Source organism: Roseburia sp. AF20-18LB, assembly GCF_003461185.1.
Lineage (GTDB): Bacteria > Bacillota > Clostridia > Lachnospirales > Lachnospiraceae > Roseburia_C > Roseburia_C amylophila.
Genome location: NZ_QTWP01000002.1, coordinates 452929 through 510599 on the forward strand (window position 1 = coordinate 452929; position 57671 = coordinate 510599).

Annotated in this window: 55 protein-coding genes and 1 other annotated feature (1 of these 56 running past the window's edge); of the genes, 5 read left to right on the forward strand and 50 right to left on the reverse strand. The window is 40.4% G+C overall.

Annotation, left to right across the window (positions count from 1 at the left end; all coding sequences use genetic code 11):
- Positions 1-535: 535 nt before the first annotated feature.
- The 5 genes from DWX65_RS06750 to DWX65_RS06770 all read right to left on the reverse strand — a co-directional run bounded on the left by DWX65_RS06750 (position 536) and on the right by DWX65_RS06770 (position 4573).
- Positions 536-1090 (reverse strand): acyltransferase, encoded by a 555-nt coding sequence (locus DWX65_RS06750; RefSeq protein WP_118173110.1) that lies wholly within the window; start codon positions 1088-1090, stop codon positions 536-538.
- 36 nt (positions 1091-1126) lie between these two features.
- Positions 1127-1828: a DNA/RNA nuclease SfsA gene (sfsA, locus tag DWX65_RS06755; protein WP_118173111.1), complete on the reverse strand. Its 702-nt coding sequence runs from the start codon at positions 1826-1828 to the stop codon at positions 1127-1129.
- Positions 1829-1856: 28 nt separating this feature from the next.
- Complete coding sequence (locus DWX65_RS06760; protein WP_117841445.1) at positions 1857-2345, reverse strand: GNAT family N-acetyltransferase; 489 nt, start codon at positions 2343-2345, stop codon at positions 1857-1859.
- 238 nt (positions 2346-2583) lie between these two features.
- Positions 2584-3348 carry a hypothetical protein gene (locus DWX65_RS06765; RefSeq protein WP_118056663.1) on the reverse strand — a complete coding sequence of 255 codons (765 nt, stop codon included), beginning with the start codon at positions 3346-3348 and terminating at the stop codon, positions 2584-2586.
- Between the two features lie 139 nt (positions 3349-3487).
- Positions 3488-4573, reverse strand: a complete 1086-nt coding sequence (locus tag DWX65_RS06770; RefSeq protein ID WP_118173112.1) for a serine/threonine-protein kinase — start codon at positions 4571-4573, stop codon at positions 3488-3490.
- 91 nt (positions 4574-4664) lie between these two features.
- Between DWX65_RS06770 and DWX65_RS06775 the strand changes: the two genes are divergently transcribed.
- Positions 4665-5087, forward strand: a complete 423-nt coding sequence (locus tag DWX65_RS06775) for a hypothetical protein (protein WP_117697253.1) — start codon at positions 4665-4667, stop codon at positions 5085-5087.
- 2 nt (positions 5088-5089) lie between these two features.
- Here DWX65_RS06775 and DWX65_RS06780 read toward each other — a convergent pair whose 3' ends face one another.
- From DWX65_RS06780 to rpmG, 18 genes are all read right to left on the reverse strand, one after another.
- Positions 5090-5566: a PTS sugar transporter subunit IIA gene (locus tag DWX65_RS06780; RefSeq protein WP_117841448.1), complete on the reverse strand. Its 477-nt coding sequence runs from the start codon at positions 5564-5566 to the stop codon at positions 5090-5092.
- Positions 5566-6435, reverse strand: a complete 870-nt coding sequence (locus DWX65_RS06785; RefSeq protein WP_118173113.1) for a PRD domain-containing protein — start codon at positions 6433-6435, stop codon at positions 5566-5568. Before DWX65_RS06785 ends, DWX65_RS06780 begins: the two co-directional genes overlap by 1 nt.
- 39 nt (positions 6436-6474) lie before the next feature.
- Complete coding sequence (locus DWX65_RS06790) at positions 6475-7425, reverse strand: nuclear transport factor 2 family protein (protein WP_118173114.1); 951 nt, start codon at positions 7423-7425, stop codon at positions 6475-6477.
- Positions 7409-8875: a glycoside hydrolase family 1 protein gene (locus tag DWX65_RS06795; RefSeq protein ID WP_118173115.1), complete on the reverse strand. Its 1467-nt coding sequence runs from the start codon at positions 8873-8875 to the stop codon at positions 7409-7411. The genes DWX65_RS06790 and DWX65_RS06795 overlap by 17 nt, the downstream gene beginning before the upstream one ends.
- A complete protein-coding gene (locus DWX65_RS06800) occupies positions 8862-10241 on the reverse strand; it encodes a PTS transporter subunit EIIC (RefSeq protein ID WP_118173116.1) in 1380 nt (459 codons plus the stop codon). The genes DWX65_RS06795 and DWX65_RS06800 overlap by 14 nt, the downstream gene beginning before the upstream one ends.
- A 306-nt stretch (positions 10242-10547) precedes the next feature.
- On the reverse strand, positions 10548-11696 hold the full coding sequence (locus DWX65_RS06805; protein ID WP_118173117.1) for a glycerate kinase family protein: 1149 nt from the start codon (positions 11694-11696) through the stop codon (positions 10548-10550).
- A gap of 132 nt (positions 11697-11828) precedes the next feature.
- Complete coding sequence (gene rpoC / locus DWX65_RS06810) at positions 11829-15500, reverse strand: DNA-directed RNA polymerase subunit beta' (RefSeq protein WP_118173118.1); 3672 nt, start codon at positions 15498-15500, stop codon at positions 11829-11831.
- A 20-nt stretch (positions 15501-15520) separates the two neighbouring features.
- Positions 15521-19378 carry a DNA-directed RNA polymerase subunit beta gene (gene rpoB, locus DWX65_RS06815; protein ID WP_022242932.1) on the reverse strand — a complete coding sequence of 1286 codons (3858 nt, stop codon included), beginning with the start codon at positions 19376-19378 and terminating at the stop codon, positions 15521-15523.
- Between the two features lie 378 nt (positions 19379-19756).
- Positions 19757-20911 (reverse strand): DUF4179 domain-containing protein, encoded by a 1155-nt coding sequence (locus DWX65_RS06820; protein ID WP_118173119.1) that lies wholly within the window; start codon positions 20909-20911, stop codon positions 19757-19759.
- Between the two features lie 4 nt (positions 20912-20915).
- Complete coding sequence (locus tag DWX65_RS06825) at positions 20916-21467, reverse strand: sigma-70 family RNA polymerase sigma factor (protein WP_118173120.1); 552 nt, start codon at positions 21465-21467, stop codon at positions 20916-20918.
- 207 nt (positions 21468-21674) lie between these two features.
- Positions 21675-21995 (reverse strand): hypothetical protein, encoded by a 321-nt coding sequence (locus tag DWX65_RS06830; RefSeq protein ID WP_118056678.1) that lies wholly within the window; start codon positions 21993-21995, stop codon positions 21675-21677.
- A gap of 162 nt (positions 21996-22157) precedes the next feature.
- Positions 22158-22532 (reverse strand): 50S ribosomal protein L7/L12, encoded by a 375-nt coding sequence (gene rplL, locus DWX65_RS06835; RefSeq protein WP_117697286.1) that lies wholly within the window; start codon positions 22530-22532, stop codon positions 22158-22160.
- A gap of 51 nt (positions 22533-22583) precedes the next feature.
- A complete protein-coding gene (rplJ, locus tag DWX65_RS06840; RefSeq protein WP_022242927.1) occupies positions 22584-23159 on the reverse strand; it encodes a 50S ribosomal protein L10 in 576 nt (191 codons plus the stop codon).
- A gap of 47 nt (positions 23160-23206) precedes the next feature.
- Positions 23207-23352, reverse strand: a sequence feature (ribosomal protein L10 leader region).
- Positions 23353-23386: 34 nt separating this feature from the next.
- Complete coding sequence (rplA, locus tag DWX65_RS06845) at positions 23387-24079, reverse strand: 50S ribosomal protein L1 (protein WP_022242926.1); 693 nt, start codon at positions 24077-24079, stop codon at positions 23387-23389.
- Between the two features lie 53 nt (positions 24080-24132).
- Complete coding sequence (gene rplK / locus DWX65_RS06850; RefSeq protein WP_022242925.1) at positions 24133-24558, reverse strand: 50S ribosomal protein L11; 426 nt, start codon at positions 24556-24558, stop codon at positions 24133-24135.
- Between the two features lie 15 nt (positions 24559-24573).
- Complete coding sequence (gene nusG, locus DWX65_RS06855; RefSeq protein ID WP_022242924.1) at positions 24574-25092, reverse strand: transcription termination/antitermination protein NusG; 519 nt, start codon at positions 25090-25092, stop codon at positions 24574-24576.
- A 17-nt stretch (positions 25093-25109) separates the two neighbouring features.
- Positions 25110-25319, reverse strand: coding sequence for a preprotein translocase subunit SecE (gene secE / locus DWX65_RS06860; RefSeq protein WP_022242923.1), 210 nt, complete (start codon positions 25317-25319; stop codon positions 25110-25112).
- Positions 25320-25364: 45 nt separating this feature from the next.
- A complete protein-coding gene (rpmG, locus tag DWX65_RS06865) occupies positions 25365-25514 on the reverse strand; it encodes a 50S ribosomal protein L33 (RefSeq protein WP_117697288.1) in 150 nt (49 codons plus the stop codon).
- A gap of 308 nt (positions 25515-25822) precedes the next feature.
- Between rpmG and fliD (DWX65_RS06870) the strand changes: the two genes are divergently transcribed.
- Entirely contained in the window at positions 25823-27124 is a 1302-nt protein-coding gene (gene fliD, locus DWX65_RS06870) for a flagellar filament capping protein FliD (protein WP_117697289.1), read from the forward strand.
- Between the two features lie 67 nt (positions 27125-27191).
- Here fliD (DWX65_RS06870) and DWX65_RS06875 read toward each other — a convergent pair whose 3' ends face one another.
- The 3 genes from DWX65_RS06875 to DWX65_RS06885 form a co-directional block, all read right to left on the reverse strand.
- Complete coding sequence (locus DWX65_RS06875) at positions 27192-27464, reverse strand: DUF2442 domain-containing protein (protein WP_242997830.1); 273 nt, start codon at positions 27462-27464, stop codon at positions 27192-27194.
- The gene (locus DWX65_RS06880; RefSeq protein ID WP_022242920.1) at positions 27464-27730 is read right to left on the reverse strand and encodes a DUF4160 domain-containing protein; all 267 of its coding nucleotides are present in this window, start codon (positions 27728-27730) and stop codon (positions 27464-27466) included. Before DWX65_RS06880 ends, DWX65_RS06875 begins: the two co-directional genes overlap by 1 nt.
- 271 nt (positions 27731-28001) lie before the next feature.
- Positions 28002-29216 carry a CgeB family protein gene (locus DWX65_RS06885; protein ID WP_118173121.1) on the reverse strand — a complete coding sequence of 405 codons (1215 nt, stop codon included), beginning with the start codon at positions 29214-29216 and terminating at the stop codon, positions 28002-28004.
- Between the two features lie 92 nt (positions 29217-29308).
- On the opposite strand from DWX65_RS06885, the gene DWX65_RS14960 reads away from it, so the two are divergent.
- Positions 29309-29686 (forward strand): hypothetical protein, encoded by a 378-nt coding sequence (locus DWX65_RS14960; protein WP_158564713.1) that lies wholly within the window; start codon positions 29309-29311, stop codon positions 29684-29686.
- A gap of 59 nt (positions 29687-29745) precedes the next feature.
- Here the strand turns inward: DWX65_RS14960 and DWX65_RS06895 are convergent, their stop codons facing one another.
- The 13 genes from DWX65_RS06895 to DWX65_RS06950 all read right to left on the reverse strand — a co-directional run bounded on the left by DWX65_RS06895 (position 29746) and on the right by DWX65_RS06950 (position 44543).
- Positions 29746-31494, reverse strand: coding sequence for a 1-deoxy-D-xylulose-5-phosphate synthase (locus DWX65_RS06895; protein ID WP_022242917.1), 1749 nt, complete (start codon positions 31492-31494; stop codon positions 29746-29748).
- A gap of 15 nt (positions 31495-31509) precedes the next feature.
- Entirely contained in the window at positions 31510-32556 is a 1047-nt protein-coding gene (locus DWX65_RS06900) for an NAD-dependent epimerase/dehydratase family protein (RefSeq protein WP_118173122.1), read from the reverse strand.
- Positions 32557-33273, reverse strand: a complete 717-nt coding sequence (locus DWX65_RS06905) for an IspD/TarI family cytidylyltransferase (RefSeq protein WP_117697299.1) — start codon at positions 33271-33273, stop codon at positions 32557-32559.
- Between the two features lie 47 nt (positions 33274-33320).
- The gene (locus DWX65_RS06910) at positions 33321-35294 is read right to left on the reverse strand and encodes a CDP-glycerol glycerophosphotransferase family protein (protein WP_117946035.1); all 1974 of its coding nucleotides are present in this window, start codon (positions 35292-35294) and stop codon (positions 33321-33323) included.
- Between the two features lie 2 nt (positions 35295-35296).
- On the reverse strand, positions 35297-36430 hold the full coding sequence (locus DWX65_RS06915; RefSeq protein WP_118173123.1) for an FkbM family methyltransferase: 1134 nt from the start codon (positions 36428-36430) through the stop codon (positions 35297-35299).
- A 19-nt stretch (positions 36431-36449) separates the two neighbouring features.
- Complete coding sequence (locus DWX65_RS06920) at positions 36450-37484, reverse strand: FkbM family methyltransferase (RefSeq protein ID WP_117697305.1); 1035 nt, start codon at positions 37482-37484, stop codon at positions 36450-36452.
- Between the two features lie 3 nt (positions 37485-37487).
- Entirely contained in the window at positions 37488-39011 is a 1524-nt protein-coding gene (locus DWX65_RS06925; protein WP_117697307.1) for a hypothetical protein, read from the reverse strand.
- The gene (locus tag DWX65_RS06930) at positions 39001-40056 is read right to left on the reverse strand and encodes a glycosyltransferase (protein ID WP_117697309.1); all 1056 of its coding nucleotides are present in this window, start codon (positions 40054-40056) and stop codon (positions 39001-39003) included. The genes DWX65_RS06925 and DWX65_RS06930 overlap by 11 nt, the downstream gene beginning before the upstream one ends.
- A 1-nt stretch (position 40057) precedes the next feature.
- On the reverse strand, positions 40058-40813 hold the full coding sequence (locus tag DWX65_RS15575) for a glycosyltransferase family protein (RefSeq protein WP_442969757.1): 756 nt from the start codon (positions 40811-40813) through the stop codon (positions 40058-40060).
- A 48-nt stretch (positions 40814-40861) separates the two neighbouring features.
- Complete coding sequence (locus tag DWX65_RS15585; RefSeq protein WP_330414773.1) at positions 40862-41200, reverse strand: hypothetical protein; 339 nt, start codon at positions 41198-41200, stop codon at positions 40862-40864.
- A gap of 56 nt (positions 41201-41256) precedes the next feature.
- Entirely contained in the window at positions 41257-41622 is a 366-nt protein-coding gene (locus DWX65_RS06940) for a molecular chaperone (RefSeq protein WP_117697425.1), read from the reverse strand.
- 82 nt (positions 41623-41704) lie between these two features.
- The gene (locus DWX65_RS06945; RefSeq protein WP_118173124.1) at positions 41705-42964 is read right to left on the reverse strand and encodes a glycosyltransferase family protein; all 1260 of its coding nucleotides are present in this window, start codon (positions 42962-42964) and stop codon (positions 41705-41707) included.
- 1 nt (position 42965) lies between these two features.
- Positions 42966-44543, reverse strand: a complete 1578-nt coding sequence (locus DWX65_RS06950; RefSeq protein ID WP_118173125.1) for a glycosyltransferase — start codon at positions 44541-44543, stop codon at positions 42966-42968.
- Between the two features lie 118 nt (positions 44544-44661).
- On the opposite strand from DWX65_RS06950, the gene DWX65_RS06955 reads away from it, so the two are divergent.
- Together DWX65_RS06955 and DWX65_RS15745 are read left to right on the forward strand one after the other, a co-directional pair.
- Positions 44662-45828 carry a CgeB family protein gene (locus DWX65_RS06955; RefSeq protein WP_118173126.1) on the forward strand — a complete coding sequence of 389 codons (1167 nt, stop codon included), beginning with the start codon at positions 44662-44664 and terminating at the stop codon, positions 45826-45828.
- A gap of 366 nt (positions 45829-46194) precedes the next feature.
- Positions 46195-47010: a glycosyltransferase family protein gene (locus DWX65_RS15745; protein ID WP_442969758.1), complete on the forward strand. Its 816-nt coding sequence runs from the start codon at positions 46195-46197 to the stop codon at positions 47008-47010.
- On the opposite strand, the gene DWX65_RS06965 is transcribed toward DWX65_RS15745, so the two are convergent.
- The 11 genes from DWX65_RS06965 to flgK all read right to left on the reverse strand — a co-directional run.
- Complete coding sequence (locus DWX65_RS06965) at positions 46994-48826, reverse strand: motility associated factor glycosyltransferase family protein (RefSeq protein ID WP_158564715.1); 1833 nt, start codon at positions 48824-48826, stop codon at positions 46994-46996. The two genes, DWX65_RS15745 and DWX65_RS06965, sit on opposite strands and share 17 nt — an antisense overlap.
- 1 nt (position 48827) lies before the next feature.
- On the reverse strand, positions 48828-49127 hold the full coding sequence (locus tag DWX65_RS06970; RefSeq protein WP_118173128.1) for a hypothetical protein: 300 nt from the start codon (positions 49125-49127) through the stop codon (positions 48828-48830).
- A gap of 260 nt (positions 49128-49387) precedes the next feature.
- Positions 49388-50215 carry a flagellin N-terminal helical domain-containing protein gene (locus DWX65_RS06975; protein ID WP_117697322.1) on the reverse strand — a complete coding sequence of 276 codons (828 nt, stop codon included), beginning with the start codon at positions 50213-50215 and terminating at the stop codon, positions 49388-49390.
- Between the two features lie 188 nt (positions 50216-50403).
- Positions 50404-50889 (reverse strand): flagellar export chaperone FlgN, encoded by a 486-nt coding sequence (flgN, locus tag DWX65_RS06980; RefSeq protein WP_118173129.1) that lies wholly within the window; start codon positions 50887-50889, stop codon positions 50404-50406.
- The gene (gene fliS, locus DWX65_RS06985) at positions 50873-51250 is read right to left on the reverse strand and encodes a flagellar export chaperone FliS (protein ID WP_117697324.1); all 378 of its coding nucleotides are present in this window, start codon (positions 51248-51250) and stop codon (positions 50873-50875) included. Before fliS ends, flgN begins: the two co-directional genes overlap by 17 nt.
- 65 nt (positions 51251-51315) lie before the next feature.
- On the reverse strand, positions 51316-53628 hold the full coding sequence (fliD, locus tag DWX65_RS06990; RefSeq protein ID WP_118173130.1) for a flagellar filament capping protein FliD: 2313 nt from the start codon (positions 53626-53628) through the stop codon (positions 51316-51318).
- Between the two features lie 12 nt (positions 53629-53640).
- Positions 53641-54063 carry a flagellar protein FlaG gene (locus tag DWX65_RS06995; protein ID WP_118173131.1) on the reverse strand — a complete coding sequence of 141 codons (423 nt, stop codon included), beginning with the start codon at positions 54061-54063 and terminating at the stop codon, positions 53641-53643.
- Between the two features lie 87 nt (positions 54064-54150).
- The gene (csrA, locus tag DWX65_RS07000; RefSeq protein WP_117841490.1) at positions 54151-54366 is read right to left on the reverse strand and encodes a carbon storage regulator CsrA; all 216 of its coding nucleotides are present in this window, start codon (positions 54364-54366) and stop codon (positions 54151-54153) included.
- Between the two features lies 1 nt (position 54367).
- Positions 54368-54829, reverse strand: a complete 462-nt coding sequence (fliW, locus tag DWX65_RS07005) for a flagellar assembly protein FliW (protein ID WP_117841491.1) — start codon at positions 54827-54829, stop codon at positions 54368-54370.
- A 16-nt stretch (positions 54830-54845) separates the two neighbouring features.
- A complete protein-coding gene (locus DWX65_RS07010; protein WP_117841492.1) occupies positions 54846-56357 on the reverse strand; it encodes a flagellin N-terminal helical domain-containing protein in 1512 nt (503 codons plus the stop codon).
- 14 nt (positions 56358-56371) lie between these two features.
- Positions 56372-57671 carry the 3' portion of a flagellar hook-associated protein FlgK gene (gene flgK, locus DWX65_RS07015; RefSeq protein WP_117946007.1) on the reverse strand. Its footprint extends 551 nt past the window's final position, so only the last 1300 of its 1851 coding nucleotides appear in the window; its start codon lies off the right edge, out of view — the gene reads right to left on this strand; it ends in the stop codon at positions 56372-56374.

A 57671-nucleotide genomic window follows, 5' to 3' on the forward strand; every position in this document is an offset into this window, starting at 1 on the left:
TGAATCTTTCCGTTCATGTGGCGACAGCCACGACTGAGATGGAGCGTCAGCGGAATCGAAGTGGCGGTTCTCGTTCTTATGCCTGAATCTTTCCGTTCATGTGGCGACAGCCACGACTGAGATGCAGCGCAGCGGAATCGAAGTGGCGTCTTTTCACACTAAATGCAGCAACATATTCCTTTTAGTATGATTTTTCCGCAACTTTTCTTACTTTTCTCATACTAAATCTGTCTTTATCTTCTTTTAAGTATGATTTTTCTGCTTTATAACTTACTTTTCAAGAGATTTTCTCTCATTCTTCATACCATTTCTTCTATATTATTAGCGTTAGTATGATATTTCTGTTAACCAACTATTTTTCAGCTATCATTCTTCCTCCTAATTATGCTGCTTCTCAGTAAAAAATGTCATCGAAGCGTAGTACCCTTTTCCCGACTATGTAGCCCGGTTGCGATGGGAACCCACCATTACAATATTGAAGCGCAGCACTCTTTCCCTGGCTATATATTGCCTGCCATCCCATAAAATCTATTCCTTATATCTCTTCGAAACGGCTGGCATCCAGATACTTTATTACCCTTGCCGGATTTCCGACTGCGACTGCATAGTCCGGCACATCTTTTGTCACTACTGATGCTGCCCCGACGATGGCATGTTTTCCAATGCTTACCCCCGGCAGGATGCTTGCGCCCGCGCCAATCCATGCGGCTTTTTTAATTAGCACCGGCTTGCAGGTCAGTATCGACAAATCATAAGGATCATGCTTATTCGAAATCAGCTGGACATTAGCTGCAATCCGCACGCCATCCTCTATGGCGATTCCACCACGTGCCATTGCCAGCAGCCCAGAATTAATATAAACATTTTTTCCAATTTTCATGGTACTGACACAGGCACCACTGATTGGTGCTGCAACGTAGCTTCCCTCTCCAAGGTTCTCTCCAAACAATTCTTTTAAAAGCGTCTGATATTCTTCCGTAAAAGGCATCGTATGGTTCATTTGAAACATAATCTGCGCCGCCCTTACATTTTCTTCCCGGTCTTTTGGATTTGGTATCCTCATATCAACTCTTACTTCTTTGCAATCCATTCGCCGTATTCTCCTTAATTATTCTTCCTTTGGCAATTAACCATTTGAATGCAATCGTGTTTCCGCTGTTTCTGCACGCTGAACCCAGTCTTTCACACTGAGGCCGTCCTTTTCTACCTTACACATAAGAAACCATATCTTTACGCCTGCTGCATCTGCTTCTTCCAATGCTTTTCCAAACTCAGGATGAGTCATTACATTTGCCCGCACTTCTTCCACACCTTCCATCTGAATTACAAATGCCAATATACATTCATAGCCAGCCTTTCTTGCTTCTGCCAGCTCCCGCAAATGTTTCACGCCACGTTCCGTCGGTGCATCCGGGAAATAACCAATGCCATCACGTTCCAAAGTACAGCCCTTTACTTCCATTAAATATTCCTGCTGTCCCTTTTTCATATAAAAATCTATCCTGGAATTTCCATATTTATATTCCGGTCTAATCAAATCAAACGATTGTGTCTCAAGCCATTCTTTTGCCACCTTGTTAGGCGCCTGACTATCTATATTAATAAGCCCGAAATTTTCTTTATATACAGCAATCAGATCATATGCTGTCTTTCGTTTTGGATTGTCTGCCACTTCCAGATAGACTGCTGCATCCGGAAGCAGCAGTTCCCTGCAGCGCCCGGTATTTTTTACATGCACCGTCTGAAGTTCTCCATCAATTTTAACATGCGCAATAAAACGGTTGGGACGGTCTACAAATTTTCCCTCTATCACTTTTTGATATTTCAATTTCTATATCCTCTGATTCCTGTTTATCTTATTTCTGAAAAGTCAGACGCATCTGGTTCCACACCGCGTCTCCATGGGCAGACTCTGATACGCCTTCATTTTCAAATCCAAATTTTGCATAGTAATGTATCAGCTTATCCTTGCAGGTCAGCACCAGCCCTTTTCTTCCCTGGGCTTTCGCATCCGCAATAGCTCTTTTTAATAACTGTTCTGCACGACCGTGTCTTCGATATGCAGGAATGGTATTCACACCGAAAATCATCTGCCAGTCCCCCTGCTCCTCATGCAGGTCTGCCTTTTCATACATTTCATCTGTAAGGTCTTTCTGATTAGTCACCATGCCATCAACAAATGCCACCAGATGTCCCCCATCGAACATCAGCCAGAAATGGTCTTTATAATATTTTAAACGTTCTGCGAATTCTTCCTTTGTTGCTGCTTCTGCCGGTGGAAAACATTCTGTCTCCACTGCTGTAATTGCATCAATATCTTCCATCTGCGCGGTACGGATTGTCATTTTGTGTACTCCTTTTATAACTCTTTATAACTTTTTAATTCTTTTGTAACCTTTTATAACTTTCTCTTATTGTATAACCCCTTATGATTTTTCTCAAGAGACGAATTCCAGTTCTCGTAGTATTTCCTGTGAAACGGGAAAAGCACAACAGCCTTGTTCTTTATCAAAGACAATTTCTGTCGTGCTTTTCTATTCTGTTTTTTATTATATTTTTCTGTTCTGCTTTCTGAAATCCAAACTATTCTTTCACTGGCACCAGGCGAATGTTTACTCCGCTTACCTTCAATTCCACGCCATCACTCAGTTCCACATTTTTCACTTCTGGTGTATAAAGACCATTTCCATCGTCTACTCCAAACATCTCATTCATTCCACCATCATATAAATTTGATGTGCTGACGTTTCCGGTTCCATCCACAGCTGTTACGGTATAAGTTCCTGCCGGGAAATCTGTGCCTGCCGTATAATTGCCACTGCCTAATTCCACTGCTGCTGATTCATCATATTCTCTTCCACTCATGCCTCCGGTTACTTCTGTATAACTGACCTGTACTACTACATCTCCTGAAATCTTAAGTTCCACGTTTTCCTTCATTTTCAATCCATTAAAAGAGGATTCATAAAGTCCGTTCCCATCATCCACGCCAAACATTGCATTGATGCCGCCATTAAACATATTACTGCTGCTGACATTTCCATTTCCGCTTACTGCTGTCAGATTGCACTTACCAACTGGAAGGTCAACACCTGCTGTGTAATGTCCTGCTCCAAGCGTATAATCCGTCTCGATTTGTGATAAATCTTCTTCCGGAGCATCTTCCTTCCCAGCATCTTTATCAGTATCTTTGCTCTTGCCGCTCTCTGCCTGTTCTGTGTCTGTAACAGAATTCTTATCCGAATCCTTCTTGCTGCTTCCACCGCCTGCTGCAATTGCAAATACGACTACAACGATAATTACCCAGAACCACCATTTCTTATAAATTGGTTTCTTTACTTTTTCCATCTTATGCCTCCCGTTTTCATAAATCTTATGTATGAGACAATCATATATGAGTCGGAAGGTTTTGTGGTATGCTGACGGCATACATTTTTAAATCGTTTTTATGTCAATCATTTTCCTGTCTCTTCCTGCCAGGCAATTTCTATTGTGGTGTCAGCCCAAGCAGCGTAAATTTTACATAATTTTCCAGTAGCATTCCAAAATAGAAAAGGATAAGTGCCAGGATAATCCGGATGATTATCCGTACCGGTTTCTGAAGCGAACGGATTCCCGGGACTTTGGTATCCCACAGCAGAAAATTGAATCCCACCGCGCAGGACAGCCATGCATAGATAAGTACCGCAATTGCTTCCATTCCAAAAACGGCCGGCGTTTTACCATACATCATCATAAACTGTATACTGCCTATAATCAGAAACAGATAAATAAAAACTGCCAGTATCTCTTTCCAGACAACTCCGGTCCGGAAGCCCGGAAGAATCGTCTGCTTTCCCTGGGGCATTTGTCTCTCCGGTTTAAATGCCAGCCTGAGTTCACTGACACTCTGGTAGCGGTTCTGTGGGTCAATCTCTATGCACTTTTTTATGATACCCTGGAATGGTTTTTTCCCTGTCAGCCGTACATTCGGCAGCACGCCCTCTAACATCACATTCATCAGGACACCCACTGCATAAATATCTGCCGTTGCATCTGTCTGAAGGAAACCATACTGTTCCGGAGATGCAAAGCCAACCGTTCCAAGAATCGTTGTGTCTGCATTCCGGTTCATTTTCCATTGCCGAGAAATGTCAAAATCCAGTAATTTTACAACTCCATCTGTGGAAATCAATATATTTTTCGGTGAAATATCCCGATGTACAATTCCCTGTGCATGAATCTGCTCCAGCACCTCCAACAGCTGCTGTGCATAATTTCCGACAAGTTCCGGCGGCATCGTCCCATATCGCCGCAATTTTTCATCCAGTGTTTCTCCGCTGATATATTCTTCTAATATCACGCCCACATCCTGCTGCTCTTTGCAGCTTATGATTCTTACAAGATGTGGACTTTGCAGGTTCTGTAATTTACAATAAATGGGAATATTTTCTTTCTTTATAATTTTTTGAACCAGAATCCTTCCCGTGGAAGTGTCCTGCACCAGCTGCGTCTGATAAGGCATCTTACCTCCCAATATCGTCAATGGCACCTGCTGTTTTCTTTGAAACTCCTGGTATAATTTTTCGCTCATTGCTGTCAGACTCCCTTTTTCTCTTGCATTTTTATCTTCTACATTCTATGATAATCAATATCACTATAGCAGAAATGGGTGGATTCGCCAAATGAAAAAATCAACGCAGGAACTTTTAGATATTTTAAAAAATACGCCTTCCTTCTCCGATTATACCGAGCAGGAAGAACCAGAACTGGTACAGGTCTCTGTTTCCGATTATCTCAATCAGCTGATTCATACAAAAAATCAAGACCTGCCTTCTCTCATTCGGAAAAGCGGTCTTGACCGTAACTACTGTTATCAGATTTTTGATGGACGCAAGCGTCCTTCCAGAGACAAAGTGCTTGCTCTCTGCTTTGCCATGCATTTATCCTTTACGGAAGTACAGAATCTTTTAAAAGCCACCGGATATCCCATTCTCTATGCCCGTATAGAACGGGACAGCGCGATTATCTTTTCCCTGCAGCGGAACTGTGCACTCTCAGATGTAAATGAATTACTGTATGAATTAGGATATAAGGAACTCGCCTGAAATTATTTTCTTACTTCGCCCAGCAAAGCTGTGGCAGGAAATGTTTTTCCTGTTTCAAAATGAATTTCATTAAATTCAGCAGCATTGGTGACAACCAATGCGGTAACTGTAGAAAATCCTTTTAATTTCACAAATTCCAGATCACAGCTTATAAGTTTCTGTCCCTTTGTTACCTTGTCCCCTTCTTTTGCAAATACTTCAAAGCCCTGTCCATTCAGTTCCACTGTATCCATACCTATATGAATCAGCAGTTCTGCACCCTTTGGTGTCTCTATTCCAATGGCATGTCCAGTTTCTGCCACAGAAACGATTTTACCATCTGCCGGTGCATAAACGGTGCCATCTTCCGGGCAGATACCACATCCTGTTCCCAGCATTCCTTCTGCAAATATTGCATCCGGAATCTGTGCCTGTTCGATATATTTTCCATTCATCGGAGCAAATATTTCTTCTCCACTTTCTTTTTTCTTAAAAAACATTATCTATTTCCTTTCCCATCCTCTGTTTCTTCTGCACATTTTTCCTTACTGCAAATCCGATTTACATGCAGAATCAGATACATTTTTTCCTCTTCTGTTACTTCACAATCTAATTTCTGATTCAGATATTCTATAATACAGTCCACACATCTGGAAATATCCGCAAACTCTTCCCTGAGATTCTGATACAGTGTGATATTATCCGTATCAATATATTGTTTGCTGCAAATCCGGTCCAAAAGATATTTCATATGAGTTGCAAATCTGGCATAATCAAAGGATTCTTTATTTACCACGATATGAAGCTCCTTTTCTATAATCCGGCCGATATCCTTCAATACGCCTTCAAAGTCAATCTTATCCGTTCCCTTTGTCTTCTGCTCGGATGTAATCTTCGCACTTATGATAGACATGGCAACTCCTGATAATTCATTTCTTTTTAATTTCACATGAAATACTTTGTCCAGTTGCGCCACAATATACCGGCTCAATTTCATTTCCATGGGATACTGCTGCTCCATGTCATAAATAAGCGGCATCTCAATATAAATTTTCTTCCTCTCCCGCTCCATTGCAAATGCCAGATGGTCTGCCAGTGTCAGCACAAGATTTGGATTTAAATCATAATCCAGCTTGCTCTGTACCACCGGCAGTATTTTCATTGTAAATTCTATGATATCCATCGGCAGTTCATTCATCAGTCCCATGTACTGTGCGCTGATATTGTAAAATGTCCTGTCTATATTTTCTAGTTTTATCTCATATGGCATCTGTGGAAATCCAATTCCCTTTCCAAAAGCAATTAATTCACAACCATTCCCATCTTTACATACTGCTACATTATTATTGATTTTCTTAATTGCAAACATCGCTTTTTCCTCCACATGAGTTTTCTCTATTATACTACGTTACTGATAGTATCTTCCATCATCTTTTTCACCAAATACACCAATATTATAATCGATTCCTGTTACCAACCACCTGCCATCCTCTTTTTTCAGGTGCCACAGGTAGTCTACCGAATAAAACATAGTATCAATATTACCAGCATGGGTAAATTTTGTGCCGATTCTGTGCGGTTCATACCGCCATACCACCATTTCTGCTTCATCGCCGGTTTGCTTTATCGACACAATCTTTCCCACATGCGACATACTGTTTTCCTTTTTCCGCTTTCCCTGCAGCATAGTGAGCAATTCCTTTTTTCCTTCAAAGGAGTTTCCCGGTATATTCGACTGAATCGTCTCTGTCATAACCGATGCTGTAATCTCAAAGTCATCCTCATCAATCCCCCATGCATACCGGCAGAACAGATCTGCAATCTTTTCTTCCTCTGTCCAGTCTTCCTCATTGTCCATTACCCGCCATGGTGCTTCTTCTTTTGAAATAACAGGATGGTTTTTATAGCCGGTCCAGATATCATAATCAATTAACTTCCACCATCCCCGGACAAAGGATGTATTTCCGCATTCCATATCATGGCAGTATTTCAGACTACTCATTTTCCATATCGCATCTTCCTTTATCCAGTTTATCAGATAGTGTCCGCCAAATGTAAACCAATGTAAATAATAATCTTCCTTCACTCCCACTGTTGCAATCACATATGCCGACTGCACCGCCTGATTCTTTTCCTGAAAAATACATGTATTGTAAATCCGGTACCGGTTGAAATCCAGCTTTGGTCCTCTCCAGACCAATTTCTCTTTGACTGCATCAAATCCCTCCGCATCTCCAACCGTTTCCGACTGCATTCTGCAATCTTTGGCAATGACCATCTCCCAGAACTTCGCATCATTCTTTTCCAGGCCCTGGACAAAATATTCAAACTGCTGCTTTATTTTATCTCTTTCTCTCATATGATAAACCCTCTTTTCCCCCGCTTTCTATAACCTGACGGTACCAGTAATAAGATTCTTTTGGAATTCTCTTTCCACTTCCATTTCCTTTGTTATCAAAGTCTACATAAATAATTCCATAGCGTTTATCCATTTCACCTGTACTCACACTTACTAAATCTATACAGCCCCACGCCGTATAGGCCTTCACATCCACACCATCTTCCAGTGCTTCTTTTACGGCATTTATATGTTCCTTTAAATAGGCAATGCGGTAGGTATCCTGAATTTTCCCCTCTTCAACCTTATCTCGTGCTCCCAGGCCATTTTCCAATACCATAAGCGGGACTTCATACCTTCCATACAATTCATTCAAAGCAATCCGAAGTCCCTCTGCATCAATTTGCCAGCCCCACTCACTTTGTTTTAAATATGGATTCTTTACTCCTGCCATCAGATTTCCCATGGAGGACTCCAATCCCTGCTGTCCACTGATACAGTTCGAAAAATAATAGCTGAATCCACAAAAATCGGCTGTTCCTTTCTGCAAAAGTTCTTTCTCTTCTTTACTGCATGTTATCGAAATCTTATTTTCCCGGAAAAATTTTTTCATATACCATGGATACTTTCCTTTTAACCGCACATCCAGGCAAAAGAGATTGTGAATCTTATGATGCTCCTGTGCCATTCTTACATCCTCCGGTCTGCAGGAATAAGGATAGGTACAGTAATAGGCAATCATTGTACCAACCCTGATATGTGGATATTTTTCATGGGCATATGCACTTACCCATGCTGCCGCAAGAAACTGGTGATGCAAACACCGATATCTTCTTTCCATGTCATCCTGTTCCGGCAAAATATTGCATCCTTCTTTTTCAATTATTCCACCGCCAAATACTGTTCCAAGCGGCAGTGTCAGGCCGTTTATCTCATTAAAAGGAATCCAGTAAACCACCAGATCTGCATATTCATCGATTATGGTTTTTGCATATTTTTCATATAGCGGAATCAGCTTTGGATTACTCCAGCCTTCATATTTCATTGCAAGTGCCAATGGCAGATCATAATGCAGAATTGTAACTATCGGCTCCATCTTATATTTTCTGCAGGTTTCAAACACGCTTCTATAGTAGTCTAAGCCTGCCTGATTCGGAGTTTCTTCCTCTCCCGTTGGGAATATTCTTGTCCACGCAACAGACATCCGGAAACATCGAAATCCTGCTTCTGCAAATAATTTGATATCTTCTTCATAATGCTCATAAAAATGATTTCCATAATGAGATGGATAAATATATTTTTTATCTAAGGAGGGGAAGCATTTTCTCCCCTCCTCCTTATCTCCCAATGCCATACAGTCTGCTATGCTGGCTCCTTTTCCATTTACATTCCAGCTGCCTTCTGTCTGACACGCTGAAACAGCACCACCCCACAGAAAATCATCTGGAAAGCTTCCTTTATCTTGCTGCATCCTTTCTCTCTCCTTTACCAAATCCAAACACTGCCATCAAAATAAATCCTGCGACCATACTTACTGCTGCTGCCAGTAAATAGAATCCAAATGTATCTGAAAAATATCCGGATAATCCTAAAATCCCTGCATTGACAAATCCCATTGCCTTACATCCGAAAATCCCCATTATCATACCGCCCAGGGCTCCGGCAATACCAATCACTGCATAAGAACGTTTATATTTCATACATACGCCAAAGAGAATCGGCTCTGTCACTCCGGCAAGTAATGCGGTAATTCCGCTTGCTCCTGCAAGAGATTTTACTTCCTTGTCTTTGCTTCTGAACCAGATAGCAAATGCCACTCCAATCTGTGCATAACAGGTTGCACTCATAAATGCCAATACCGGGTCAGCTCCCATATTTGTAAAATTCAACATGATAATAGGTACCAGTGCCATATGTACACCAAGAATAGTCAGATATCCAACAGTTCCACCTACCAGAATTCCAAACAAAACTGCATTGGTATCATTCAGCCAGTTACTTGCCTTTCCAATCAGATTGGACAATTCACTGGATGCCGGGCCAATTACCAATACACTCAATACCACCATAACAAAAATGGTAATCAGTGGCACAAATAATAACTGGATTGATTTTGGAATAAACCTCTTCAGTAATTTTTCCAGCTGAGCCTGTATAGGTACTATAATTAATGCTGGTATAATCATGGAAGAATATGTTATTACCGTTAGCGGCAGTCCAAATAATGTTAATGGGTCTTCTGCTCCTGCCAGTGCCGTAAAATTCGGTTCCATCAACGCTCCCATGATAACCATTGCAACAACAATATTTGCTTTTAAATATTTTGCTGTATTATACGCAATTAAAAGTGGTATAAAATAAAATACTGCATTTCCTGCTGCTGACAATACAGCATACGTTGCGCTGGTTGCATCCAGCCAGCCTAAATAAGTAAACAAGGACAGGAATCCCTTTAACATACCGGAACCAACCAGTGCCGGAACCAATGGTATGAATGCATTGCTGATATAATCTAATATCTGCTGTCCGATTTTTTTCTTTTCTCCAGCCTCTTCTCCATCTGTAATATCTAATTCTGTAGTTTTGATATTTGCAATTTTGCAGACACAGTCATAGACATCATTTACATCTTTTCCGATGATTACCTGAAACTGTCCTCCTGCATTTTTTATGCCCAGTACTCCCTGTAATGCCTCTATTTCCTCTACTTTCACCAGGCTGGTATCTTTTAATGTAAACCGCAGTCTGGTCATACAATGTGTGCAATTACTTATATTTGCTGCTCCCCCTATTCTTTCCAGTATTTCTTCCGCTATTTTTTCAAATTTACTCTGCATATGAAACACTCTCCTTTCTGCTGCCTCGTTTTATAACAATCATTTTGAACAAAAAATACCCAAAACACATAGCACGCGCTTTACTATGTCCTTTGGGTAATGCTCCTGTTTCCAGGATAACAATCCTCTCGGAAATTTCCATTTGCTGCAACAAAAAAGCTCCTCTTTGGCACCATACAACGAAAAGCTGTACAAGTAATGCCTCCAAGGAGTTACAATCTTGTTCTCAATTGATACATTTATGTTACCATGCAAATTCAGTAATTACAAGCCGTAATATTTGCCAAATTACACCGGCAAATTTCGTCACTTCTGACAGTTTCCAATCACCCGGAATACCTGTTCTGCCGTATAGCTCATATTCTCATATGCCACTGTCTTCTGCATGGCTTCTTCCAATGTCATCACACCCGGCAAAATTGGAAATGCTCCATCTACAAGCTGCATTTCATCCTGCACTTTCCGGACGCCCTGCGGTTCAATGCTGCCGGCAAATACCAGTACCATGCAGCCCTTTTCTTTTGCCCGCTTTGCAATTCCAACCGGCGCTTTTCCCATAGCCGTCTGTCCGTCAAATCTTCCTTCTCCGGTCACTACGATATCAGCTTCACTTAATTCTTTCTCCGGCAATACTGCATCTAATACAATATCTACACCCGGACGTAAATCCCCGTCCAGATAGGATGCAAATGCGAAGCCCAGTCCGCCTGCTGCTCCGGCTCCCGACATGTTCCGGTTGTCTACGCCTAAAGCCTTTTCTGATACATCAGCAAAATGAGCTAATGCCGCATCCAGTCTTACTACCATGGTCTCGTCTGCGCCCTTCTGTGGTGCAAACACAGCACTGGCTCCTGTTGTGCCACATAATGGATTGGTCACATCACAGGCTATTTCAAAAGTACATTCTTTCAGTCTCTTATCCAACGCCTCCGTATCTATCGTTTCCAGGTCTTTCAGTTCTGTTGCTCCAAATCCTATTTCAATTCCATCTTTTTTATAAAAATGACACCCTAAAGCCTGCAGCATTCCGACACCGCCATCATTGGTGGCACTGCCGCCAATTCCAACGATAAACTTACGGCAGCCTCTATCCATGGCATGGCTTATCAGTTCCCCCACACCATAAGTAGTGGTTTCCATTGGATTTCGTTTATCCACCGGCACCAGTGGCAGACCAGCTGCTTCTGCCATTTCTATTACAGCAGTTTTGTCCGGAAGAATCCCATAGACCGCCTTTACTTTCTGACCAAGTGGTCCTGTCACTTCTGCTTTTTCCAATCTGCCATTCAGACCGCTTGTCAGCGCAGATACTGTTCCTTCGCCACCGTCTGCTACCGGCTTTATAATTATATCTGCTTCAGGCATCGCCCTCTTTATTCCTTCTTCTGCGGCTTTTCCCGCCTCTAAGGAACTTAAGCTGCCTTTTAAAGAATCTATTGCTACGATTACTTTCATTGGATTTTCCTCGTTTGTTTATTCTACCACCTGTATAAAAGCTTAAAAGAATCTCTAACTCGAAAGGGAAACTCCGGCCTATCAAGCCAGAGCTTCCCTTCCTGTATCTGCATCAGTTCTTCGAACCTTACATTATTCTTCTGTAGAAGCAGTTACTTCTTCTTTTGCTTCTGTCTCTTCGTTTTCATCTGTCACAGGTGCCTCATCGAATCCGTCAAAATCATCAAAGGAGAGTTCTTCCTCTTCGTTTACATCTGTGTTCAGTTTGATGTTACGATAACGCTTCATACCAGTACCAGCCGGAATCAGCTTACCGATAATTACGTTCTCTTTCAGACCAATCAATGGGTCAATCTTGCCCTTGATAGCTGCTTCTGTCAGAACCTTAGTTGTCTCCTGGAAGGATGCTGCTGATAAGAAGGAGTTGGTTGCCAAAGATGCTTTGGTAATACCAAGTAATACCTGTTTACCTTCTGCCGGCTCTTTGCCTTCTTCCTCTAACTGCTCATTCATCTCTTCGTAATCCAGATTATCTACTAATGTTCCTGGCAGGAACTCAGAATCTCCGTTATTTTCAATACGAATCTTCTTTAACATCTGACGAACGATAACCTCGATATGTTTATCATTAATCTCAACACCCTGCAGACGGTATACACGCTGTACTTCCTGAATCAGGTAATCCTGTACGGCACGTACGCCCTTAATCTTAAGGATATCGTGTGGATTTACAGAACCTTCGGTCAGTTCATCACCAGCCTCTAATACTGCGCCATCCATAATCTTAATTCTGGAACCGTAAGGAATCAGATAAGTCTTAGTCTCACCTGTTTCATTGTTTGTTACAATGATCTCACGTTTCTTCTTGGTATCTTTAATGGTTGCAACACCACCAAATTCTGTGATAATTGCAAGTCCCTTAGGCTTTCTTGCCTCAAACAGCTCCTCGACACGAGGAAGACCCTGTGTAATATCGTCACCGGCAACACCACCGTTGTGGAATGTTCTCATGGTAAGCTGTGTACCAGGTTCTCCGATAGACTGAGCTGCGATAATACCAACTGCTTCACCAACCTGTACCGCCTGACCGGTAGCCATATTGCTTCCATAACATTTTGCACAAACTCCGATGTGGGAACGGCAGGTAAGAATGGTACGGATTTTAACCTTGGTTAATGGCTCTCCATTCTCATCTACACCCTTGCTCATAATTGCTGCAGCACGTTTTGGTGTAATCATATGGTTTGCTTTTACAAGCACATTACCATCTTTATCGCAAATTGTCTCACAGGAGAATCTTCCTGTAATACGCTCTTCAAGACTTTCGATTTCTTCTTTTCCATCCATGAATGCTTTGACATACATACCAGGAATCTCTCTTCCTGTGCCTGCGCAGCAATCAGATTCACGGACAATCAGATCCTGTGATACGTCTACCAGACGTCTGGTTAAGTAACCGGAATCGGCGGTACGTAACGCAGTATCGGACATACCTTTTCGGGCTCCATGTGCGGACATGAAGTACTCCAATACTTCAAGACCTTCACGGAAGTTTGATTTGATAGGCAGCTCGATTGTTCTACCGGTTGTATCAGCCATCAAACCACGCATACCTGCTAACTGTTTAATCTGTTTATCAGAACCACGGGCTCCGGAATCTGCCATCATGAAGATGTTGTTGTATTTATCCAGACCGGAAAGCAGTGCTTCTGTCAGCTCATCATCAGTCTCTTTCCATGTTTCAACAACTTCTTTGTAACGCTCTTCCTCTGTAATAAGACCACGTTTGTACTGTCTTGAAATGCGGTCTACCGTATCCTGAGCCTTTGCAATCATTTCCGGTTTCTGAGGCGGTACTGTCATATCTGAAATAGATACGGTCATAGCTGCTCTTGTAGAGTACTTGTAACCCATGGACTTAATATCGTCTAATACTTCAGCGGTCTTGGTTGCTCCGTGTGTATTAATAACTTTTTCCAGAATCTGTTTTAACTGTTTCTTTGCTACATGGAAATCGATTTCCAGTACCAGTTCATTTTCAGGCTTGCTTCTGTCTACGAAACCTAAATCCTGAGGAATGATTTCATTGAAGATAAATCTTCCCAGTGTGGACTCAACGACACCAGTCTTAACAGTTCCATCCGGCATGGTCTTATGAACACGCACATGGATTCTGGAATGTAAGGTCAGTGCCTGGTTCTCATATGCCAGAATTGCTTCGTTTACACTCTTATAGTATCCGCCTTCTCCTAAGGAACCTGGTCTTTCCTGTGTCAGATAGTAGATACCAAGAACCATATCCTGTGAAGGAACGGCTACAGGACCTCCATCAGAAGGTTTTAACAGGTTGTTCGGTGAAAGCAGCATGAAACGACATTCTGCCTGTGCTTCCTGTGACAGTGGTAAATGGGCAGCCATCTGGTCTCCGTCGAAGTCGGCGTTGTATGCGGTACATACCAATGGGTGAAGCTTAATTGCTTTACCTTCTACCAGGATTGGCTCAAATGCCTGAATACCAAGTCTATGCAGTGTAGGAGCACGGTTCAGCATAACCGGATGCTCCTTGATGACATCTTCTAAGACATCCCAGACTTCCGACTGTAATCTTTCAACCATCTTCTTTGCACTCTTAATATTGTGTGCAGTTCCGTTTGCAACCAGCTCTTTCATAACAAACGGTTTAAACAGCTCGATTGCCATTTCTTTTGGCAGACCACACTGATAAATCTTAAGTTCCGGTCCTACGACGATAACGGAACGTCCAGAGTAGTCTACACGTTTTCCAAGAAGGTTCTGACGGAAACGTCCAGATTTACCTTTCAGCATATCGGACAGAGATTTCAGAGCACGGTTACCAGGTCCGGTTACCGGTCTTCCTCTTCTACCGTTATCAATCAGGGCATCTACTGCTTCCTGCAGCATTCTCTTCTCGTTACGAACGATGATATCAGGTGCACCTAACTCTAACAATCTTCTCAGGCGGTTATTTCTATTGATAATTCTACGATATAAATCATTTAAATCGGATGTTGCAAAACGTCCACCATCCAGCTGTACCATAGGTCGTAAGTCTGGTGGAATAACCGGGATAACGGTCATAATCATCCACTCCGGTTTATTTCCGGATTCACGGAAGGATTCTACCACTTCCAGTCTCTTGATGATTCTTGCACGTTTCTGACCGGTAGCATCTTTTAATTCTGCTTTCAGCTCTGCTGCATCTTTCTCCAGGTCAATTGCCTGTAATAACTCAAGAATGGCTTCTGCACCCATTCCAACACGGAAAGAGCTGCCATATTTTTCCCTTGCATCCTGATATTCCTGCTCGGATAATACCTGCTTTACAGATAAATCTGTAGAACCTGCATCCAGTACGATATAGGAAGCAAAGTACAGAACCTTCTCCAATGTTCTTGGAGAAAGATCTAAGATTAATCCCATACGGGATGGAATTCCTTTGAAGTACCAGATATGGGATACCGGAGCTGCAAGCTCGATATGTCCCATACGCTCTCTACGAACGCTGGCTTTGGTGATTTCAACACCACAGCGGTCGCAGACAACACCTTTATAACGAATCTTTTTGTACTTACCACAATGACATTCCCAGTCTTTGCTCGGTCCAAAAATCTTCTCACAGAATAATCCGTCTTTTTCCGGTTTCAAAGTTCTATAGTTAATGGTCTCAGGTTTCTTAACTTCTCCTCTGGACCACTCTCTGATTTTCTCAGGTGATGCCAGACCAATCTGAATTGCATCAAACTGTATCGGCTGGTAAGTTTCCTGTTTTACTGTTCCTGGCATTAATGACACTCCCTTCCTATTTATTCTTCGTCAAGAACTTCATCGGCAGCATCGTCAAAATCGAAGCCTGCGTCATCATCCTCTTCCTCTTCTTCTACGTTGTTGAGTTCTCCACTCTCAGAATCAAATTCCTGTTTGGTAAAGCCCATCTTTCCGAAGGACTCGCTGTCTTCAAACGCGAAATCTTTATCGCCTGAGATAATGGAATTCAAATCTGTGTTACCATATTCGCTGGTCTCCATCAGTTCAACTTCGTTACGGTCTTCATCTAATACTCTGACATCAAGACCAAGGGACTGAAGTTCTTTGAGAAGTACCTTGAAGGATTCTGGGATTCCCGGTTCAGGGATATTGTCACCCTTAATGATTGCTTCGTATGTCTTCACACGGCCAACCACGTCGTCGGACTTCACAGTCAGAATCTCCTGTAATGTGTAAGATGCACCATAAGCTTCCAGTGCCCAAACCTCCATCTCTCCGAAACGCTGTCCACCAAACTGGGCTTTACCACCCAGAGGCTGCTGTGTTACTAAGGAGTAAGGACCGGTAGAACGTGCATGAATCTTATCATCTACCAGATGATGCAGTTTCAGGTAATGCATGTGCCCAATGGTAACCGGTGAGTCAAATTCTTCTCCGGTACGTCCGTCACGAAGCTGAACCTTTCCGTCACGGGAAATCGGAACGCCCTTCCATAATTCTCTGTGGTCTCTGTTATCGGAAAGATACTGCATTACATCTTCACGCAATGTATCTTTATATTTTGCTTCAAATTCTTCCCAGGTGGAGTTGACATAATCATTTGCCAGTTCCAGGGTATCCTGAATATCAATCTCTCGTGCACCGTCAAATACAGGAGTCTCAATGTTAAATCCAAGTGCTTTCGCTGCAAGACTTAAGTGAATCTCCAGGACCTGACCGATATTCATACGGGAAGGTACACCCAATGGGTTCAATACAATATCCAGTGGACGGCCGTTCGGCAGGAATGGCATATCTTCTACCGGAAGTACACGGGAAACAACACCCTTGTTACCATGACGTCCAGCCATCTTATCTCCAACGGAGATTTTTCTCTTCTGTGCAATGTAAATACGAACTGCCTGATTTACACCAGGGGATAATTCGTCACCATTTTCTCTTGTAAATACTTTCGCCTCTACAATGATACCATATTCACCATGTGGTACTTTCAAGGAAGTATCTCTTACTTCTCTTGCTTTCTCACCGAAGATGGCACGTAACAGTCTCTCTTCTGCGGTAAGCTCTGTCTCTCCCTTTGGAGTAACCTTACCTACCAGAATATCACCGGCACGAACTTCTGCACCGATACGGATGATTCCTCTTTCATCGAGGTCTTTCAATGCATCATCGCCGACACCTGGAACGTCTCTTGTAATTTCTTCCGGTCCTAATTTAGTATCACGGGCTTCTGCTTCGTACTCTTCAATATGGACAGATGTATAAACATCATCCTGTACTAATCTTTCACTCAGAAGAACAGCGTCCTCGTAGTTGTAACCTTCCCATGTCATGAATCCGATTAACGGGTTCTTTCCAAGAGCAAGCTCACCATTAGAGGTAGATGGTCCGTCAGCAATTACTTCGCCAGCTTCTACATGATCACCTTTGAACACGATTGGTCTCTGGTTGTAGCAGTTGGACTGGTTGCTTCGTGAGAACTTGGTCAGTTTGTATACGTCTCTTGTTCCATCATCATTCTTCACGGTAATCTGGTTTGACTCAGATTTCTCAATAGTACCGGATTTCTTTGCAACTACACATACACCGGAGTCTACTGCAGTCTTGGTTTCCATACCGGTTCCTACTACAGGAGCTTCTGTGGTAAGAAGAGGTACTGCCTGACGCTGCATGTTAGATCCCATCAGCGCACGGTTCGCATCATCGTTCTGCAAGAACGGAATCAATGCGGTAGCAACAGAGAATACCATCTTAGGAGATACGTCCATATAATCAAACATCTGCTTGTCATATTCCTGTGTCTCGTCTAAGTAACGGCCGGAAACGGAATTTCTTACGAAATGTCCTTCTTCATCCAGTTTTTCATTCGCCTGTGCTACATGGTAATTATCCTCTTCATCTGCGGTCATGTATACAACATCTTCTGTAACACGCGGATTCTTAGGATCTGTTTTATCAATCTTACGATATGGTGCCTCAATGAAACCATATTCGTTAATTCTTGCATAACATGCCAGTGAGTTGATAAGTCCGATGTTCGGTCCTTCAGGAGTCTCAATAGGGCACATTCTTCCGTAATGGGAGTAGTGTACGTCTCGAACCTCGAATCCGGCACGGTCTCTGGACAAACCACCTGGTCCTAATGCGGATAAACGTCTCTTATGTGTCAGCTCACCCAGCGGGTTGTTCTGATCCATGAACTGCGACAGCTGGGAAGATCCGAAGAACTCTTTCACTGCTGCGGTTACCGGTTTGATATTAATCAGGCTCTGAGGAGAAATTCCTTCCTGATCCTGGGTGGTCATACGCTCACGAACCACACGTTCCATTCTGGAAAGTCCGATTCTGTACTGGTTCTGTAATAACTCACCTACGGCACGGATACGACGGTTGCCTAAGTGGTCAATATCGTCATCATTTCCAATGCCCCACTCCAAGTGCATATTGTAGTTAATGGATGCGAAAATATCTTCCTTGGTGATATGCTTCGGAACCAGTTCAGATACGTTTTTACGAATTGCTTCCTTGATATCTTCCAAGGATTCATTTTCATCCAGGATTTTCTTTAATGCCGGATAATATACCAGCTCAGTAATACCAACTTCCTTCGGTACTACATCAACATAGGTAGTGAGGTCTACCATCATATTAGAAAGAACTTTTTCATTTCTTTCTTCTGTAGCAATATATACCGCCGGAACAGCTGCGTTCTGAATCTCTTCTGCAAGTTCTCTGGTCAGCTCTGTTCCTTTTTCGATTACCTCTCCGGTAGTCTCAAGAACAACATCTTCAGCCAGCACTTTTCCGCGTAAACGGTTCTTAAATGCCAGCTTCTTGTTAAATTTATAACGACCTACCTTTGCCAGGTCATAACGTCTTGGGTCGAAGAACATTGCGGTAATCAGGCTCTCTGCACTATCAACAGAAAGAGGCTCGCCCGGACGAATCTTCTTATATAATTCCAGAAGACCTTCCTCGTAGCTTGTAGCAACGTCTTTTCCAAAAGATGCTAAAATCTTTGGCTCTTCGCCAAATAAATCTATAATTTCCTGGTTGGTTCCCAGTCCTAATGCACGCAGTAATACTGTGATTGGCACTTTTCTGGTACGGTCAACACGTACATAGAAAATATCATTAGAGTCTGTTTCATACTCTAACCATGCTCCACGATTCGGGATTACGGTACAGGAATAGAGTTCCTTACCTACTTTATCATGCGCAATGCCATAGTAAATACCAGGGGAACGAACCAACTGGCTTACGATAACACGCTCTGCTCCATTGATAACGAAGGTTCCTGTCTCTGTCATGAGAGGTAAATCGCCCATAAAAATCTCATGTTCATTAATTTCATCTGTTTCTTTGTTATACAGTCTGACTTTTACCTTCAAAGGAGCTGCATAAGTTGCGTCTCTCTGTTTACACTCCGGAATTGTATACTTCACATCATCCTCACATAATGTGAAATCCACAAATTCCAAGCTAAGATGTCCGCTATAATCCTCAATCGGAGAGATATCTGCAAACACTTCTTTCAGGCCCTCGTCTAAGAACCACTGATAGGAATCCTTCTGGACCTCAATCAGGTTTGGCATTTCCAATACCTCTTTTTGTCTTGAGTAACTCATACGTATGCCTTTTCCAGCCTTCACCGGACGTATTCTGTTTTTCTCCATTGACGTTTCACCTCTCGTTTTTTATTCTCAATCCACTAAATTTCAGCAAATTATATTCTTCGGGCTTCATTTCCTAAAAAAGGATATAGTAAAGCCACCTCACCACAATAGTGCAACGTATATGATACCACAAGTAGTTTTCTAAAGTCAAGCATTATTTTCGCACAATATGCATATATTTTTCAATATTGGGGAATAATTTTCATCCTCGCAGTGATGCAGCCTGCCATCTGCGTTTTTTATAGCTGCCTAACATCAGAAAAAGCAGCCATGAAATGCTTTTTTCTTTGCATCCCATAGCTGCTTTTTTCTTTACCCTTTTTTCTTTATTTTTCTATTCTATTACATATTTCATTATCTATTTTATTGATTCCGGTTTTATTTTAAGTCCACATCCAGTTCTGCAATACTTTCACCTGCACCATTTTTGTTGGTTACGGATATATGGATTGTACTCTCTCCATTATAAAGCAGCATAATCCGTTCACTCTGGCTTCCATCCTCATTTGGGGTAAACCGGCCGCCTAACCACCACATTGCATTGCCTGCTTCGTCGGTAATAAATATATCCGGGTCATTATGTGGGTCATTGTACGGTGCGCCGGTAATATCCGGGAGCTGCATATCAACGATCAAGACGGCACCGGTTTTGATCACCTGACTTACTGCAACACCATTATCTTCTTTATTTACTGCGATAGTCTCATTCTTGGAAGTATCCACATGCACCGGGAAGGAGAGCTGCCAGTCTCCGCTTACTTTTGTGGTGGTCTGATATTCTCCATTTTCATCCCATGCATCGGAAAGATAGCCTTCCAAGGTGTCTATGCTCCAGGTTACGGTAAAATCTTTCAAGTCCGAAATATCAATCGGATTATCATTTTCATCAGTCAATGTTGATAAATCAATTTGCTCCATCTTCACATAGCTTCCGTCCTCTGCCTTTTCAAAAGGCTGCCCGATTACCGACTGAATCAGGGTTTCATTGATAGAAACATTTTCCATCACCTTATCACTCTGCGGTCCCATAATCCAATCTGATTCATTCAGTTTTTCATTGTCTGTGCTAAGGGTGGTTGTGTAGTAAAGCAGGTAACCATCGCAATACACATCCGAAACGCTTATCTTTACTCCACTCTGGTCTGTTTCCAGCACACACTGATTATCCGAAACCAATTCCGTGGACTCTTTTCCAATGGTAGAATAGATATCCGAAAGTTCCTTTTCATCTTTATCTCCCTGTGTTGCGCCAATCAGTTTTCCGATTGTGTTGCTGTAGATGCTGTCTGCCAGTGCAGAATTAGAAAATCCTGCTACTCCTACTGCAACCGCACAGGCTGCTGCCATTCCTGCCGCAATTTTTCTTATATTTTTATTTTTCTTATTCCTTGTTTCCATGTTCATACGTTTTACCTCCATCCGGATTCTCGTTTTATACCGTTCCTTTTCTTCGGAGGATAACTCTTCTACTTCATATTCATTCAAATCAATTTCCGCATCATTTAACATTTCATAGATTTTATCGTCTTTCATCTCTTCATGCCTCCTTCTGTTTCAAATACATGTTTCTCATTTTCCGCTTTCCTCTGGATACCCGGTTGTAAATGACATCTCTCGGAAGTCCGGTATCTTCGCTTATCTGCTCTACAGATTCTTCCTCTACAAATAATTTCATAAATATTTTCCGGTCAAGAGGTTTCAGGCACAAAAGCAATTGTTCTACTTCATGGCTTAATTCCCCTTCTATCAGTTGTTCTAACATCCTGTCATTTTCCGCCGCTGTCACATCATCCATACAAAGCTGTTCCAAGTCCCGCTTATATTTTCTAAGATAGTCGATGGCTTCGTACCGGGCAATGGCTGCCGTCCAGTTCTTGAAGCTGTTCTTCTTATCATCAAAGGATGCTGCGTGTTCCCAGATGGAAAGCAGCACATCGTTCATGCATTCTTCCTGTTTCTGTGGCATGGTAAATAAGTGTTTCCGGATGACCGCCTTAAGCAATCCACCATACATATCTATGACATAAATCAATGCTTCTTCATTATGCAATTGTAATTGCTGAATATAATTCTTCTCTGTTATCTTCATTGTTATCCTGCCTTTTGCTTCATGCACCATGGTTTGCATTTTTGCAGCTACACTTATTATTACGAATCTGATGTCTTAAATCTATCACTTTTATAAAAATATTTTCTATAAAACAAAGAACCTTCCAGCATTTCTGCCAGAAGGTCTCTTCATTGTCCATCATCCATAAAAGCTGCCAGTGCCAGCTTCTTCAGGTGGAGTTCATTTTTACCGGAAGCTGTCCCAGTCTTTCTGCATAAATAAGTATGTAATTAGTGGGCACAATACTGCGCTGATGATACTTTTTACCACTCCAACCCCGCCAAAGATATTGATTACCAGACCGATTGCTGCACATGCAATCATCAGATAGAATCCAACCTTCTTCTGTGCAAACAAAATCAGGCCGGCACCTACGATAATAAGCACTTCTGCAATGAGGCTGACAATCAGCAGTGGCTGAATGAGCATTAACGGAATCATCATTACTCCGGAAATGATATTGATTACAAATACAATCCAGAGCCATACCTTAAGTCCTGTGTTCATAACTAATCTCCTATTCTTATATTGTTTTCAAGTTACGCTACTATTATTACATATTTTCTTTTTACGTCAATAGGTCTAAAGTCCTATAAACTACAAGAAAATCGGATCCATATTTCTATGAATCCGATTCCTATCATTTCTAATTCAGTTGTGAATTAAAAATTATTTTAATGTTACTTTAGCACCTTCAGCTTCTAATTTAGCTTTGATGTCATCAGCTGTAGCTTTGTCAGCCTGCTCTTTTACGATCTTTGGAGCGCCATCTACTAAGTCTTTTGCTTCTTTTAAGCCTAAGCCAGTAGCTTCACGAACTACTTTGATAACCTTAACTTTGTTTGGTCCAACTTCTGTTAACTCTACGTCAAACTCAGTCTTCTCTTCTGCTGCTGCTGCGTCTCCACCTGCTGCTGCAACTACAACGCCTGCTGCTGCGGATACACCGAACTCTTCTTCACAAGCTTTTACTAATTCATTTAACTCTAATACGCTTAACTCTTTGATAGCGTCAATCATCTCAGCTGTTGTTAATTTAGCCATTTTAATTTACCTCCGTTTTTGGTTTTGTTTTCAATAAAATTGGTTTGCAGATTATTCTGCTGCTGGAGCTTCCTCTGCAGGAGCTTCTACTGGAGCTTCTTCTGCAGGTGCTGCCTCTTCTGCCTTAACTTCTACGTCTGCTGCGCCGCCTTTTTCAGCGATCTGATTAATAACACGAGCGAAGTTTGTAATAGGAGACTGGATACTTCCAAGGAATTTGGAAAGTAATTCTTCTCTGGATGGGATTGTAGCGATTGCTTTCATTCCATCTGCATCATAGAAGGTTCCTTCTACTACGCCGGCTTTAATCTCAAGTGCAGGAGCTGTCTTTGCAAATTTAGCAATTACTCTTGCAGGTGCTGTTGCATCTGTTGTTGAAATTGCGAATGCGTTTGGTCCTTCCAATACGTCGGAAAGGCTTTCGAAATCAGTTCCTTTGATTGCAAAATTAACTAATGTATTCTTATATACTTTATAAGCAACACCAGCTTCTCTTAACTGCTTACGCAGCTGAGTATCTTCTGCAACGGTAAGTCCACGGTAGTCAACGACTACTACTGACTGTGCATCTTTAATCTGCTCAGAAATTTCCTGTACGATAGGCTGTTTAAGTTCTACTTTTGCCACGAATCGTGCACCTCCTTCTTTATTTTTCATCTTGCGAAAGACAGGTACATTACCTTAAAAAATCCTCTCTGTGGAAGACAGAGAGGATTTGAAATCTCATTTACAAATACATAAGTATCTGCATTTCCTCGGTAGGTTCTCTACGGTTACGCCTTACGGCACCTACTGTCTTCGGCAATATGCTTTGCTATTATAGCAATTAATATCTTGGATGTCAATAACAAAAACTAAACAAGCTTCAGTGGGTTGATTTTTACACCCGGTCCCATGGTAGGAGCTACAGAAACGCTCTTCATGTACTGACCTTTTAATGTAGCCGGTTTTGCTTTGTTTACGGCATCAATAAGAGTCTGGAAGTTGTCCGCTAATTGTTCTTCACTAAAGGATGCTTTTCCAATTGGCACATGGATAATATTTGCTTTGTCTAATCTATACTCGATTTTTCCGGCTTTGATATCGTTTACTGCCTTGGTAACGTCCATAGTAACAGTTCCAGCTTTTGGGTTTGGCATTAAGCCCTTCGGTCCAAGTACACGACCAAGACGTCCAACAACACCCATCATATCAGGAGTTGCAACAACAACGTCGAAGTCAAGCCATCCTTCGTTCTGGATCTTCGGAATTAATTCCTCTCCACCAACGAAATCAGCACCTGCTGCCTGAGCCTCGTCTAATTTGGTTCCCTTTGCGAATACTAATACTTTTACAGCTTTACCAGTTCCGTGTGGTAATACAACTGCACCACGGATCTGCTGATCTGCGTGACGTCCGTCACATCCGGTACGAATGTGAACTTCGATAGTCTCATCAAATTTTGCAACGGCTGCTTTCTTTGCAAGTCCGATTGCTTCTGCCGGATCATATAAAGTTGCTCTATCAATTGATTTTGCAGCTTCTAAATATTTCTTTCCTCTTTTCATTCTAAATAACCTCCTGTGGTATTATCGGGAGTGGTACCCTCCCACGTTTCCATCTAGTCCTCTACTTCGATTCCCATACTTCTTGCTGTTCCTGCAATCATGCTCATTGCAGCTTCAACAGATGCAGCATTTAAGTCTGGCATTTTCAGTTCAGCGATTTCCTGAAGCTTAGCTTTAGAAATCTTTGCAACTTTTGTCTTGTTCGGAGTTGCAGATGCACTCTTTAAGTTGCAGGCTTTTTTCAGCAGTACTGCTGCTGGAGGAGTTTTTGTAATGAAGCTGAAGCTTCTGTCTGCGTAAACAGTGATAACTACAGGAACGATTGTATCTCCCATATCTGCTGTTTTTGCATTAAACTGTTTTGTGAATTCCACAATATTCACACCATGCTGACCTAAAGCAGGTCCAACAGGTGGTGCCGGAGTTGCTTTGCCGGCAGGAATCTGCAATTTGATATATCCTTCTACTTTCTTTGCCATTTGAGGTTGCCTCCTTTAATTCATCTTCTTTACATCTGAAAAACTAATCTCGACCGGAGTCTCCCGGCCAAATAAATCCACATTAATCGTACAAATCTGTTTTCCGTGATCCATACGCTGGATAACACCGATGGTGTCCTTCCACACACCACCGATTACAACGACGGTATCGCCTTCATCGAAATCTACGACAATGTTGTCTGACTTGATTCCCAGTGGTCTCATTTCAGCGTCAGTGAGTGGTACCGGCTTAGATCCCGGTCCAACAAATCCGGTTACGCCTCTGGTATTTCTTACCACATACCAGGTATCATCATTCATGACCATATTGATAAGCACATATCCCGGGAACATTTTCTTCTGAACCTGCTTTTTCGCACCGTTCTTAAGCTCGACAACATCCTGCATCGGTACTCTGACTTCGAGTATCTGCTCTTCTAAATGCCGGTTCTCGATTGCCTTATCGATGTTCGCTTTGACCTTATTCTCATAACCTGAATAGGTATGAACTACATACCAGTGTGCCTCTGCCATAATCACCTATGCCTCCATTATAAATTCACTAGAAAATTCACACCGTACTGGATGATTGTATCCAGAAGTGTAATTATCAGACCAAGTACAACTGACACAATAACAACTGCTGTTGTCTGACGGGCAAGTGATTCTTTTGTAGGCCAAATGATTTTTTTGAATTCAGCCTTAAGACCGGCGAACCAGCTCTCTTTTACTGCTGTGTTCTTGTTTTCGGTTTCTCCCATTTTGTCACTTCCTTTTCTTTTTGCTCATTGTCACGCATTCACAAATTATTTTGTTTCTTTGTGTAATGTATGAGTCTTGCAGAATCTACAATACTTCTTTGTCTCCATTCTGTCTGGATGAGCTTTCTTGTCTTTTGTCATGTTGTAATTACGCTGCTTGCATTCTGTGCATGCTAATGTAATCTTTGTGCGCACAACTTCCACCTCCATTACTTTCTTTGTGTTTTCTATGCCTATTTTTAGGCATAAAAAAAGACTTACTTCCAAGCTAGTCTATGATAGCACAAACCACATGGAGCGTCAACTCTTTTTTCACATTCTCTGTAAACTTGTAATCCAGTACATATATTACCACAAAATCTAGCGTTTTTGCAACATTTTTTGTATATCTTGTAGATGACTTTTTCTTATTTTTATGCTATATTAGATATGTATAAATGGATTTTACTATACCCCGGCATTAAGAAGATGCACATTTCATGGAAGAAAGGAGGGGGTTATTTATGGCATCTGCTATTCTTGATAATATGTATAACTATTATCTTACAACTTATGGCAAGTCTACCGTTTCCCGGTATGATTCCCACAAGAAGAGTGAGTTGCGCTCTGTTTACAATAATATTGTAAAAATCAATAAAGAATCCCCTCTTTACAAAATAAAAGATTCTGCTGATGCACAGAAGTTTGCTATTGATATCAAAGAGCATGCCCGTGATTTAAAAAATGTCATTGCTTCTTTATCCACCGGTGACAGTCTTGCAGAGGCTTTTCAGAAAAAAATTGCCGTTTCTGATCAGGATGATATTGTTGATGCAGATTATATTGGAAACGGAGATTCCGGCGAGAATACCAACAGCTTTCAGATGGAAATCAAGAAGCTTGCTTCTCCGCAGTTAAACTACGGTAATTACTTAAAGGATGACCAGCTTGCTTTTAAACCAGGCAGTTATTCCTTTGATCTGAATACCAGCAGTGCTTCCTATGAGTTCCAGTTCAATGTAAATCCGGATGATACCAACCGGAGTGTCCAGGATAAGCTGGCAAAGCTTTTCAATACTGCCAGCATTGGCATTCATGCAGATGTTAAAGAAGATGACTCCGGCCACAGTGCCCTGGTCTTAACTTCCAGACAGACCGGTCTTAAGGATGACGAAGATTTTCTGTTCCAGATTCTGCCGGGAACTTCTAACGAATCCATACAGGCAATGGATAAGCTTGGTATTAACAAGGTTACGGATGCAGCTTCCAATTCCGTTTTTCTGTTAAACGGTACGGAACACAGTTCCTATTCCAATACGTTTACCATCAACAATACTTTTGAAGTACACCTGAAAGCGGTCAGCCCGGAAGGCAGACCTGCTACCCTTGGTTTTAAAGCAAATGTGGATGCCGTTGCCGATAATATTCAGGAACTGGTGGATTCCTATAATTCCATGGTGGATACCGCTAATGAATACCGCGAGTCGCAGCCGACCAGCCAGAAGCTGCTTTCTGATATGAGCGGTGTTGCACAGCATTTTAAAAATGATTTTGAAGCCATCGGACTTATTATAAATTCTGATTCTACTATTTCCGTTGACCGGGATTTACTGGCGGACGCTGTCGAATCGGATGATGCCACCGAGAGTTTCCATGTATTAAACCGCTTTAAGAATGCTTTAAGCGTAAAAGCCAACCAGGCTTCCTTAAATCCGATGCAGTACGTGGACAAAGTAATTGTTGCTTACAAGAACCCGGGCAAGAATTTTGCCACACCTTATATTACGTCTATGTACTCTGGTTTGATGCTGGATAAATATTTATAAGACCTGACTTTTACATGTGGAAAAAATCAGGTCTTATTTTTTTGCCGCCGGTAGCAGGTTATGTTCTTTATTTTGCGAAACTGGTGCTTTGTGTATACAATTCATCTGGACAGATATCCTGACCTTCCGGCCATACAACAGTATATCCATCTGTTCTTACCCTTCTAAAGTAATCCGGGTTCTCCAATTTCCCATACCACGAACCTTTTATATATGGTTTAACATCAAACCGTTTTCTTTCTCCATTATCAAATTCAACATCAAGAATATAACCTTCTTCCGCCCGAACGCTTGTAGCCGTTGGTCTAAGCATCTTCATATCCTCCTTGTTCTGTTCCATTATTTTAATGGAGCTATCCGGAAATAGCCTTCTCCCTCACTTAGCATTTTCCAATTGGCATATAATTCATCTTCATGGATTGTCATCCATGCCAATAGCATTTTTAACTGCCGATTAGGGAACTTGCCTTCCAATACTTCTCCATTCAGCGAAACTACAATTTCCTCTTCTCCATACAACGCATGAATATGTGGTTTACTATGTTTTCCACCTTTTTCACTCTGCATGCGTACAATAATTCCATAAAACATTGATAATGCGGGCATTTCATTCTTCCTCCTATGCAATTTTTCACAGGAGTTTTCTAAAAAAATCCTGCTTTTTCTGTGAGTTTAAAGCATGAATTTTTCAAGAAATATAAGATGTGTTCATTGATTCTATGAAATGAGGCATTATACGGATTCCTTTTTGCATATTGCCAAAATTATGAAAAAATATGCCTCGTAGCTATTGTAACATAACCGTCGAAGCATATACAATACAAGTTTCTAAAAACACTGTAAAGCGTCTCTAATTTTTTTATAAATCCACTATCTTCTACTCCTCCCCAATCTTTTCCAACATAAACTTCAAACGTTTCCGATAGCTGCAGCAGTTCTTCACTTTCTCATAACCGTTCTTTGCTATCTGCTGCCGTTCTTCCTCATGGGTAAGATAGTAGCTGCATTTTTCTACCAGTTCTGCTTCGGATTCAAAGCAAGCCAAATCTTTTCCAATTTCAAAATAATCCGGTAATTCTGCCTGATAATTGGTCAACAGGAATCCACCTGCACCAAGTACATCAAAAATCCGTAGAGGCAACCCGCTCTTGATATTCGGAATCGTAAAATTAAGATTGATTTTCGAATAGTGGAATACCTTCGGCATCTCCGACCAATAATCTACTGAGCCGCAATTCTTTACCCGAAGCAAAGTATCTCCGCCTGTATTTGTATAAAGGTTTACCGGGAATTTAGCCACCAGCGCCAGCAATGCACGCTGCCGCTGCAAAGAAGCAGTTTTAAATCCAAGCACCGTTGTTGCAAATACCAGCCCCAGATCAGAAAAAGAATCCTTCGATTTCTTCAGTTCAAAATATTCCGATACACGCTCTAAGATATCCGCAGTCAACATCGGTTCGATTATATTGCCGCCGCTGATATTAAGCTGTGCCTCCATGACAGCATCAAAATAACCCCGCAAATATTCCGGGAACCTTTTTTCCAGTTCATCATAGCTGTTCTTCTCATATAAATTTCCTACAAAAGAAATCCCGCCTGCAAAATCCCGCACCGAATGTTTTGAGGCATTCCCACTATCTGTTTCTGCTAACTGCATTTTATCCATAGTATCCTGTGCAAATAGCTCATCCAGCCGGTTCGTATCCACTGCCAGCGGCAGATGCCAGATATGTTTTATGCCCATTCCCTTGAATTCCAGATAATTGGTCTTATCAAAGAGAAAGAAATAATTGCAGTCCAAGAATACATTCTTGTGATACATGCTAAGCAACGGGCTGTCACAGCTCCAGGATACATACTTTATCCCCATCTGCTGGCATACTCCGGAAATCACTGCAAAATAATTTACCGTAAATACAAAGCTATAGTCTTTCTGCTGCAAGATGCCATGCAAACGTGCCGCAAACGATTCATCCTCATCATAGCTTTCCAGTTCCTGCTCAATTACATCCACCTGATGTCCCATGGATTGGAATGTTGCAATGATGTCTATGTAGTTGTAGGAATTCCAGCGGTAAACCAAAATATTCATGGGGTGGCTCCTTTTATTTTCATTGCCTTTTTATTTACAATTAGTATATAACATTTTTTCTTCTTGTCCAAATCTTTTTGCTATGTTAAAATGTGAAAAAGCATATATTATACAATCTATATGGCACTTTCTATGTTGCAAAGGTTCGTTTCCTTGCAGAACAGATGCCTTTGGATGATGCCGTACAAAAGGCTGTCACCGAATGCATTCAAGAAAATATTCTGGCAGATTTTCTTAGGAAGAATCAGGCGGAGGTAATTGCTATGAGTATTTTTGAATACGATAAAGTTGAAGAAGAGAAAAAACTGAGAAAAGCCGAATTTGACGCCGGTGTTGAGCAGGGATTAAAGCAAGCTTCTACCGATACTGCCCTTCGTCTTTTAAAAACAGGAAAGTTTGATGCAAAGGAAATCGCAAAACTTTGCAATCTTTCGATAGAAGAAGTAAATCAATTAAATAATCAGAAGTGATAAAAAACAGCTCCTGCGTTACACAGGAGCTGCATTTTATGATATGCCTTCCAATGAATCTACCGGTGAAATATTTTTTCAACGATTTTTTCTTCCGTCAACGAATTTTCAGCCATGAGTTCAGCCGGCTCATATGTCCTTGGTATATCCATGGAAAATCCAAAATTATAAACCTTAATATCTTTGTCCGAATAATACTGCGCAATTTTTGAACCGAAACCACCGCTTAGTATTCCATCTTCTATGGTTACAACAATCTTGTGATTCTCAAGTACCCAGTCAAGTCTGTTCTCATCCAGGCCTGTAATAAATCTTGGATTTATAATTGTCGGCTGTATATTCTTTGTTTCTTTTATCAATGCCGCCGTCTTAACACCCAGCTCATAAAATCCGCCAAGTGCAAGGATACATACATCCTGCCCTTTTTGCATAACCATATAGGACACTTTATCATACTCTTCTGCCACATCATAATCGCTGTGCTTAACTCCGGTCCATGGCACTCTTATGGCTACCGGCTTCTCCTTCTGGTCGATGCTCCAATCCAGCATAGCAAGATATTCTTCCTTATTCACAGGTGCCAAATAAGTTAAATTCGGAATATTGGCAAGTAATGGAATATCCAAAATTCCAATATGTGTGTCATTGTGGTGTCCGAAAACAGACGCATGGGTTACAATCATCGTTGCCGGTATCTGATTGATACACATTTCCTGTTCAATCTGGTCATATGCTCTTTGGATAAAAGTACCATTCGTTGCAAATACCGGTTTACAGCCTCTTTTTGCCATTCCCACCGCCATTGTAACCGCATTCTGCTCTGCAATTCCTACATCGATATATTGTTTTCCCGCAAGTTCTCTTCTTGTTTTATCAAAGCCAATACATATGGGAGTGGATGCTGCTATTACTGCAACTTCCGGATCGTTTTGGATTCTGTTCAGTAAATGTTCTCCGACAATATTTCCATAGTTTTCGCCTATTCCGGCATTCTTATTTTTTCCGGTCTCTTTGTCAAAAGGTCTTGCCCAATGCCAGTTTTCACTATTTTCTTCCGCCGGCTTATAGCCTTTTCCCTTTTGGGTGCAAACGTGGACAACCACAGGAACTTTGGTGTCTTTTACGCTTTCCAATTCTTTTATAACGGATTCCAGGTCATTTCCGTTTTCAATCAGATGATATTCAAATCCCAAGGCTTTAAAGAAATTATCTTTCTGCTTTCCAGCGGATTCTTTCAACTGTTTTAAGTGCCGTCCCAACGCTCCGTGGTTTTCCGGAATAGACATTTCATTATCATTAATTACCACAATCAGGTTACTGTTGATTTCCGCTGCACAATTAAGTGCTTCAAATGCTTCTCCGCCATCCAATGAAGCATCTCCTATAACGGCAATCACATTTTCCGAATCGTGTTTTAAATCTCTTGCTTTTGCCAGTCCACACGCAAGACTAACGGAAGTAGAAGTATGTCCAAGGGCAAATAAATCATACTCGCTTTCTTTTGGATTACTGAATCCTGTGACATCTTTATAATTTTCTTTTTTAATAAAAGCGGCTTTTCTTCCGGTAAGCATTTTATGGCAGTAGGTCTGATGGGAAACATCAAACACAAACTTATCCTTTGGTGCATCAAAAACATAATGAAGGGCTATGGTCAGCTCTACAATGCCAAGGTTGGAAGCAAGATGTCCGCCGCAATCACTCACCTTATTTATGATTGCTTCTCTTAATTCTTGTGCCAATACTTCTAATTCATTTATGTTATATTTTTTTATATCTTCCGGAGTATTTATCTTTTCAATATACACAGGCAAATCCTTTCTTTACTTTTCTCCCCAGGAAAAATTCCATCTCTTCAGGTCGATTTCATAAATCCTGTACAAGTCTGTAATCGGTTTCCATCCCAGTTTTAATATTTTCTCTGTATCCTGAAGAATTTCCAAATGCGGCAGATATCCTGTTTCACTCTCTGAGCCTATGTCAAATTCTATATGCACTTTGTCATTAAATTTTTCAAATATCTTTTCCGCAAATTCATTTACTGTTAAAAAGGTATCCGGGTTGGTTAGATTATAGACCTCTCCCTTTTCACCTTCAAACAAGGTTTTAAAAATTCCGGAAACCGCATCCAAGGTATAAATAATACTCTTCTTGCTTTTTCCATCAGACTTCATAATCAGATTTTTATTTTCCATGATGCATCTTGTTATTTCATTATAGATGCGCAGTTCATTGTATGGCTGGTAAAGTCCCTGAATTGCAGAAATTCTGACAATTTTCGCATTGCAGCCATATTCTTTGCAATAAGAATAGGTTAAAAATTCTGCTCCTTTTTTCCCCAGAGGATAACCACTTCGAATATTCAGGCTGTCAACCGCTCCGACCTTTTTTTCATCAATTGCTTCCTTACTGTTGTATGCACCATACACTTCTACTGACGAAAGCAGTATAAAGGACGCTTTCTTCTTCTCACACAGTTCCAGCATATGTGCTGTTCCATCCACAATAACCTTATAGGTCTCAACCGGGTATTTTAGAAAAAAATCTCTCTCTGTCGGCGAAGCCGCATGGATGATATAATCAACCTTCTCGTCTCCAATAGTTTCTTCTTCTTTTCCAAACTCACACATTACAAGGTTTTCCGAACCATCAATATAGTCCGGGATGTGTTTTGGATTACGGGTTGAAGCAAATATTTTTGCATTTGTCTGAAATTTACTATTCAGATATAAAATCCACTTTATCATTGCCTGTCCCGTCATTCCGCCACTTCCAGTTATTAGAAATGTTTTATCTCTTACATATTTTGAAAAATCAAATGCCTCTATGTATCTTTTATACTCCTGTTCTTCCAGTAAACTTAATACCATTTAATTCTCCTCACCTTCGGCATTGTTGATATAATAAAGCAGTGCACGGAACAATGCGATATCATCCTTGGTTGTAATTTTAATATTGTTATTTGTTCCTTTGGAAAAATAAATCTCTACGCCATAGTTCATCGCAAGAATATTGGCATAAACAAAGTCTTCCCGATTATCCTTGTCTGCTTTTTCGTAGAGTGATTTTATCAGTCCGTAGTTGTAGCATTGCGGTGTCTGAACTCTTACGATCCGGTTACGGTCTATCTGTTCTTTGCCTGATGTCCGGTTTTCTGTCAGGACAACCGTTTCGTAACAGGAGACAGCACTGCAGGCATTTCCATTGGCTTTTGCTTTTTCAATCAAATCATCGATAATATCCTGATATACAATTGGTCTGGCCGCATCATGGATAATTACATAGTCATCCTCCGACAATCTGTTTTTCAAAAAATAGACTCCATTTCTGGTGGAGATATGTCCTGTTTCTCCTCCCGGAACAACATCCGTCACTTTATCAAGATGATATTTCTTTACAATTTCTTTCGTATACTCTATCCATTTTTCCAGGCAGACAATTATAATATGATCAATATTTGCATTGTCCTGAAAATTTTTTATCGTATGTACAATAATCGGACAGCCATCTATCTCTATAAACTGTTTTGGTATCGCCGACTTTAATCTGCTGCCGATTCCTCCGGCAAGTATAATCACATCTGTCATTTTTCCCTCCATACACATATTCAAACAATACTTATCTGCATTTATCCTTATTTCGTAAAGCTGTAATTGTATTTATCCTCTGTCATATCTTTGGCAACTTTCTTCCAGTCATACTCCAATGCAACCGTCCTTGCTGCTTCCACGTTCTTCTCCTGTAAATCACCCGACAGTATAAGTCTTATATTATCTATCACTTCAGATGTTGATTTTCCTGTAAAAACAGCCTCACATTCTGGCAGATTTTCTATCTCTGATGCTACTACATTTTTTCCACAGGCAAGATACTGATACAATTCTATTGGCACAGTTTTTTTATGGCCTCCAAAGATGGGAAGAATTGTCACATCAAACGAACTGATAATCTCAGGTAATTTATCATATTCCGCTTCGATATAAGTAAGATTGTCAAAACCACCAAGCCACGCCGGGTAATCTCCTATAATCGTTCCTGCAAATACAACCTCGCAATCAGAAAACTCCTCGCAGATACACTGAACCATTGAAAAATATATCCGGTTATCAATAGTTCCTGCAAAACCGATTCTCTTCTTTTTATTCTCAGCAGTTGTACTTTCCACACAGAACTTTTCGTAATCCACACCACCCATAATATGTGCAATATTCACCTTCGGATTATTTTTCATTTCCTCGAATAATTCAATGTCAACAATCCGGTATGAATTTTTCGCACTCACGCTTCTGAATTCCGGGGGTATTTCTGAAGTAATATAATATACTTTTTCTGCGCTGTTAATTTCATCCAGAAGCTTTTCTTTATCGTCATATTTTTTTCTGCTATCGATAAGATAATACTTACTGCTGTCAACATATTTTGCAATCTGTTCCGCAACGGTTGGCGGCACAGTCTTTGCATCGCTCTGGTATGGGATATACTCATCATTTAGCTTTTTAAAGTTCATAATCTGCTGAAAACAGCGTTCTGCCGAACCATCATCAGTATAATCAAATCTGTTCAGAAGAACATTATTTCTTAAATCAATATATTTATCCGGATTTACAAACGCTTCATCCAATGCACTCAGAAGATTTTTAAAATCATATACCTTCTCACCCGGCATATAAAGAGATATGTTATGAAATACAAATCCTTTTGCATTTTTATATTCTTCAAAATCAGGAAGAAGATATACAACAGGTCGGTTCAGCAAAAGATAATCATATACTATGGAGGAATAATCACTTACCATAACATCAAAGCTATTTAATATTTCATCATATCTGACATCCTTTTTAAACAACATTTCATCCGTCAGCTCGTAACAATGCTCTGACATTTCAAAACTCCTGCCTAAGAATGCTGTCTGTTCAATCGGATGAAGCTTATATACAAGCGCCGCATGATTGCGGGTTAAAAATTCATCCAACGCCTGATTGTCAAAATCATCCAGTCGAAAAATGTTGTCAGAAAAAATCTTTCCGGCATGGCAGCTCATGTTGGAACGATAGGATGGTGCAAAAAAGATGAGATGTTCATATCGCGATATCTTTTCTCCCAACACTTTTTTTAATATCCCTTTTCCATCTGACTTTTTCACGCAGTCCAGGCGGGGCTGCCCTGTAACATAAATTTTTCGTAAGTCAAAGTTTAGCATTGCAGCAAGTTTAAATCTGTCATCCAAACTATGTACACACATAAGGTCAACTTTTCCAAAATAATTTTTCAGTTTTATCAGATGACGTGGATTTAAATTATGGTCATAATAATCATGGGCTTTTACGCCACTTCCATGCCACACATTCACAAGCAACTGGTCTTCTCTTTTATTTATGTTAAGAAATGTATACGAATTGGCAATGAGGACATTTGCTTTCTCTATTATTTTATTAGCCTCTACCGTATCATAAACAGCACATCTTATTCCACGTTCTTTCAATATTTCATAATATGCCGGTTTCTTTATAATCCAGGCTGTTTCAAAGTCTGTGTGCTGTTTAACATATTTCCATAACGCATGACAATTACATGCGAAATCCGGCTGTGACATAAATACCATTAACATTTTTAATCCTCCACCCATGCATATAAAACAGTATCTAAATGGTTATTCTGATGGTGTCTTACTGCAAATTTATACTCACTCGAAAACTCATGGATTAATTCATAAATTCTCCAATAATCACTCGGATTGTGATATATGGATATTGCTAATCTTGGTTTATCTTTCTTTATGGTTTTCTCCGCACCCTTTAATGCATCATACTCTGCACCTTCAATATCCATCTTTATCAGGGTAACTTTTTCATCCTCCGGTATAAAACCATCGATTGTTCTTGTTTCAACTTCAATTGTTTTAATCGGTGCTAATTTTTCATTATACTGCACCGTCAAACGGCTGTCCGGTAAATAACCGCTGTCCGGATTTCCAATATCATTAAAAATAATTTTATCCGTTTTATCGGACACTGCATAAGACGCAACAACCAGTTCTCCCGACCAGCCTTCTTTTTTCAGAGTCTGTCCCATTTCCTTTATCTTTAAAATATTATCTTCAAAGCATTCAAAAGAATATATTTTTTTAACTTTATTGCCAAAAGCCAAGACAAATTTCTCCACACTATCTCCAATATAACCGCCGCAATCAACAATGATTTCATTCCCGCTTACATTCTTATACATATCCTGATAAAGGTATTGCGGGTCTATTCTTGTTTTTAATTTATTATATTCTCCGGTTGCACCGATTATCCTGCGTCTTACCACTTCCCGATATATTTTCTTCGACCGGTCATCATACAGTGCTGCTTCCATTTTTCTGATTTTATCATAGTTATTATAAAGTTCATTGGAAAAAAATCCAAAAAACTTATCCGCAATAACATTGAGATAAAAAATATTAAAAGTATCAACTTCTTTGACTGCATTTGTAACGGAATACACACCACCGGTGCGGGCAGTTACAAGAATTATATGTGTGTCCGGACTAAGTGCATAAAGATGTTCATATGAATAAATCGGCAAGCCTTCATACCGCAAGCCACAACGTTCTGTATCGCCATCAATAATACACTCAATGTTGTCAAAAAGAGACATTGCTTTTTTCACATTCTCATTGACCAGTCCTACCAGCACAATCTTTCTATTTTCAGACATTCTGTTAAAATTTTCAATTGTCTGTTTACTGATTCCCTCTATCATTTTCCGCTTCCTCTTTATATTATTCTAACAAACCTGCATCAAAAACATCTGTTTTAAAGAAAAGAAAATCCTTTCCTGCTCCAATTCCTCTATATCTTGAGGTATATCCCAGTTCATATAATTTCATATAAAGTTTTCTTGACTCTTCCTTCTCGAAGTCCATTTCCAAAAGGATTACATCGATATCATACCAGTTAAAGTCAATTGCATTCACAATACGCGCACCCATGCCTTCCACATCAACCGACATAAAATCAATATGTCCGTCCTTAAAATTCTCTTCCAGAATGTCACCAATGTACTTCATTGGAATCTTTATCTCCTGAACTTCCAGCCCTCTGCCTTCATATGTATCAGCCACTTCCTTTACAAAGGTATTATATCCGGCATGCTTGGTCTTATAATAAGTCCATTCTTCCTCACTTCTTACATCAGAGCAGCCACACATAATCGCATTATCTCTCGGACGGTTCCTCTTAATCTCATCCACAAAATCAGGATTTGCTTCTACCAGCACACCATTTGAGCCAGCACGATAAAACATATATGAATTGTTATAAAGAAGCCATGTATTAGAACCAATATCCAAATATCTTATTTTTGAAATATCTCTTCCAATGCTGTCAAACAAAGTTTTTACTTTCTTATCCATTCCATTCTGCGAAAAATAATCTGCTGAAACATTTAACAGCTTCTCTGCCAATGGTCTTATATGAATAATCTGCTCTCTCTTTAAACCCAATTCCATTAAATTATTTGTAATATTATCGAACCGGTATGGATATATGCAGGAAACCAGTACTACTGCATTATCTGGAAATGGTACTACGCTTTCAGCCAGTTCATATTTATGTCCTGAGTACTCATAACCGATAAATCTGAGATCCTGATGAATCAGTGTTATATCAAGTTCATCCTCAAAATTTAAAATACCACCACATATCTGCAGTTCATGACCATAGATATATATTTTTAAATTTTCCGCATTCTGTTTGAAGTTTTCCTTTAAATATTCTCTGAAAATCTCTTTTACTTTGTTTTTTGTATCGCTCATATTCTATCCTCGCCTTTCTTTATTTAGCATATCTTTTACTTGTAACATAATTTTATTTCCGGTTGTTCCGTCAATGCTGTCTACTATCTTCGAAAGAAATTCAAACCGTTTCTCCTTATAGCTGGTCAGCAAATCAATATTATCTAAAAACAAATCCAGAAAATTTTCATATCGTTCCGAGAAAAACATACTTCTCTCTGTCTGCTTAAGCAGCATCTCTATCGTAGCCTGCTGGCTGCTGATATTGTCCGGATATTTATATGCCGTTATTAAAATCGGTTTTCCGGTTACTGCATAGATTGGTGCCAGCGAACCACCTGAACCAAAATAGCAGTCCGAAAAATAAATTGCCTCATATGCTTCCGAATTCGTATCGATTACTCCCAAGCCATCCTTCACAAAATCTGACCTGATTTCATAATAGGCATCTCTGATTTCCGGCTTCATGGATTTTAAGGTTGCCTCCGTCAAAGGATGCTCTCTCCATATTACAAACACATCTCCCCGACGCTTAAATATGTCAAATATTCTTCTTAAATTATCAATAAATTTATCTTTATTATTCAATATCAGGCTGATATTGGTATTCATAAATACTTTCTTTTTATTTACAGACACTTCTTTCCAGATATCCGGAACAGGAATTCCGTCTTTGCATATTTCACAGATTTTATCAATCTTTGGTGAACCTACTGCAAATACCTTTTCTAACACCTTTTCATTACCGACTATTTTCGCCTGATTCACATATGCTTCTTTTACTTCTTCATTTTGTACAAAGATGCTGTCCACATTTTCCAGTGCAAAAGTATCGATTAAGTGCGTCTGCGGTTCTTTTGGAAATAAAAAATATGGTATGTATATCAATAAGTTCGTGTAATTTTTTAATATATTAGAATAAAATTTCGGTTCCACGCTTGTAACCAGATTTCCCAGGTCATATGGATTATGTATAAAAATTGCATCCGGCATCCGTTCCGCAAAATTATAATCCTCATAATGTGTTATCGGTACATCAGCAGGGAACAGTTTTCCCTCATAATGGTATTCGCCAAAGGTTCGGTCCGGATTTCTGTCATAATAAGGAATCGGCACCACATATGTATCAAAATCATCATCTTCAAAAGCCCGTTTCCATATACTTTCCAACGAATCCCACATGGACACTTTATATGGCAGAAATACAATTTCCCATTTGCCTTTTATATCATCCCTTACACTATCTTCTATGACATGAAGCTGTGCATTTAAGTTTTCTTTTATCTTCTCATATATTCCATTTGAAATATTTACAGAGGTCGTATAAAGCAATTCACAATACGCTTCTAAATATTTCACCGTGATAAAATTCTCACCTTCTGACTGCTCAATGCTTTCTCCGATATGTATTGCTGCATTCTGACAATCCTCTAAAAGTGCACAAACACTCTGATTATCTTTTTCTTTTATCAGTGCTTCCGCATTGCTGTGTGCTTCATAGAGAGTCTGTATTAATTCAAGTATATTTTCTTTTATATTATTTCTCATATGCCCTGATTCTCTCCTGTGCTTTTGCATAATCTCCGCATTTCCGATAATATTCCAGTGCCTGTCCGATGTCTCCGAGGCACTCCCGGATTACGCCTGCATTGTAATATGCCAGATAAGAATTTGTTCCTGTCATCCGTGCGCTCTTATACTCCGTTGCCTTTAAGAACTCAGCTACTGCTTCTTCGTAACGCTCATTATTCATATAGATGAGTCCCATCAGAAACTTGAAATCCGCACAGTCTCCAAACTCTTCATAAATCCCCTGAAACTGCAATGCCGTTTCAACCCGCCCGGTATTCAAAAGTGCGTATCCATAGCTTTCTACCATGTCAATTACATATTCCAGCTTTGGATTCAAGTCATAGCCCAATGCTTTTTCAAAATACCGGATTGCTTCTTCATAATCCTCTGCCATATAATAGCTTTTTCCAATCTGATACATGAAATAAGTATCATCCGGATGGTTCTCCAACTCTTTTAACAATAACTTCAGATTACGTTCTGCTTTTTTCCTCCGCTCCTCTTCGGTGCCTTCATAACCATCATGCAAGATAACAACCGGAGCAAGGTAAGTTTCATACTCTTCTTTATTTTTCGCTGTAACCTGTTCGTGGATACTGCCCGAATATTCATATTGCTGTCTGGAGAATATCCGGTTAATCCGTTCTATGTATTCTGTTTCCTGCTCTCCTACGGAAACGCGGTTAATTCTTTTGATTCGCCCTACCATAGAAGGATGCTGCTTTAACAGTTTTTCCAGCTCGCCTGTATCTATTTCCTGTAAATATTCATCACTGTCTATCATCATAACAATGTCATTGGACGCCTGAGTCAATGCATAATTCCGTGCTGCGGAGAAATCATTGCACCAGCTGAAATAACATACTTTATCTGCATATTTTTTCGCCATGACAACCGTATCATCCGTAGAACCGGTATCTACTACAATAATTTCAAAGCCATACCCCATCAGTTGTTTCAGGCACTTTTTCAATTTTTCTGATTCATTTTTCGTGATGATACATACAGAAATTTTTCTCATGCTATAAGTCCTCAAGTATTACTTTCATCCGTTCTTCAAATCGAAAATCTTCTTTTACCCTCTGTAATCCTCTATCCGCAATTTCTTTCCGTTCTTCTTCATGCTGCAAATAGTAATTTACCAGATAATAAAGCTCTTCTATATCTCCATAAGTGATGATTTCTTCACCCAGCCGGAAGTACTCTGCCAACTCTTCCTGGAAGTTTGAAATCACAAATCCGCCACTGGCAAGAATGTCAAGTACACGCAGCGGAATTCCTGTCCGGATTGTTTTCAGCGAAATATTAAGATTCACTTTAGAGCATTTAAATACTTTTGGCATCTGGGTATAATAATCGATATAATTCTTCTTTCTTATCTTTGGTATGGCTACATTCTGTTCTCCGGAATAGAGCGCTACATCAAAATGATTGGAAAGAAGCGTTAATATTTCCTGCCGCTCTCTTCGTGTAATCTCACTGGCCAGCAGAAATTCAATTTCACGATGATTTACCGTAATCTCTCCATTCCACTGCTTCTGATAAACTGCATTCATTCTCTCTATCAAATCATCCGTTATAAAATCCGGCAGGAAATAGCCGCCATATACTTTTTTCTGAGCCGCAATCACACCTTCCAAATATCCTCTGTCATACTCTTTCATAGGTGCCATATACTGTGGATAGACAGTCTGATATAATTTTCCTACCAGTGAAATCTCTGCTCCATATTCCTTTTTATCTGCTTCTGTAACTGTAATCGGATAAAATGTTTCCACGTCTGCTGCCAGCGGTAAATATCCGGCATCAATTCCCTGTCTTCGATATTATTCTGCCTGTCCCCTGTCAAAAAAATATACCTTCGTATAAGAATTCTTCAACGCCTTTGTATTACGGATATGAATCGGAGAATCATAGACCCACGCACGATAAGGCAGTTTATGATTCTGGCATACGTCTGATATAATTGGATTAAAATTAATAGAAAATACTACGTCATAATCCTGTTGCTGAATCTTTTTTTCCAGCTGTTCTGCAAATCTGTCATCTTTTTCCCAGTCATTCATCTGATAAAAGAATGTATCATATGCAACACCCAGTCTGTGTAATGCACGTTCGATTCCTTTTCCCATAAAAGAATGCCATTGCCAGAATAATATTTCCATCGTTCTCTCCTGCTTTGCAACGAAAAACACTGATACCTTTCGATATCAGTAGTTTTTTAATTCATTTTAACTTTGGCTGCTTCTTCCAGTTTTTCAAAAAATGGTATCATTTCCTTCTCAAAGGCTTCTGCAAGCTTCGCATCATCTTTTTCCTGATATATTTTGCTGAAATTTACAAACAGATTATTTGCCGCCTGCTTATCAATAAGCTGCTCTGTTTCATTGAGATAGTCCATTGTTCCATTTAAGACCTGAATTTCCCAGTTCATACCTTTGATAATGCTCAAAAGATATTCATCGGTATCCGGCTGACGATTTCCATGTAATTCTTCCATTACATTTCTCATAGATTTTAATAATTTCGGGCTGTACTCCGTCAATACTTTTAACGCTTCTTTTTCTTCTCTTCTATTATCTTCCATGATATTTTCACCCTGGCACATCCTGTGCCGCCTTTCTATAGAATGTATATCGGTTCATTCCTTCATTTTCACAAGAGTATTTTCACTTTTCACTGCATTTTCTTTCCTGGGCATCTATTTCATCAATAAATGCAAGAAGCTTTTTTGCGCTCTGCTCCCAGGTATAATTTTCCTTTGCTTTCCTATAAGCATTCTCTGCAATCATCTGCAGGTTATCTCTTCCTGCCCCTTTCAGATAATCCGCAAGCAGTTCCGGAATCTTATAAAGTTCATTCAACCGGTACATGAGAATATCTTTCCCATCTGTAAACTGCTCTTTCAGATAAGTGCTTTCATCGGTAAGCACCACGCTATGCTGTAACATGCTGTTTGCAATCCGCTCCGTAAATCCATCCTTATGCCAGGCCATCACATTAAAAGATATAAGGCTTTTTTCCATGACTTCAAGGCTTTCTCTCATATCCACCGCTTCATGAATACGAAGATATGGTGAATCCCCAAACGGGCTCTTCTTCCAACTGTCCCCAAATACTTCCAGTGTAATGCCTGCTTCTAAAATTACCTTTACTGCTTTTTCCCGGTAATAGGACATGATGCAATAAATCATTGGCTTGACACCATCTAATACTTCTAAAAATTCTTCATCCGATAGTACAATTCCATCTTTTCGTAAGGATTCTTCCAATGCTTTCTCCGCAGTCTCTTCCGGGTGCTGTTTCATCTGAAACAGAAAATGGGCTGCTATCTTTTTAATGATTCCCTGGCTATTTCTGATCAGTGGCAGATAACTCCGATAGTCCGTATAGGTGCCAATAAAGGATATCTGATATTCCTTTTTATCCTGCACCCCCCTCAAATTCCGCTCTGCTTCCTGTTTTCCATTCTCTCCTGCTGACTTCTCACAACCTCCCGGAAAGATAATGGAACTTCCTGCAATTCTCGGATAATACTTTTCTATAAATGCCGCATAATTTCTGTCATGGGTTGCACTATAGCAATGCTCCGGCATTCTGATATAATGATTCTTCATCCAGATTGGATGGTCAAACTGGAAATTTATTTTTGGTCCCTTTATCAAGTCATGTAAATAAATGCCTGCCTTCGGAAGATAAATATCAAAAAGATAACTCTGAAAGCCAATTACCGCCTGATATGTTTTTCCTGCATAAGCTGCCAGAGCAGCTTCGCCGCTCTGCTTCACATCAAAATATTCTACCCCTTCTCCAAGCCTCTGTAACGCTTCTCCCAGCTGCTCTGCAAATGTATTTAAAATGTTATAGCAGATTGGTTCTCCCTTATAGATTAAAATTGTCCCTTTTGCTTCTCTTATTCTATGCTCCATGTTATCTCCCGTCCGGATGCTGTACCTGCTTTTCCTGCCTTATCGTATAAGTTTCCACAAATTCACATAACCTTCGATAGTTTTCTTTTTCATCTACTGCAAGAATTTCCTCTGCTTTTCTGCGGCATACTTCCTTCTTCTTCTCCATGAATCCTTTATCTTCACAATATTGATGTACCAGATTTACCATCGACTCAATAGAATCACAGGTGAATACCTTGCCCACATTTACCTGCACATCGCAGTTGTCCAGTGTCACTACCGGAATTTCCTGTAAAATTGCATACATGGCTCCGGTACCGCCGCCCTGTCTTGGCGGGTTCAAAAACAAATCTCCTATGGTCATTGTTTTCTGTAATTCTTCGGTATATCCAAGGAAATAAAAACGCTCCCGATATGCTTCTGCTATCCTTTTTTCCAGTGCCTCGCAATTTCCAATAACCGCCAGTACTGCTTTTGGATTTTCCTCTAGCATCGTATAAATCGTCTTAAGGAAATCCTCTGTTACTTCCTGCACCAGCCGGTTTCCCACCAGTAAAATTACGAACTTGTCTTCTGGGATGCCATAATTTTCTTTCTTCTCTTTTTCCACAACCACTGTATTTCCCACAATGGAATGTTTTACTTCCACAAACTGCTGGTACGGTTTCAGCCAGCTCTGATATCGTCTTTCTTCCGCCATGGTATAATCCGAAGCCAGTACGATAATCGGTGCATTGGTTACCGGAATTGTCTTAACACACCTTCTGGTCAATACGGTGGTAAACTGCCGGCATAAATCTGCCAATATTGTTTTATCACCGATTTCAAGCACCCACTCAGGTGCTTCCTGCCATATCATTTCCGCCGCATCATAAAGCTGTTCCGGATAATTTTCCTGTGTAAAAAGCAGATTATAACCCTTCAGTTCCTCTCCTTCTATCTCGCCCTGAAATGCTCCGGCTGTATTCATAAAATTATTCCACAGACACTGCTTATACCACAACGGTGCTGTATTCCGATTTGGCATATAGGCGACATATAATACCACTTCGTAACCCAGTTCCTTTAAATAACGGTTCATCTGCAATGTTATTTCCGTCGGTGCATGCTGTCTTCCGATAAACTGTTTTGTTATCAGAACAATTTTTTTATTCCGTTTTTCCCACGGCAGATAGGAAAATTCCTTTTTATTCCGCTGTCTGATTTCATCCATCAATGCAGTATAAGCGTCACTGTTTCTCTTATATTCTGCCTCGTCATCCTTTATCATTTCACTGGCAAAAATTGTCCGCTGCAACTGATTCATTAATTCCACTTTCTGCCATAAATTCAAAGAGTCATCTGCCGTTAATTCTCCCATATAAGGAATGATTTTTTCATCCCGAAGAACCGCCAGCAGGGATGACCAGATGTAAATCTGCAATGTTATTGGAAACTTTGCCAATGACTGTTCTATTACGCGCAGCATATTCTGCTGCATCGCTGCATCAAATTTCTGGTAGCTTTCCTTTAACTCCCGCAGCGTTCCTTCTTCATATTCCCCTGTTGCATCCAGCTGCCCCAGTCCTCTTTGTAAAATCATAAAAAACTGTTCCATATATTTTCTTTTCGTCCTGCGACGATTTCTCCTTATTCTAACCTTGTTTCTTTCTTTCGATTTCGTTACAATAGTTATAGTTATTATACTCTATATCCAAGGAAGAGGAAAGTTTATCATGAAAATACTATTCTACCGTTATGGAAGCATTTGCGAACCGGATATTATCGAAGCCATGAAGCATTTAGGGCATGAAGTATTCTGTATTAATCTTGAAATTACCGATAAAAATATTCCCACACAGACAGTCATCAAGCATGTTTCTGATACACTGTTATCATCTTCCTTCGACTGCATTTTCTCGATAAACTTTTATCCTGTTTTATCGGAAATCTGTAATATCATGAAGCTTCCTTATATCTGCTGGACGGTAGACAGTCCTGTCATGGAATTATATTCGGATTCCTATTCGAATGAGTGGAACCGTATTTTTCTCTTTGATTCCATGCAATATCAGGACTTTGCGCCATATAACCCGGCTCATACCTTTTTCCTGCCGCTGGCAACCAATGTAAACCGTTGGAATTCCGTTCTTACTGATGTCAATCCCGATTCCTACAAAAGTGATATTTCCTTTGTAGGCTCGCTTTATACAGAGAAATGTCCTTATGATTCCATCAAGAATCCTTCCCCTTATCTCGAAGGTTATCTGAATGGAATTATGGATGCACAGGAACAGATTTACGGTGCGTTTCTTTTAAATGAATTGCTGCCGGATTCTATTGTCAAAGAATTTATTGACTGTATGCCGGATTATTATATTCCGCCGGAAAAAGCCAGACGGGTTGACCGGGATATCATTGCACAGCAGTACCTTGGCATGAAGGTAACTGCCAATGAGCGGAAGCACCTATTGTCCCTTCTTGGCTCCCATTTTTCAGTAGACTTATACACCGGAAGTGATGCAGACGCTCTTCCTGTCCACAATCGTGGACGGGTTAAGACTTTAACAGAAATGCCTCAGGTCTTTGCCCACAGCAAAATTAATCTGAACATGACCTGCAAATCCATCCGGAATGGTATTCCCCTTCGTGTCTTTGATGTTCTTGGATGCGGTGGCTTCTTACTGACAAATTATCAGAATGATTTAAGTGAATGTTTTACCATTGGAGAAGATTTAGACATCTATACCAGTCCTGATGACCTTCTGTCTAAATGCGAATACTATCTTTCCCATGAAAAAGAACGGATAGAAATTGCCGAAAACGGCTATCAGAAAGTATTAAATCATTATACTTATGAGAAACAACTTCAGAAAATGTTATCCCCTGCGCTCTCTCTTTAATGAAAGGAACTCTATGAAAATATTATTTCTTGATTCACCGGCTTTTGCCAAAAAAGATATGTTAGAAGCATTTCATAACTGCAACATTGAAACCGATTTATTTATGCACGAGGATTATAATGTCCGCAAAAGTGCTGCCTATGATGCGGCTTTTGATGCTACTGTAGAAAATACTTCCTACGACTTTGTATTTTCCTTTAACTATTATCCGATTCTGGCCACCTGTGCCCATCGGCATAATCTCCGTTATGTTTCCTATGTTTATGACAGTCCGCTGGTGGCTTTGTATTCCTTTACGATTACTTATCCCACCAATTATATTTTTCTTTTCGATTATCCGATTTACGAAGAGTTAAAGCAGGGGGCATTGACCGGGTATTCTATCTGCCGCTTGCTGCAAATGCAAAAAGACTTTCCACCATGCAGGCAGCAGATTCTATCCTTGATAAAATCTCTTCCGAGATTTCTTTTGTCGGTTCTCTTTATAACGAAGACCACCTGCTTTATGACCGCTTATATCAGAAGCTTCCTGCCTTTACGAAGGGATACCTCGATGCAATTATTGCCGCCCAGCAGCAGGTATATGGTGAATTCCTAATTCCCGGTTTATTAAATGATACCATCTTAAGTGATATGCAAAAATCCGTTCCATATGCGCCAAATGAAGACGGCATCGAAACACCGCGCTATATTTATGCCAACTATTTCCTTGCCAGGAAACTGGCAGAATTAGACCGCACTGCAATCCTAAAAAAGCTTTCCGCAGTGCATCAGGTGAAGCTTTATACCAACAATCCTACTCCGCAGCTTCCCAAAGTAGAAAATATGGGAGCCATTGACTATTATGAAATTATGCCTCTGGTTTTCCAACATTCAAAGATTAATCTTAACATTACATTGCGCAGTATCCAAAAGGGCATTCCTCTGCGGGCATTCGATATTATGGGAAGCGGTGGTTTCCTGCTGACCAATTATCAGGAAGATTTTCTGAATTACTTTGTTCCGGGAGAAGATTTCATTTATTATTCTTCCTATGAGGAAGCAGAAACTTATGCCGACTATTATCTTTCCCACGAAAAAGAACGTCAGCAGATTGCTGCCAACGCCCTTGGTAAAATTTTAGATGCCCACACCTTTGAGCACCGGATTCAAACCATGTTATCTGTTATAGACGGTCAATAAATTTTTCATGTAAATCTGCTATGAGTCGATCTACCGCAGATTCATAGCCTTTGTACCAGGCTTTTGCACGATTGCATAAGTCTGGTATTGTTAAATCTGCAGATAATACATCATCCCCAATGGAAAATTCTATTTCACTGTTATAATATAGTAACAAATCCTGCACCGGTTCCTTCTGGATTTCTTCATTGAGATTCCCAAATTCTGTCAGCATTTTCTTCTGCTCCTCTACATCGCCATCTTTGGATGCTTGTTCTAACTGCTCTGCCACTTCTGTTGCTTTCTTAATATTTTCCTTTACTTCTTCCAGACGCTTCGGCTCTTCCTTTATCTCATCGATAATATCCTGCCGTTCTTCTTCTGTAAATGCCAGTGGTACTTCCTGCAATAATTTTTCGAAATCAATTTCTTTCGTGCAGGAATCAATGACTTCTTTTAATGTCATCACTTTTGCGCCTTCTATTTTTGCACCGCCCTCTGTTGCATTGATTACCGTAATATCCTCCGGCAATTTTAAAATTTCATTTTCAATCCATTTCCGGTACATATCCATCTGATAGTCTGTATCCAGCATGGTTCCATCATTGCCCTTTACCTGCACAATGACACGTTTCTTCTGATGCTGCTCATTCTCTTTTTCATCCATTTTCAGACCGCTGTTATAGCTCTGTCCTCCGGTAAAAGCAAGGTCCTGACCGATAAATACAATTTTCTTAAAACCCAGTGCCTTTACCAGCGAAAATGCGCTGGTAGAAATAGAACCTCCGGTTAAAATATCATCCAAGACATAGCCTTTTCTTTCTATTACAGCCTTTGCAAACATATTACACGGAAATTCATCATAGAAATGTTTGCCGGTATGTCTCTTTACGATTTCTTCTCTGGATATTGCCTCAAATACAAACGGAAATGTGCTGATATCAATTCCTTCAAAAAAGCGGTCTGCAACTCTTGCGTCTACCGTCATTCCCAAATCTGGTGTAATTCCGGCATTTACTACTGCCCGGAGTGCTGCATCCACCACAAGAATCAATGCTTTTCCTTTCGCCCGCTTCAGTTCCTGCACATTTTTATTTAAGGATGGTCCTGCCGCCACAATAATTGCCGGTACATCGCTCAAGTCCTCCTCCGCAAGACATTCTTTCAGATAATGGGTATCTGTCTGCCAGAGATAATCATACATATTACTGAGAGCATGTGCCGCAAACTCATCCCGGAAATTATAGATGGTATTCCGATATGTTTTCGTCTTATTCATGAAATATATCATAGTCTCTAACATATGTTTACATTCCTTCGGATAAATGGAATCATAATTCGGAAGAATACCAAGACGCAGCATCCGGATATTGTTGAAGCTGATACCGGATTCTAAATAATCCTGCAGCATGTTCTCTGACTCTACAATCAAATACACATTTTTCTTCTTTAAAAGTTCAGTATAATCAAAGGTCTCTAATGTTTTTTGGAAAATAGCAACGGATGGTTCATATACAATAAGTGTCATGGTCTCATCCAGCGTCTGCGCCAATGCTTCTATACTTCTTCCGTCTCCAAATCCCAAAAGAAAGAACACACTGTAGGAGCCTTCTTTTTCAAACTGGCTGACATACTGCATGGATGCTTCCTTTGGATTATATTTACTATTTAACCGGTATTCCAATCCGCCCTTTGTCACAATCGGATAAAGCATTTCATCTTCCGCTGCTTCATAGCGTATCTCTACTGATTGCTCCGGCTGTGCCGTTTCCAGATATTCATGAAGTCTTACATGGTGTTCCCGGATTGCCTGCATATTCTTTTCGTATATCGTCATATTATATCTCCCATCCCATATATCTGCCATATTCATAGTTCAGGCAATCTGCCAGTTCCATGATCTGATGATTCTGATATGCATGAATCAAATGTTCCAATATAGTAACTGCCTGTTCCTGTATTGCTACGTCGGTTTCACCTTTTTCTGTATAATATGTAATTTGTTCTAACAGGCTATCCTTTATCTCCTGAATATGTGCACCAATCCATGGATAAGTTTCCTCCTGCTGGTTCTGATACAGCTTCCGGATTACTGCTTTCATTTTCTCTTGTAATTGACTATACTTTCCTGCTTCCACTTTAGAGTACCTCGTCTTATCTCTTTTCTTCTATTCTACATGATACTAATCTTTTCGTCACTAAGAAAATAATTATCACTACCCGTGTAACAAAGAATGTGCCTTAGCACATTCTCGCGCCTGCGCCATCTAGCTTATACGCCGCAGTGCGCATCCTCGCAGAGCGTTTTTTTACTTTACAGGAAAGCAATTTCCTGTAAAGTAAAAAATAAAGCCGACCCTTTCGGGTCAGCTTTACTTTTATGGTTGAGTACTTATGATTACTGAAGTAAGGATAATACACCCTGAGTAGACTGATTAGCCTGTGCTAACATAGACTGACCTGCCTGAGCAAGGATGTTATTCTTGCTGTATGTAACCATTTCAGAAGCCATATCTGTATCACGGATACGGGATTCTGCTGACTGAGTATTCTCAGATGTGGTATCCAGGTTGGCAATTGTATGCTCCAGACGGTTCTGGATAGCACCCATTGCTGAACGCTGTTTAGAAACAACTTCGATTGCATCCTGAACTGATTTCATGTAAGAACCAGCTTTTGTAAATGTACTTACACTTAAAGCAGCCTTAAGACCAATCTTTGATGCGCACATATTAGCAATTGAGAAGTCGATAGACTGTCCGGAAAGGGCACCTACCTGTAATTTCATCTTGTTTGTTGTTCCAGAGAAAGTACCATCTAACAGGTTCATTGTGTTGAACTGTGTGGTAGACTGGATACGGTCGATTTCAGATGTTAACTGATCCAACTCAGCTTTGATAGCACTTCTATCAACAGTTGTGTTAGTTCCGTTAGCTGCCTGTGTAGCAAGTTCGTTCATACGCTGTAAGATAGAATGTGTTTCATTTAATGCACCCTCAGCGGTCTGTACTAAAGATACACCATCCTGTGCGTTTGAAGAAGCTTTGTTAAGACCACGGATCTGGCTTCTCATTTTCTCAGAAATGGAAAGTCCTGCTGCGTCATCTGCTGCACGGTTGATTTTGTAACCAGAAGATAATTTCTCAGTTGATTTTGCCTGTGCGCTTGTTGTGATACCTAACTGTCTGTTTGTGTTTGCTGCCTGTAAATTGTGCTGTACTACCATAATTAATTCCTCCTTGAATTTAACGTCGCTTCCTTGCGACTACTTGTTTTTTGTTGCAGATATCTTATCGGCCGTACGCTCCTCAAATCCATCTGCTAAGTAACAATATCTTGTTTACTTGTTATATATATCGGACGGTCGTCTCGATACTTTATAGTAAATGGAAATTTTTTTTAAATTTTTCCAGTCTACTTCTTATCATCCAGAAATGTGGAACCCGGAGTTCCCATTTTCATCATATTTCTGTAATAGGAATTCACCGCCTGTCTGGATTTCTTTACTTCCTTAATCTGTTTCTTCACGGAAGTAAATTTCTGCTGCATCAATACCTGATTGCGTTTTTCCTGGCTCTGGATTGCAGTGCTCTTGTCCATAATTGCGGTAATATCCTGCTTCATCTGAGCAATGTCTTCCGAATATGCCCCTCGGTTCTCTGTCAAATCAGCTCGAACCCGGTCATAAATCTGACTGAATCCGTCATCTAACTTTGATAACTGCTCTACCAGATCTGCCTTACGGTTCAGATTTTCTTCCAGTTCATCCGGATCTAAATCCGAATTTTCCAGCATGTCCTTCTGCAATACATTTAATGCCATAATTGTATCCAGCAGTTCTATTTTTTTCGTAAGGCTCTGTTTTAAGATTTCAATATAGCTGTTATTTGCTGTGTGCAAGCTTCATTACCTCTTTCCAAGTATCACGCATGGTGCGAAGGTGTGCCAGTACTTCCTCTAAGATTTCTTTATCTTTTTTCATGTTTGCTTCAACCAGGCGTTCCTGTAAGTACCTATACACATTTTCAAAGTCCTTTGCAACCGGATACTTATGATTTAAGGTTGCCTGAAACTCTTCTATGATATTTTCTACTTTTACAATATTTGTATGGGCTTTCTGGATATTATTCTCCTCAATTCCCATGATTGCAATATTACAGAATTTGATGGCGCCTTCATAAAGCATCAGTGTCAATTCTGCCGGAGAAGCAGTCATAATCTTACTGTTCTGATATGCTGCATATCCATTGTTCATTGTCATCGTGTTACCTCCATGTATTTTCACATTATCACAGGTCTATGCCTGTGACTGACATTTATCGGCTCTTATGAACCTAAGAGACCTGACAGTGAGGATGTAGACTGCTGTAATTTTGCCAGTGCAGTTTCCATTGCTGCAAATTTCTTATAATAAGAATCTTCCATCGAAGTAATCTTATCTTCCCACTTCTTAATGGTGGTAGTATAATTGCTATACTCTTTTGCCATCTGCTTATCATTATAAACAGTCATTGCACTGCTCAGAGAATTAGAACGCATCTTGGTATCAATTTCATTGTATACACCAGTAACAAGCTGCTGCATGAATGCCGTAACTGTATCTGGGTCTTCCTCTATCATCTGTTTGAGCTTATTGGTCTTAGAGGAAACTGCAGAATCATCTGCATCACCGTCAATATGATAAGCATTTTCCTCATTCTCATCTGCATTGAGATATCCCAGGGTTGAAATACCAAAGCTGGAAAGGCTATAACTCTTACCATTTACAGTATATCCCTTATACATGGCACTGGTCATGGAATTCAAAAGAGTTCCTAATGTATCATCACGACGAAGCAATGCACTCTTTACCTTCTTCTCCCATTCCTCTACTTCAGAATCTGTCATGGCATCTTTTTCTTCCGTTGTCAACGGCTCATATCCTTTGGCAGAATCTGCGTTATAAAGAGAAGTCATCTCATTAATCAGGGAATTATATTCTTTTAAGAAATCTTTTATTTTCTTGTATACACCGTCTACGTCATTCTTTACCGTCACATTAATCTCACTGCCCTCTGTTGAAGCCAGCGCCTCAATCTTCAGTCCGTTAATACTGAAGGAGTTAGAGGATGACGTATATTTTGCATTATTTACATAAATCTCTGCATCCTGGCCATCTACGCGGGTTGCATCCGTATTGTACTGTGTCTTGTCAGCTGCATTGGCAAGCTGTTCTACCGCATAGGAAATACGTGCCTCCAATGCCGCCTGATCTTCCCCGTTATCTAACAGGGCATATTTTTCAAGAACAGCCTTATTGTCACTGATAATCTGATTCTGGGCAGTAATACTGTCCTGCTCTTTCGTAATCTTATCATTGTATGCATTGGTAAGTTCTTCTATGGATGCATATTCTGAATCTGCTGCCCCCTTATAAGCATGCTGTACACTGGTAATGAAATCATTCATATCCGCTTTTTCATCAGCTGTCAGGGTGTCATCAGCTGCCTGGGCATCATACTTGTCTACTGCTGCCTTTGCCGCCGCAAATTCTGCAATGGTAACCTGTTTTACATCTTCTCCGGCCTTTTCATCCTTCTTCTCAACAAGACCTGCTTTGGCTGCAAGGGCATTCAGGCGGTCTGTACCGGTTGCTTTTTTATCATCTGCGACTGTATCGTCTGCTACAATCAGCTTTCCTTCTGAATCTCTTTTAAAGTTTCCATCATCATCCAATTCATATGTTTTCGATGAATCAGCTTTGGACATAGCTGCCAGTTCATCCAAATCACGGATTTCTCCTGCATTATCAAGTCCCTTATATGCATTCATCATGGTCTCATAGGAAGATGCATAATTTACCTTTGTTGTATAACCGGAAATCTTAGAGCGTGACTGTGTAATGCTGTTATTGGCTGCTGAGATTGCATCCTTGGAATTCTGCAGATCCGCAAGAATCTGTGCTATATCCTGTCCATCATACGCTGCCCATGACTTATAATTCTCTGTATTGCTCTTGGAAGCTACCCTCAAGCCCAGTGCCTTTAATGCTGTACTTCCATTGGCATCTACTCCTGACAGACTGAAATCATTGGCTGCTCCCGTGCCGGATGCTGCCACATAAATTCTCTGGTTAGTAGCATCATAAGAAGCCTTTACTCCTGCCTTATTTAATTTAGATACAAAATTACTTACGGTTGTATCTGCTGTCACTTCAATAGTGCTGGTCTTTCCGGCAGATGTCACTTCAATCTTTCCACCGGCAAAGCTGTCATCACCCAATAACTCGCTAAGCTTGGTTGCTCTGGTTGTAGAAGCTGCTAACTGGCCGCCGGTAAGATAACCGGACTTTGCCACCTGATTAATCTTTAAGCTGTAGCTTCCGTTTACAGCAGTACCCTCTGCACTGACACTTGCCTTAGTAGTATCCGACACCGACGCCATCTTGGTCTTATACGCAGAACTATACTTTAAGCTTGTCATGTTACTGTAAAGACTCTTTACCTTTTTATTTAATGTCTTCCATGCATCCTGCTTCCAGGAAAGCTTGGTCTGTGCTTTTACATATGTATTTTTCTTTACATTATATGCAGATACGAGCTGTGTAACAATCGACTCGGTATCCATTCCTGACGCTAATCCTGATACTCGAATTGCCATCTTAAGTACCTCCTATCTCTTCTCGTCTACCATCAGCCCTGCCATCTCCCAGAGCTTCTGTATCATGTCAAGTGTCTTCTCCGGCGGATATTCTTTAATCACTTTCTTGCTCTCTTTGTCCACAATCTTAATAGTGACACGATTGGTTCCTTCGTGGATACCAAAGATTGCTTCTGTATGAGCCTGGCTGCGATTGATGCTCTCCACCGCCTTCTTAACCTGTTCCGAGGAAGAGGCAGTTGCTTTTTCTTCTTCTGTTGGATTCTGACCCTGTGCTGCTGCATTTTCTAATACACTGGCATTTTCCTGCTGTATTTCATCTGCACTTGTCTGTAATCCTTCTGTTGTTACTGTGGAACTTTCTCTTATTGTTCCCTGAACCGGAGAACTTCCCTGATACACCGATCCACTGTTTCTGATTGATTCAATTGACATTGCTTACACCTCCATGTGCTTCTTGTCATTTCCGTTTACCATTGTTCTAACTCTTATATCGGTAGAACCCGTAAATTTATTTAGCGGTTACAGTAAATTTTTCAAAGCTTCTAACCCATCAGCTTTAAGAGAAGCTTCATTTTCCTTCTGAATCTGTAAATATACTTCTTTCCGGTATACCGGCACATTCTTCGGTGCGCAGATGCCGATTTTAATCTGGTCTCCTCTGATTTCCAGTACTGTTATCTCAATATTGTTATTGACAACAAGGGATTCTCCCTTTTTTCTTGTTAATGCCAGCATCTTATTCACCTGCCTTCTTCTTTGCTTCTTCTAAAATTTCATAAATTCTGTATCTTACCGGCAGGTCATCCTCTACGATTATCTGACTCGCTTTTCTTGTGTCTGTATTAATTACAATCGGTGCTTTTAAGTTCACTGCAAGTTCTTTGATATTCTGTGGCACGGTAACTGTTACCAGTACATAAAGGTTATCCTCTTTTATGGTTCCAAGGTTCTTTAACAATTCATCTTCCACACTTGGATTATATGTTTCACAAACGAACAGCGGATCCATTACCGGAAATGCTATCTCCGGCTCGTCCATGGACTGTAACCAGGAAATGGATGGTCTGCCCTCTTTTTCTTCATCGAAGATTAAGGTAAACTTCTTCATATCCGGAAATCCAATGATTCCGTCCTCAAATGTTATGATTTTGCTTTCGTCAATTTCTATTTCCCCAAACAATCTTGTTGCTGCTTTCATGCCAGTTTCTCCTTTCTTACAGATAATCCAGTAAAGTCTGTCTTTCTAATTTAGCGGCCGCCTGTAAAGATGCCTGATATGCAGTATAGGAAGAAGTATAGTCAATGATAATATCTGACAAATCCTTATCCTCATTGTCTGATTTTAGTGCCTCTACCGTCTGCTGCTGATTAGACATGCGGTTCTTTGTAATATCAAGCTGCTGTCCCTTGCTTCCCACATCCGTGATTGCAAGGTTTACATCTGACATATAGCCTTCGAATTTTGTCAGTCCCCTGTTAAACACTGTCTGCAGCTGATGATCTGCATAATCTGCCTGTTTCTGGGCAGCAGCCAGACAGCTTTCCAAATATTCCTGGTCGTCCTTTGAGGAATACTGGCTTAAGCCTTTCATTTCCTTAATGTTGTCCACTACACTATGTGCGTCAATTGCTGACTGCACAATGGAAGTAAGATTATCTAAATCTCTTGCGATATCAGAATTGAACACTGTGCTTGCCTGTGTATTTACCACCAGCGTCTGATTCGATGCAATGGTATATTCAATATCCTGCCGGACTCTCTTTCCATTTTCAAAATTAGTATATTGGATTGGATTAGCTGCATCTGTATTATTGGTACAGTCAAAATAATTCTCCGGTCGTAATTCTCCTTTGGAAAATCCGGTCTTATCATAATTTACAGAAACCGTTGCTCCGAATGATTTCAGATTTGATGCCAGCGTTTTTCCCATCAGGAATTCACCGGTGTCTTTATTAAATACGATGTCATTATCTGCTATTGCATAAGAAGACGCTTCTAAATCACTGGTGGTAACAGTGGTAACATTCAGCTCTTTCGTGGTCATCTGTCCGGTTGCTGTGTCTGTATAACTGTAACTGATTTTTCCACCAGTAATATCGGTAATATTGTCATAGGAAAGGCGCAATCTGTGCAGTGTAGTATTCTCCGGTGTACCCGGTGCTGTCTTTGCAGCTACGTCTGCAGCTGTCGGCGTCTTAACATTTCCATAGGAATAATTATATTCTTCTATTTTATCTGCGGATAAATACTCGCTGATATTATATGTCTCTTTGCTGTCTGCCTGAAATGTCAAGGTTGAATTCGTCTTATAACCGGTAAATACTGTTCTTCCTGCATAATCTGCATCACCTTCAGAATAAATCTGGTCACTTAAGGACTGTAACTGCTTTAAAATAGTCTTACGGTTTTCTTCCGTCAGTGTTCCATTGGCTCCTGCATCACACTGGGTGTGAATGGTAGTCAGCAGCTTTTTCATGTTAGTAAGAGAGGTTTCGGTAACATCTAACCACGCCTCTGCATCCGGAATATTTTTTTTATAATACTGATTAATCTGGCTTAAACTGCTGCGCAGCCGAAGTGCACGGATAGCAATAACCGGGTCATCAGATGGCCTGCTGATTTTCTTCTGTGATGTCATCTGATTATTCAATGTATTCACATTGGTCTTATTTCCATTGATATTTATTTTGGTATTGCTCATGATCATGTTATTGGTTACTCTCATTCTAACAAACCTCCTTATACTCCGGTCTCTAAGATTAATCTGTCATACATCTCTGCCATAACAGAAACCATCTTGGATGCCAGATTGTATGCATTCTGGAATTTTACTAAGTCCAGTGCTTCTTCATCTTCATCTACACCGGATACAGACTGTCTCTGCATATCGATAGTCGACTCTATATTGGAATAATTCTTGCTGAAAAGCTCCGCTTCTTCTGTATCTACAGAAATATCCGAAAGCAGACACTGTAAGAAAGCATCTGCCCCCGTTCCACGGTAAAGCTTGGTGTCACTCTCTAATTTCTTCAAGCTATCCAGCAATGTATATTTATCCACACCATCGGTGTACTCTGACCTGGTTACTGCTGCAAATCTTCCCGGGTCTGTTATGGACTCTGAATTTACAGCAAAGTTTAATGCTGTCAGCTGATAATAGGTATTGGAACCGGAGGATATCTGTGTATCTGTAAAATCATATTCTCCGCCTAAAGCTCTCTTTCCTACAAAGAAGCTTCCCATTTCTTTTCCATTTAAATCTACTGCAGGATCATTTGCATCTCCCCGCTCAATATCATTAAATGCTTTGGTAAAGCTCCTTAAGAACTGGTTCATCTGGGACATATAGTACGGGATTCCCATGGCATCCACACTCTTTCCAATGCTGACACTTTCTCCTAAGAACTTGCTTCTCTGGGATGCATTTAACTCCTGCTTTAATGTAAAAGTATAACTTCCATCTGCATTCATGGTAAAATCGGAATAAAGATAATCATTGTTTAATACTGTTATGATTCCCTGTTCTGCAATGGATAATTTCTCTACATCCGTCATAGATGGATTCTTTACGGTAATCTGTGTTACAGTTCTTCCATCTACCACAGTATTCTGGATACTTCCGGCTTCTGTTCCTATTTTACCGGTAAAGTTTTCTGCATTATTTCCATCCCGCATTTCAAACAAAGCTCTTAAGCTTCCACCCATGGATGCACTGGCTGCATTGAATTTTACTCCGGTATCTGACCAGGTCAGGTCGTACAATCCATCAATATCAGTCTGGTTAATCTTCTGCTCTCTCGCTTCATAAGAGAGGGTACGGTAATCGTATCCGTCCACCATGGTCTGTCCATTAATTTTCACGGTGTATTTATTAATTCCAAGATCCATATCCGGATAGTTACTGTTGGTAATCGGCACTTCTGATATTTCAACCGGAACAATTGCGGAAAGTTCATCCACCAAAAGTGCTCTCTTATCTCTCAGCTCATTGGCATGTCCACCATTGATTTCCACCTGATTAATCTGCTTATTAATCAAT

Bases quoted from the DNA above. Each gene is read 5' to 3' on its own strand.
- DWX65_RS06750 (WP_118173110.1), bottom strand. From the start codon at position 1,090: ATGGATTGCAAAGAAGTAAGAGTTGATATGAGGATACCAAATCCAAAA.
- DWX65_RS06760 (WP_117841445.1), bottom strand. From the start codon at position 2,345: ATGACAATCCGTACCGCGCAGATGGAAGATATTGATGCAATTACAGCA.
- DWX65_RS06765 (WP_118056663.1), bottom strand. From the start codon at position 3,348: ATGGAAAAAGTAAAGAAACCAATTTATAAGAAATGGTGGTTCTGGGTA.
- DWX65_RS06770 (WP_118173112.1), bottom strand. From the start codon at position 4,573: ATGAGCGAAAAATTATACCAGGAGTTTCAAAGAAAACAGCAGGTGCCA.
- DWX65_RS06775 (WP_117697253.1), top strand. From the start codon at position 4,665: ATGAAAAAATCAACGCAGGAACTTTTAGATATTTTAAAAAATACGCCT.
- DWX65_RS06780 (WP_117841448.1), bottom strand. From the start codon at position 5,566: ATGTTTTTTAAGAAAAAAGAAAGTGGAGAAGAAATATTTGCTCCGATG.
- DWX65_RS06785 (WP_118173113.1), bottom strand. From the start codon at position 6,435: ATGTTTGCAATTAAGAAAATCAATAATAATGTAGCAGTATGTAAAGAT.
- DWX65_RS06790 (WP_118173114.1), bottom strand. From the start codon at position 7,425: ATGAGAGAAAGAGATAAAATAAAGCAGCAGTTTGAATATTTTGTCCAG.
- DWX65_RS06795 (WP_118173115.1), bottom strand. From the start codon at position 8,875: ATGCAGCAAGATAAAGGAAGCTTTCCAGATGATTTTCTGTGGGGTGGT.
- DWX65_RS06800 (WP_118173116.1), bottom strand. From the start codon at position 10,241: ATGCAGAGTAAATTTGAAAAAATAGCGGAAGAAATACTGGAAAGAATA.
- DWX65_RS06805 (WP_118173117.1), bottom strand. From the start codon at position 11,696: ATGAAAGTAATCGTAGCAATAGATTCTTTAAAAGGCAGCTTAAGTTCC.
- rpoC (WP_118173118.1), bottom strand. From the start codon at position 15,500: ATGCCAGGAACAGTAAAACAGGAAACTTACCAGCCGATACAGTTTGAT.
- rpoB (WP_022242932.1), bottom strand. From the start codon at position 19,378: ATGGAGAAAAACAGAATACGTCCGGTGAAGGCTGGAAAAGGCATACGT.
- DWX65_RS06820 (WP_118173119.1), bottom strand. From the start codon at position 20,911: ATGAAAGACGATAAAATCTATGAAATGTTAAATGATGCGGAAATTGAT.
- DWX65_RS06825 (WP_118173120.1), bottom strand. From the start codon at position 21,467: ATGAAGATAACAGAGAAGAATTATATTCAGCAATTACAATTGCATAAT.
- DWX65_RS06830 (WP_118056678.1), bottom strand. From the start codon at position 21,995: ATGAACACAGGACTTAAGGTATGGCTCTGGATTGTATTTGTAATCAAT.
- rplL (WP_117697286.1), bottom strand. From the start codon at position 22,532: ATGGCTAAATTAACAACAGCTGAGATGATTGACGCTATCAAAGAGTTA.
- rplA (WP_022242926.1), bottom strand. From the start codon at position 24,079: ATGAAAAGAGGAAAGAAATATTTAGAAGCTGCAAAATCAATTGATAGA.
- rplK (WP_022242925.1), bottom strand. From the start codon at position 24,558: ATGGCAAAGAAAGTAGAAGGATATATCAAATTGCAGATTCCTGCCGGC.
- nusG (WP_022242924.1), bottom strand. From the start codon at position 25,092: ATGGCAGAGGCACACTGGTATGTAGTTCATACCTATTCAGGTTATGAG.
- secE (WP_022242923.1), bottom strand. From the start codon at position 25,319: ATGGGAGAAACCGAAAACAAGAACACAGCAGTAAAAGAGAGCTGGTTC.
- fliD (WP_117697289.1), top strand. From the start codon at position 25,823: ATGGCATCTGCTATTCTTGATAATATGTATAACTATTATCTTACAACT.
- DWX65_RS06875 (WP_242997830.1), bottom strand. From the start codon at position 27,464: ATGGAACAGAACAAGGAGGATATGAAGATGCTTAGACCAACGGCTACA.
- DWX65_RS06880 (WP_022242920.1), bottom strand. From the start codon at position 27,730: ATGCCCGCATTATCAATGTTTTATGGAATTATTGTACGCATGCAGAGT.
- DWX65_RS06885 (WP_118173121.1), bottom strand. From the start codon at position 29,216: ATGAATATTTTGGTTTACCGCTGGAATTCCTACAACTACATAGACATC.
- DWX65_RS06900 (WP_118173122.1), bottom strand. From the start codon at position 32,556: ATGGTATTAAGTTTACTGGAAGAACAGGAGTATAAAAGATACATAGAG.
- DWX65_RS06905 (WP_117697299.1), bottom strand. From the start codon at position 33,273: ATGACAGATGTGATTATACTTGCCGGAGGAATCGGCAGCAGATTAAAG.
- DWX65_RS06910 (WP_117946035.1), bottom strand. From the start codon at position 35,294: ATGTTAATGGTATTTATGTCACAGCCGGATTTCGCATGTAATTGTCAT.
- DWX65_RS06915 (WP_118173123.1), bottom strand. From the start codon at position 36,430: ATGATAGAGGGAATCAGTAAACAGACAATTGAAAATTTTAACAGAATG.
- DWX65_RS06920 (WP_117697305.1), bottom strand. From the start codon at position 37,484: ATGAGCGATACAAAAAACAAAGTAAAAGAGATTTTCAGAGAATATTTA.
- DWX65_RS06925 (WP_117697307.1), bottom strand. From the start codon at position 39,011: ATGAGAAATAATATAAAAGAAAATATACTTGAATTAATACAGACTCTC.
- DWX65_RS06930 (WP_117697309.1), bottom strand. From the start codon at position 40,056: ATGAGAAAAATTTCTGTATGTATCATCACGAAAAATGAATCAGAAAAA.
- DWX65_RS15585 (WP_330414773.1), bottom strand. From the start codon at position 41,200: ATGGAAATATTATTCTGGCAATGGCATTCTTTTATGGGAAAAGGAATC.
- DWX65_RS06940 (WP_117697425.1), bottom strand. From the start codon at position 41,622: ATGGAAGATAATAGAAGAGAAGAAAAAGAAGCGTTAAAAGTATTGACG.
- DWX65_RS06945 (WP_118173124.1), bottom strand. From the start codon at position 42,964: ATGGAGCATAGAATAAGAGAAGCAAAAGGGACAATTTTAATCTATAAG.
- DWX65_RS06950 (WP_118173125.1), bottom strand. From the start codon at position 44,543: ATGGAACAGTTTTTTATGATTTTACAAAGAGGACTGGGGCAGCTGGAT.
- DWX65_RS06955 (WP_118173126.1), top strand. From the start codon at position 44,662: ATGAAAATACTATTCTACCGTTATGGAAGCATTTGCGAACCGGATATT.
- DWX65_RS06965 (WP_158564715.1), bottom strand. From the start codon at position 48,826: ATGACGATATACGAAAAGAATATGCAGGCAATCCGGGAACACCATGTA.
- DWX65_RS06975 (WP_117697322.1), bottom strand. From the start codon at position 50,215: ATGGTAGTACAGCACAATTTACAGGCAGCAAACACAAACAGACAGTTA.
- fliS (WP_117697324.1), bottom strand. From the start codon at position 51,250: ATGACAATGAACAATGGATATGCAGCATATCAGAACAGTAAGATTATG.
- fliD (WP_118173130.1), bottom strand. From the start codon at position 53,628: ATGGCAATTCGAGTATCAGGATTAGCGTCAGGAATGGATACCGAGTCG.
- DWX65_RS06995 (WP_118173131.1), bottom strand. From the start codon at position 54,063: ATGTCAATTGAATCAATCAGAAACAGTGGATCGGTGTATCAGGGAAGT.
- csrA (WP_117841490.1), bottom strand. From the start codon at position 54,366: ATGCTGGCATTAACAAGAAAAAAGGGAGAATCCCTTGTTGTCAATAAC.
- fliW (WP_117841491.1), bottom strand. From the start codon at position 54,829: ATGAAAGCAGCAACAAGATTGTTTGGGGAAATAGAAATTGACGAAAGC.
- DWX65_RS07010 (WP_117841492.1), bottom strand. From the start codon at position 56,357: ATGAGAGTAACCAATAACATGATCATGAGCAATACCAAAATAAATATC.